This is a genomic window from Streptomyces sp. NPDC039736 (assembly GCF_055596485.1).
Genome location: NZ_JBVIUQ010000005.1, coordinates 510,002 through 565,237, shown reverse-complemented (window position 1 = coordinate 565,237; position 55,236 = coordinate 510,002). Strand labels below are relative to the sequence as shown.

50 protein-coding genes and 1 other RNA gene (2 of these 51 only partly in view) are annotated in these 55,236 nt (G+C 73.8%); 22 read left to right on the top strand and 29 right to left on the bottom strand.

Translation table 11 applies throughout. The features are described from left to right. On the top strand, window positions 1–888 hold the 3' portion of the coding sequence (locus ACZ56L_RS19165) for an RNB domain-containing ribonuclease (RefSeq protein ID WP_471065139.1). Its footprint begins 576 nt before the window's first position; 888 of the gene's 1,464 nt are visible here — the last part of the coding sequence; its start codon lies beyond the left edge, outside the window; it ends in the stop codon at window positions 886–888. Here the strand turns inward: ACZ56L_RS19165 and ACZ56L_RS19160 are convergent. Continuing rightward, window positions 833–1,669: a hypothetical protein gene (locus tag ACZ56L_RS19160; RefSeq protein WP_345223429.1), complete on the bottom strand. Its 837-nt coding sequence runs from the start codon at window positions 1,667–1,669 to the stop codon at window positions 833–835. The genes ACZ56L_RS19165 and ACZ56L_RS19160 overlap by 56 nt on opposite strands. Then, the gene (locus tag ACZ56L_RS19155) at window positions 1,666–2,433 is read right to left on the bottom strand and encodes a MerR family transcriptional regulator (RefSeq protein ID WP_468688528.1); all 768 of its coding nucleotides are present in this window, start codon (window positions 2,431–2,433) and stop codon (window positions 1,666–1,668) included. Before ACZ56L_RS19155 ends, ACZ56L_RS19160 begins: the two co-directional genes overlap by 4 nt. A gap of 110 nt (window positions 2,434–2,543) precedes the next feature. Here ACZ56L_RS19155 and rnpB point away from each other — a divergent pair. Both rnpB and ACZ56L_RS19145 read left to right on the top strand, forming a co-directional pair. Continuing rightward, an RNA gene (rnpB, locus tag ACZ56L_RS19150) (RNase P RNA component class A) lies at window positions 2,544–2,949 on the top strand. Between the two features lie 154 nt (window positions 2,950–3,103). Next, a complete protein-coding gene (locus ACZ56L_RS19145) occupies window positions 3,104–3,469 on the top strand; it encodes a VOC family protein (protein ID WP_345223431.1) in 366 nt (121 codons plus the stop codon). A gap of 92 nt (window positions 3,470–3,561) precedes the next feature. Here ACZ56L_RS19145 and ACZ56L_RS19140 read toward each other — a convergent pair whose 3' ends face one another. Beyond that, entirely contained in the window at window positions 3,562–4,311 is a 750-nt protein-coding gene (locus ACZ56L_RS19140) for an SDR family oxidoreductase (RefSeq protein WP_471065137.1), read from the bottom strand. Window positions 4,312–4,347: 36 nt separating this feature from the next. Beyond that, window positions 4,348–5,391 carry a Gfo/Idh/MocA family protein gene (locus ACZ56L_RS19135; RefSeq protein WP_471065135.1) on the bottom strand — a complete coding sequence of 348 codons (1,044 nt, stop codon included), beginning with the start codon at window positions 5,389–5,391 and terminating at the stop codon, window positions 4,348–4,350. A gap of 111 nt (window positions 5,392–5,502) precedes the next feature. Here ACZ56L_RS19135 and ACZ56L_RS19130 point away from each other — a divergent pair, with 111 nt between their 5' ends. After that, window positions 5,503–6,936, top strand: coding sequence for a Bcr/CflA family multidrug efflux MFS transporter (locus tag ACZ56L_RS19130; RefSeq protein WP_471065133.1), 1,434 nt, complete (start codon window positions 5,503–5,505; stop codon window positions 6,934–6,936). A gap of 89 nt (window positions 6,937–7,025) precedes the next feature. Here ACZ56L_RS19130 and ACZ56L_RS19125 read toward each other — a convergent pair whose 3' ends face one another. Continuing rightward, window positions 7,026–7,400: a hypothetical protein gene (locus tag ACZ56L_RS19125; protein WP_345223439.1), complete on the bottom strand. Its 375-nt coding sequence runs from the start codon at window positions 7,398–7,400 to the stop codon at window positions 7,026–7,028. 66 nt (window positions 7,401–7,466) lie between these two features. Further along, the gene (locus ACZ56L_RS19120) at window positions 7,467–8,816 is read right to left on the bottom strand and encodes a hypothetical protein (protein ID WP_471065130.1); all 1,350 of its coding nucleotides are present in this window, start codon (window positions 8,814–8,816) and stop codon (window positions 7,467–7,469) included. A 198-nt stretch (window positions 8,817–9,014) separates the two neighbouring features. Here ACZ56L_RS19120 and ACZ56L_RS19115 point away from each other — a divergent pair, with 198 nt between their 5' ends. Continuing rightward, window positions 9,015–10,046 (top strand): small ribosomal subunit Rsm22 family protein, encoded by a 1,032-nt coding sequence (locus ACZ56L_RS19115; RefSeq protein ID WP_468688475.1) that lies wholly within the window; start codon window positions 9,015–9,017, stop codon window positions 10,044–10,046. Here ACZ56L_RS19115 and ddaH read toward each other — a convergent pair. Further along, on the bottom strand, window positions 10,043–10,873 hold the full coding sequence (gene ddaH, locus ACZ56L_RS19110; protein WP_345223444.1) for a dimethylargininase: 831 nt from the start codon (window positions 10,871–10,873) through the stop codon (window positions 10,043–10,045). The genes ACZ56L_RS19115 and ddaH overlap by 4 nt on opposite strands. 274 nt (window positions 10,874–11,147) lie before the next feature. Here ddaH and ACZ56L_RS19105 point away from each other — a divergent pair, with 274 nt between their 5' ends. After that, window positions 11,148–11,762 carry a TetR/AcrR family transcriptional regulator gene (locus tag ACZ56L_RS19105; RefSeq protein WP_345223446.1) on the top strand — a complete coding sequence of 205 codons (615 nt, stop codon included), beginning with the start codon at window positions 11,148–11,150 and terminating at the stop codon, window positions 11,760–11,762. Between the two features lie 139 nt (window positions 11,763–11,901). Next, window positions 11,902–12,714 (top strand): bifunctional DNA primase/polymerase, encoded by an 813-nt coding sequence (locus tag ACZ56L_RS19100; RefSeq protein ID WP_380837082.1) that lies wholly within the window; start codon window positions 11,902–11,904, stop codon window positions 12,712–12,714. Between the two features lie 55 nt (window positions 12,715–12,769). Here the strand turns inward: ACZ56L_RS19100 and ACZ56L_RS19095 are convergent, their stop codons facing one another. From ACZ56L_RS19095 to ACZ56L_RS19080, 4 genes are all read right to left on the bottom strand, one after another. Next, on the bottom strand, window positions 12,770–13,774 hold the full coding sequence (locus ACZ56L_RS19095) for an SCO2278 family lipoprotein (protein ID WP_471065127.1): 1,005 nt from the start codon (window positions 13,772–13,774) through the stop codon (window positions 12,770–12,772). Between the two features lie 122 nt (window positions 13,775–13,896). Continuing rightward, window positions 13,897–14,751, bottom strand: a complete 855-nt coding sequence (locus ACZ56L_RS19090) for a heme ABC transporter ATP-binding protein (protein WP_471065125.1) — start codon at window positions 14,749–14,751, stop codon at window positions 13,897–13,899. Further along, entirely contained in the window at window positions 14,748–15,959 is a 1,212-nt protein-coding gene (locus ACZ56L_RS19085) for a FecCD family ABC transporter permease (protein ID WP_471065123.1), read from the bottom strand. The genes ACZ56L_RS19090 and ACZ56L_RS19085 overlap by 4 nt, the downstream gene beginning before the upstream one ends. Before the next feature lie 4 nt (window positions 15,960–15,963). Continuing rightward, on the bottom strand, window positions 15,964–17,040 hold the full coding sequence (locus ACZ56L_RS19080) for a heme/hemin ABC transporter substrate-binding protein (RefSeq protein WP_380836991.1): 1,077 nt from the start codon (window positions 17,038–17,040) through the stop codon (window positions 15,964–15,966). 160 nt (window positions 17,041–17,200) lie between these two features. Here ACZ56L_RS19080 and ACZ56L_RS19075 point away from each other — a divergent pair, with 160 nt between their 5' ends. The 3 genes from ACZ56L_RS19075 (at window position 17,201) to ACZ56L_RS19065 (ending at window position 21,482) form a co-directional block, all read left to right on the top strand. Continuing rightward, window positions 17,201–18,676 (top strand): HtaA domain-containing protein, encoded by a 1,476-nt coding sequence (locus tag ACZ56L_RS19075; RefSeq protein ID WP_401757376.1) that lies wholly within the window; start codon window positions 17,201–17,203, stop codon window positions 18,674–18,676. Window positions 18,677–18,813: 137 nt separating this feature from the next. Then, window positions 18,814–20,472: an HtaA domain-containing protein gene (locus ACZ56L_RS19070; RefSeq protein ID WP_468688484.1), complete on the top strand. Its 1,659-nt coding sequence runs from the start codon at window positions 18,814–18,816 to the stop codon at window positions 20,470–20,472. Window positions 20,473–20,825: 353 nt separating this feature from the next. After that, window positions 20,826–21,482 carry a PhzF family phenazine biosynthesis protein gene (locus ACZ56L_RS19065; RefSeq protein WP_471065120.1) on the top strand — a complete coding sequence of 219 codons (657 nt, stop codon included), beginning with the start codon at window positions 20,826–20,828 and terminating at the stop codon, window positions 21,480–21,482. Window positions 21,483–21,548: 66 nt separating this feature from the next. Here ACZ56L_RS19065 and ACZ56L_RS19060 read toward each other — a convergent pair whose 3' ends face one another. Beyond that, window positions 21,549–22,199: a biliverdin-producing heme oxygenase gene (locus ACZ56L_RS19060; RefSeq protein ID WP_468688490.1), complete on the bottom strand. Its 651-nt coding sequence runs from the start codon at window positions 22,197–22,199 to the stop codon at window positions 21,549–21,551. A 144-nt stretch (window positions 22,200–22,343) separates the two neighbouring features. Continuing rightward, entirely contained in the window at window positions 22,344–23,201 is an 858-nt protein-coding gene (gene map, locus ACZ56L_RS19055; protein ID WP_345223462.1) for a type I methionyl aminopeptidase, read from the bottom strand. Between the two features lie 97 nt (window positions 23,202–23,298). Between map and ACZ56L_RS19050 the strand changes: the two genes are divergently transcribed. Continuing rightward, a complete protein-coding gene (locus ACZ56L_RS19050) occupies window positions 23,299–23,532 on the top strand; it encodes a hypothetical protein (RefSeq protein WP_345223464.1) in 234 nt (77 codons plus the stop codon). Window positions 23,533–23,580: 48 nt separating this feature from the next. Here the strand turns inward: ACZ56L_RS19050 and ACZ56L_RS19045 are convergent, their stop codons facing one another. Next, entirely contained in the window at window positions 23,581–24,888 is a 1,308-nt protein-coding gene (locus ACZ56L_RS19045; RefSeq protein WP_401757382.1) for an MFS transporter, read from the bottom strand. Between the two features lie 231 nt (window positions 24,889–25,119). Here ACZ56L_RS19045 and ACZ56L_RS19040 point away from each other — a divergent pair, with 231 nt between their 5' ends. Continuing rightward, window positions 25,120–25,914, top strand: a complete 795-nt coding sequence (locus ACZ56L_RS19040) for a site-2 protease family protein (protein WP_345223467.1) — start codon at window positions 25,120–25,122, stop codon at window positions 25,912–25,914. Here the strand turns inward: ACZ56L_RS19040 and ACZ56L_RS19035 are convergent. Both ACZ56L_RS19035 and npdG read right to left on the bottom strand, forming a co-directional pair. Further along, window positions 25,911–26,093, bottom strand: coding sequence for a hypothetical protein (locus ACZ56L_RS19035; RefSeq protein ID WP_471065116.1), 183 nt, complete (start codon window positions 26,091–26,093; stop codon window positions 25,911–25,913). The two genes, ACZ56L_RS19040 and ACZ56L_RS19035, sit on opposite strands and share 4 nt — an antisense overlap. Before the next feature lie 147 nt (window positions 26,094–26,240). Further along, window positions 26,241–26,960: an NADPH-dependent F420 reductase gene (gene npdG / locus ACZ56L_RS19030; protein WP_468688500.1), complete on the bottom strand. Its 720-nt coding sequence runs from the start codon at window positions 26,958–26,960 to the stop codon at window positions 26,241–26,243. Between the two features lie 92 nt (window positions 26,961–27,052). Here npdG and ACZ56L_RS19025 point away from each other — a divergent pair, with 92 nt between their 5' ends. Together ACZ56L_RS19025 and ACZ56L_RS19020 are read left to right on the top strand one after the other, a co-directional pair. After that, the gene (locus ACZ56L_RS19025) at window positions 27,053–27,655 is read left to right on the top strand and encodes a hypothetical protein (protein WP_345223472.1); all 603 of its coding nucleotides are present in this window, start codon (window positions 27,053–27,055) and stop codon (window positions 27,653–27,655) included. Between the two features lie 320 nt (window positions 27,656–27,975). Beyond that, complete coding sequence (locus tag ACZ56L_RS19020; RefSeq protein ID WP_471065114.1) at window positions 27,976–31,332, top strand: ATP-binding protein; 3,357 nt, start codon at window positions 27,976–27,978, stop codon at window positions 31,330–31,332. A 7-nt stretch (window positions 31,333–31,339) separates the two neighbouring features. On the opposite strand, the gene ACZ56L_RS19015 is transcribed toward ACZ56L_RS19020, so the two are convergent. From ACZ56L_RS19015 to panB, 3 genes are all read right to left on the bottom strand, one after another. Continuing rightward, window positions 31,340–32,194 carry an ABC transporter permease gene (locus tag ACZ56L_RS19015; protein ID WP_401757387.1) on the bottom strand — a complete coding sequence of 285 codons (855 nt, stop codon included), beginning with the start codon at window positions 32,192–32,194 and terminating at the stop codon, window positions 31,340–31,342. Then, on the bottom strand, window positions 32,191–33,201 hold the full coding sequence (locus tag ACZ56L_RS19010; protein ID WP_401757389.1) for an ATP-binding cassette domain-containing protein: 1,011 nt from the start codon (window positions 33,199–33,201) through the stop codon (window positions 32,191–32,193). The genes ACZ56L_RS19015 and ACZ56L_RS19010 overlap by 4 nt, the downstream gene beginning before the upstream one ends. A gap of 195 nt (window positions 33,202–33,396) precedes the next feature. Beyond that, a complete protein-coding gene (panB, locus tag ACZ56L_RS19005; protein WP_345223481.1) occupies window positions 33,397–34,281 on the bottom strand; it encodes a 3-methyl-2-oxobutanoate hydroxymethyltransferase in 885 nt (294 codons plus the stop codon). Window positions 34,282–34,596: 315 nt separating this feature from the next. Here panB and ACZ56L_RS19000 point away from each other — a divergent pair, with 315 nt between their 5' ends. Beyond that, window positions 34,597–35,679 carry an endonuclease/exonuclease/phosphatase family protein gene (locus tag ACZ56L_RS19000; RefSeq protein ID WP_471065111.1) on the top strand — a complete coding sequence of 361 codons (1,083 nt, stop codon included), beginning with the start codon at window positions 34,597–34,599 and terminating at the stop codon, window positions 35,677–35,679. Window positions 35,680–35,740: 61 nt separating this feature from the next. Here ACZ56L_RS19000 and ACZ56L_RS18995 read toward each other — a convergent pair whose 3' ends face one another. From ACZ56L_RS18995 to ACZ56L_RS18985, 3 genes are all read right to left on the bottom strand, one after another. Then, a complete protein-coding gene (locus tag ACZ56L_RS18995) occupies window positions 35,741–36,709 on the bottom strand; it encodes a DUF4190 domain-containing protein (protein ID WP_471065109.1) in 969 nt (322 codons plus the stop codon). A 155-nt stretch (window positions 36,710–36,864) separates the two neighbouring features. Beyond that, the gene (locus ACZ56L_RS18990) at window positions 36,865–38,466 is read right to left on the bottom strand and encodes a multicopper oxidase family protein (protein ID WP_471065107.1); all 1,602 of its coding nucleotides are present in this window, start codon (window positions 38,464–38,466) and stop codon (window positions 36,865–36,867) included. Window positions 38,467–38,565: 99 nt separating this feature from the next. Next, window positions 38,566–39,015, bottom strand: coding sequence for a DUF6153 family protein (locus ACZ56L_RS18985; RefSeq protein ID WP_471065105.1), 450 nt, complete (start codon window positions 39,013–39,015; stop codon window positions 38,566–38,568). A gap of 198 nt (window positions 39,016–39,213) precedes the next feature. On the opposite strand from ACZ56L_RS18985, the gene ACZ56L_RS18980 reads away from it, so the two are divergent. Together ACZ56L_RS18980 and ACZ56L_RS18975 are read left to right on the top strand one after the other, a co-directional pair. After that, window positions 39,214–40,077, top strand: a complete 864-nt coding sequence (locus ACZ56L_RS18980; RefSeq protein ID WP_471065103.1) for an alpha/beta fold hydrolase — start codon at window positions 39,214–39,216, stop codon at window positions 40,075–40,077. Window positions 40,078–40,085: 8 nt separating this feature from the next. Then, on the top strand, window positions 40,086–40,493 hold the full coding sequence (locus tag ACZ56L_RS18975) for a DUF5990 family protein (protein ID WP_471065101.1): 408 nt from the start codon (window positions 40,086–40,088) through the stop codon (window positions 40,491–40,493). A 183-nt stretch (window positions 40,494–40,676) separates the two neighbouring features. Here ACZ56L_RS18975 and ACZ56L_RS18970 read toward each other — a convergent pair whose 3' ends face one another. From ACZ56L_RS18970 to ACZ56L_RS18960, 3 genes are all read right to left on the bottom strand, one after another. Continuing rightward, the gene (locus tag ACZ56L_RS18970) at window positions 40,677–41,339 is read right to left on the bottom strand and encodes a DUF305 domain-containing protein (protein ID WP_471065099.1); all 663 of its coding nucleotides are present in this window, start codon (window positions 41,337–41,339) and stop codon (window positions 40,677–40,679) included. A gap of 11 nt (window positions 41,340–41,350) precedes the next feature. Beyond that, the gene (locus tag ACZ56L_RS18965) at window positions 41,351–42,028 is read right to left on the bottom strand and encodes a DUF3105 domain-containing protein (protein ID WP_471065097.1); all 678 of its coding nucleotides are present in this window, start codon (window positions 42,026–42,028) and stop codon (window positions 41,351–41,353) included. A gap of 69 nt (window positions 42,029–42,097) precedes the next feature. After that, the gene (locus tag ACZ56L_RS18960; RefSeq protein ID WP_471065095.1) at window positions 42,098–42,493 is read right to left on the bottom strand and encodes a hypothetical protein; all 396 of its coding nucleotides are present in this window, start codon (window positions 42,491–42,493) and stop codon (window positions 42,098–42,100) included. 206 nt (window positions 42,494–42,699) lie between these two features. Here ACZ56L_RS18960 and ACZ56L_RS18955 point away from each other — a divergent pair, with 206 nt between their 5' ends. The 3 genes from ACZ56L_RS18955 to ACZ56L_RS18945 all read left to right on the top strand — a co-directional run bounded on the left by ACZ56L_RS18955 (window position 42,700) and on the right by ACZ56L_RS18945 (window position 45,413). Next, entirely contained in the window at window positions 42,700–44,061 is a 1,362-nt protein-coding gene (locus ACZ56L_RS18955) for a glutamine synthetase family protein (RefSeq protein ID WP_189821854.1), read from the top strand. An 86-nt stretch (window positions 44,062–44,147) separates the two neighbouring features. Continuing rightward, window positions 44,148–44,885, top strand: a complete 738-nt coding sequence (locus ACZ56L_RS18950) for an SAM-dependent methyltransferase (RefSeq protein WP_468693098.1) — start codon at window positions 44,148–44,150, stop codon at window positions 44,883–44,885. A gap of 12 nt (window positions 44,886–44,897) precedes the next feature. Then, the gene (locus tag ACZ56L_RS18945) at window positions 44,898–45,413 is read left to right on the top strand and encodes a DinB family protein (protein WP_345223504.1); all 516 of its coding nucleotides are present in this window, start codon (window positions 44,898–44,900) and stop codon (window positions 45,411–45,413) included. 126 nt (window positions 45,414–45,539) lie between these two features. On the opposite strand, the gene ACZ56L_RS18940 is transcribed toward ACZ56L_RS18945, so the two are convergent. From ACZ56L_RS18940 to ACZ56L_RS18925, 4 genes are all read right to left on the bottom strand, one after another. Next, window positions 45,540–48,548 carry a bifunctional [glutamine synthetase] adenylyltransferase/[glutamine synthetase]-adenylyl-L-tyrosine phosphorylase gene (locus ACZ56L_RS18940; RefSeq protein ID WP_471065092.1) on the bottom strand — a complete coding sequence of 1,003 codons (3,009 nt, stop codon included), beginning with the start codon at window positions 48,546–48,548 and terminating at the stop codon, window positions 45,540–45,542. Window positions 48,549–49,030: 482 nt separating this feature from the next. Further along, window positions 49,031–49,969, bottom strand: coding sequence for a phosphatase PAP2 family protein (locus tag ACZ56L_RS18935; protein ID WP_380836988.1), 939 nt, complete (start codon window positions 49,967–49,969; stop codon window positions 49,031–49,033). An 85-nt stretch (window positions 49,970–50,054) separates the two neighbouring features. After that, complete coding sequence (locus ACZ56L_RS18930) at window positions 50,055–51,074, bottom strand: LacI family DNA-binding transcriptional regulator (RefSeq protein ID WP_345223509.1); 1,020 nt, start codon at window positions 51,072–51,074, stop codon at window positions 50,055–50,057. Window positions 51,075–51,099: 25 nt separating this feature from the next. Then, window positions 51,100–52,743: a glycoside hydrolase family 13 protein gene (locus ACZ56L_RS18925; protein WP_471065090.1), complete on the bottom strand. Its 1,644-nt coding sequence runs from the start codon at window positions 52,741–52,743 to the stop codon at window positions 51,100–51,102. 322 nt (window positions 52,744–53,065) lie between these two features. Between ACZ56L_RS18925 and ACZ56L_RS18920 the strand changes: the two genes are divergently transcribed. Together ACZ56L_RS18920 and ACZ56L_RS18915 are read left to right on the top strand one after the other, a co-directional pair. After that, complete coding sequence (locus ACZ56L_RS18920; protein ID WP_471065089.1) at window positions 53,066–54,340, top strand: extracellular solute-binding protein; 1,275 nt, start codon at window positions 53,066–53,068, stop codon at window positions 54,338–54,340. Window positions 54,341–54,346: 6 nt separating this feature from the next. Next, on the top strand, window positions 54,347–55,236 hold the 5' portion of the coding sequence (locus tag ACZ56L_RS18915; protein WP_380836985.1) for a carbohydrate ABC transporter permease. The gene runs 157 nt beyond the window's last position; only the first 890 of its 1,047 coding nucleotides appear in the window; it begins with the start codon at window positions 54,347–54,349; its stop codon lies beyond the right edge, outside the window.

Sequence of the window (55,236 nt, the reverse complement as noted above, 5' to 3'; positions counted from 1 at the left end):
GCCGAGGAGGCACTCGCCCTCCTCCGTGACGTCGGACGGCTCCGGGAGGAACAGGAGCGGGCCCGCGGCGGCATCTCCCTCGACGTCCCCGAGCAGGAGATCGACCTCGTCGACGGCGCGTACCGGCTCGCCTACCGCACTCCGCTGCCCGCCGACGGCTGGAACGCCCAGATCTCCCTGCTCACCGGCATGGCCGCCGCCGAGCTGATGCTGGCGGCGGGCAACGGCGTCCTGCGCACCCTCCCCGCCGCCCCCGACGGCGCCGTCGCCCGCCTGAGGCGCACCGCGCTCGCCCTGCGCGTCGACTGGCCGCACCACACCCCGTACGCCGACGTGGTCCGCGGTCTCGATCCGGCCGACCCCGCCCACGCCGCCTTCCTCCAGGAGTGCACGACCCTGCTGCGGGGGGCCGGGTACACCGTGTTCACCGGCGGCCGGCGGCCGGAGCGGGCCACGCACGCCGCCGTGGCCGCTCCGTACACCCACTGCACCGCGCCGCTGCGCCGTCTCGTGGACCGGTACGCGGGCGAGCTGTGCCTGGCCGCCGTGCGGGGGGCCGAGCCTCCCGAGTGGGTGTCGGCCGCCCTGCCCGAGCTGCCCCAGGAGATGGCGGAGGGGACCCGGCGGCAGAACACCGTCGAGCGGGAGAGCGTCGACATCGTGGAAGCCGCGCTGCTCAAGGACCGCGTCGGGGAGCTCTTCGACGCGCACGTCGTGGATGTGAAGGAGAACGAACCGGGCGTCGGCACCGTCCAGTTGGACGGCGGCGGCCTCGCCGTCGTCGCCCGGGTCGAGGGCGGCGCCGGCCTGCCGCTCGGCGAGCGCATCCGGGTCAGGCTGACGCAGGCAGACCCGGGCTCGGCGAAGGTGCTGTTCCAGCCCGCCTGACGGCGGCCACCGCCGCCACCAGGGCCCGCGCGTCGTCGGCGTGGAAGCGCACCGTCGTCACCGGCCGCCGCCTGCCGAGCAGCGACACCGCCTCCACCGGCGCGTTCAGCGCCACCGTCACCGAGGTCTGCGACGCGACGGCCAGCTCCAGCACGTCCGGCCCGGCCTGTCCCGGGTTCAGCCGCAGGTCGTACCGTACGGAGTCGATCCGCCCGGCCGGGATCGCCAGGTCCACGTGCGCACCGGACCGTACGCGCAGCGACCCGTCGGGGCCCACGACGTGCGGGCGGGTGACGGCGGCGGCGTGCAGACCGAGCACCAGGACGACCGTGTAGACGTCCAGCACCAGGAAGACCGCCTGCACCACCGGCACCCCGGCCAGCAGGACGTGCAGCCCCACCGTCTCCACCACGCACACGAAGGTGAACCCGTAGAGCAGAGCAGCCTGCGCCTTCGCGTGGCCGAAGGCGAGCTCCCCCGGCCCCACCCCGTGCCGCCGCCGCGCCGCCCACCGGCCGAGCGACACCCACAGCCGCAGCTCGTGCCCCACGAGCCGCCGCACCGGCTCCGGCACCAGCTCCGCCACCGCCTCGCGCGCCGACAGACCCCGCCTGCGCAGCCGTACGAAGAGGAAGACCTCCGCCAGGACCACGGCCGCCACCACCAGCTCGGCCGCGAGCAGCACGTACGGGGACACCCGCACCCCTGCCAGCAGACAGACCAGCAGCGCCAGCTCCCCGGGAAGCGCCGCGTACGCGACCCCTCTGACCAGCTTCTTCACGACGATCCCTCCCGCTCTCCGACAATCCGCACGGCCCGCAGCACGGCCTGCGCCTGCGCCGGGGCGAAGTCCGCGAAGAAGGTCTGGAGGAGGGCGGCGTTCTCGCCCGGCACCTCCCCCGGCTCCCACAGCCCGTCCGGAATGCACGCGGCCAGCGCCTCGGCGGCCGCCGCCACCCGGGGGTCGTCGACCGCCGCGTCCACCAGTTCGTCCAGCAGCGCGTACACCTCCCGCACCCGCTCCGCCGCCCCCGGCGTCGCCACGAACGCGTCCCGCATCGCGCCCAGCAACGGCCCCCGGGCCTCGTCGGGCGCGACGGTCTCCAGGAGCGTGAGGATCTCGCGGTCCCTGGCCGCCATGCCGCCCGGGACGACCGGCAGCTCCTTCAGCAGCTCGCCCAGCTCCCGCGACACCGGCTCCTCCGCCGCCAGCTCCCCGGCCTCCGCCTGCGCGAGCAGCGCCCCGATCCGCTCCCGCCGGGCCCTGACCTGCGCCTCCTGGCGGGCCAGGTCGGCGTCCAGCTCGCCCAGCACCTCGGCCAGTTCGCGCCCCGCGTCGTCCCGCACCACGTCCCGTACCTCGTCCAGTCCCAGCCCCAGCTCGGTGAGCCGCCTGATCCGGGCCAGCACGACGGCGTCCCGCAGGGCGTACTCGCGGTAGCCGTTCGGACGCCGTACGGGTTCGGGCAGCAGCCCGACGTGGTGGTAGTGCCGTACCGCGCGCGGCGTGAGCCCGACCAGCGAGGCGACCTCGCCGATCCGCATGCCCCTGCCGCCGCCACCGCTCCCGTTGCTCATGGCACCAGTAGAAACCTTGACGCTGCGGCAAGGTCAAGGGCGATCCGGCCGCCGGGTAGCATGGTCGGCACGGCAGACGAGTCGGCCGGACGGCCGCGTGGGGCCCCTCCGGGGACCTCCCGAGGAACGTCCGGGCTCCACAGAGCAGGGTGGTGGCTAACGGCCACCCGGGGTGACCCGCGGGACAGTGCCACAGAAAGCAGACCGCCTGGGGCCGCGAGGCCCTCGGTAAGGGTGAAACGGTGGTGTAAGAGACCACCAGCGCCTGAGGTGACTCAGGCGGCTAGGTAAACCCCACCCGGAGCAAGGTCAAGAGGGACCGTCGACGACGGTCCTGCGCGGACGTTCGAGGGCTGCTCGCCCGATGTCCGCGGGTAGACCGCACGAGGCCGGCGGCAACGCCGGTCCTAGATGGATGGCCGTCTCCCCGGCCGCCGCGAGGCGACCGGGCGACAGAACCCGGCGTACAGGCCGGCTCGTCTGCTGTTGTGGCCCCGGCCAGGGGATTTCTCCTGGCCGGGGCCATTTTTCTGGTCCGGTGGTCGGTCGGGGCCGGTGCCGGGTCCCGTGGGGGCGATGAGTTTCCGGGTCCGGCGTGGTCCTAGGTGCTGAAGACCAACGGAAGCGGAGGCACGGGATGAGCGGGACCAGTCGCATCACACAGGTGGCCACGGTCGGGGTGCGCGTCACCGACCAGCAGAGGGCCCTGGATTTCTACGTCGGCGAACTCGGCTTCGAGGTGCGCCGGGACGTGCCGTTCGGCGACGGGCGGTGGGTCGAGGTGGCGCCGCCCGGGGCGTCGACCACGATCGCGCTCGTGGCCGGCGGGGCCCCGGCCGGCATCCGGCTGGCGACCGGGGACGCCGACGCCGACCACGCGGACCTGCGGGCGCGGGGGGTCGACACGGACGCGGAGGTGCTGCGGATGGGGCCGGGGGTGCCGCCGATGTTCGCGGTGCGCGACCCGGACGGCAACAGCCTGCTGCTCGTCGAGAGCGTCTGAGCGGGCGACGACCGTGCCCGGGGGACCGGACACGGTAGCGCCGGGGCGGGGGGCGCGGACACCGGGGGAGGCGCCCGCGGCCCCGGCACGCGTCAGCCGCGGCCCACGTACGGCATGTTCGTCGCCATCACCGTGGCGAAGGGGATGTTGGCGGCCGGCGGGAGGTCCGCCATGTGACGGACCGTGCGGGCGACGTCCCGCACGTCCATCACCGGCTCCACGGCCAGCTCTCCGTTGGCCTGGAGGATGCCGGTGCGCATGCGTGCCGTCATGTCGGTGGCCGCGTTGCCGATGTCGATCTGGCCCACCGCGATGCCGTACGGACGGCCGTCCAGGGAGAGGGACTTGGTCAGGCCGGTCATCGCGTGCTTGGTGGTCGTGTACGCGATCGAGTGCGGGCGGGGGGCGTGGGCGGAGATCGAACCGTTGTTGATGATGCGGCCGCCCTGCGGGGACTGGGACTTCATCCTGCGGTAGGCCGCCTGGGCGCAGAGGAAGGCGCCGGTAATGTTCACGTTCACCACCGACTGCCAGTCGGCGTGCGTTAGCTCCTCGGTCGGGGTGCCGCCCGGGCCGAACGTGCCCGCGTTGTTGAAGAGCAGGTCCAGGCGGCCGTAGCGGTCCTGCACCGCGGCGAAGAGGGCGGTGACGGAGGCGGGGTCGGACACGTCCGTCGGAACGGGAAGCGTGTCGCCGCCCGCCAGCTCCGCCGTCTCCGCGAGGGGCTGCGCGCGGCGGCCCGCGAGGGCGACCGACCAGCCGGACGCCGCCAGCTCCACCGCCACCGCCCGCCCGATGCCGGAACCCGCTCCTGTCACCACCGCGATCTTCTGAGTGCTCATGGGCAGGGAGGGTAGCCAGCCCCGCCGCCCGTCGGCTCAGTTGTCCGTCATGTGGTGGGCGGGGCGGGAGCCGGGCCGGGCCTCGCCCGGGTAGCGGACGCCGATCCGGTCCCGTACCGCGTCGAGCGTCCGCATCACCGCCAGGCTTCCGTCCAGCGGGACCAGCGGGGACTCCTTCGCGCCCGCGCGCAGGCAGCGCATCACCTCCGCTGCCTCGTGGCGCAGGCTGTCGTGCGGGGCGTCGGGGGAGGCGGCGAACTCCTCGGGGTCCTTGCCGTACCGGTGCAGGACGAAGCGCTCCGGGGAGAAGAAGCCGTGCGGCACGTCGATGCGGCCCTCGGTGCCGGTGACGGACGCGGCCACCGCGGTGCCCGCCGTCACCGAGCAGGTCAGGGTGGCGAGCGCACCCCGGTCGGGCCAGCCGAGCAGGATGCCGGTGTTCAGGTCGACGCCCTCGGGGGACAGGAGCGCCTGCGCCTGTACGGTGCCGGGCTCGCCCAGCAGCAGGTGGGCGAAGGACACCGGGTAGACGCCCAGGTCGAGCAGGGCGCCGCCGCCCTGCGCGGGGTCCAGCAGGCGGTGGCCGGGGGCGAACGGGCCGGGGAGGCCGAAGTCCGCCTGCACCGTGCGGACCTCGCCGATCGCGCCGTCGCGGACGAGGTCCGCCAGCCGCCGGACCAGGGGATTGCAGTACATCCACATCGCCTCCATCAGGAAGCGGTCGTGGGTGCGGGCGAGGGCGACCAGCTCGGCCGCCTCGGCGGCGTTGAGGGTGAAGGCCTTCTCGCACAGGACGGCGCGGCCCGCCGCCAGGCACATCCCGGCCGCCGCCCGGTGCGCGGCGTGCGGGGCGGCCACGTAGACGACGTCGACCGCGTCGTCGGCGGCGAGCTCGGCCCAGCTTCCGTACGCCCTGGGGATGTCGAAGCGGTCGGCGAAGGTCTTCGCGCGGTCCGTGGTGCGCGAGGCCACCGCGGCGACCTCCGCGTCCGGCATCCCCGCCAGTTCCGCCGCGAACGCCGAGGCGATGCCCCCGGTGGCGAGGATTCCCCAGCGGACGGGTGCGTCCGTCGTCTGCATTGCTGCCGCCCCTCGTTCCGTCGCGGGCTTCTCCCCGGCGACGAGAGCTTGTTCCGAACAGTTCGGACGAGCTGAGAGGATAGGTCGCGATTCAACGAAATGGGAGTGATGATGCCGGACAACGGCGCCAGGGCTGCGGGAGCAGCGGGAGCGGACCACATACCCTCGGCGGGCGCGGAGGTGCGCGCGGCGGTCGAGTCGGCCACCGCGGCCACCGCGGGAGCAGGGGTTCCTGGTTCCGCCGGCGTCTCCGTGCCCGCGGCGACCGAGTCCGCCTCCGCGTCCGCCTCCCCCTCCGCGTCTGCCTCGGCGTCCAGGGCCGGGTCCGGGTCCGCCGGTGTCCGGCGGACCAGCCTGCTCGTCACGCTCGTGCTCGGCGGGCTCACCGCGCTGCCGCCGCTGTCCATGGACATGTACCTCCCCGCTCTGCCGGAGGTCACCGACGCCCTGAAGTCGCCGGCGGCGACCGTGCAGCTCACGCTCACCGCGTGCCTCGCGGGCATGGCGCTCGGGCAGCTCGTCGTCGGACCGCTCAGCGACAAGCTGGGCCGGCGGCGTCCGCTGCTCATCGGCATGCTCGTGTACGTCCTCGCCACCGCCATGTGCGCGGTCGCGCCGAACGTGGAGATGCTGGTCGCCTTCCGGCTGCTCCAGGGGCTGGCCGGCGCGGCGGGCATCGTCATCGCCCGGGCCGTCGTCCGGGACCTGTACGACGGCGTCGAGATGGCGAGGTTCTTCGCCACGCTGATGCTGATCTCCGGAGTGGCCCCGGTGATCGCGCCCGTGATCGGCGGACAGGTGCTCCGGATCACCGACTGGCGGGGCGTCTTCTACGTCCTGACCGGTGTCGGCGTGGCGCTGACCCTGGTGGTCTGGAAGTGGCTGCACGAGACGCTGCCGCCGGAGCGCAGGCACACCGGCGGCGTCGGCGCGGCGCTGCGGACCATGAAGGGGCTGCTCGCGGACCGGATCTTCACCGGGTACATGCTGACCGGCGGCCTCGCCTTCGCGGTGCTGTTCGCCTACATCTCCGCCTCCCCCTTCGTGGTGCAGGAGATCTACGGGGCGTCCCCGCAGACGTTCAGCCTGCTCTTCGGCGTGAACTCCGTGGGCCTGATCGTCGTGGGTCAGATCAACGGGAAGCTGCTGGTCGGACGGGTCCGGCTGGACAAGGTGCTCGCGGCGGGGCTGGCCGTCGTCCTGGCGGCGTCGGCGGCGTTGCTGCTCATGACGTCCGGGGTGTTCGGAAAGGTCGGGCTGTGGCCGGTCGCGGCCGGGCTCTTCGTGCTGATGTCGGCGATGGGGCTCATCATGCCGAGCACCAACACCCAGGCCCTGATGCGCACCCCGCACGCGGCGGGGTCGGCCTCGGCGCTGCTCGGTACGACGTCCTTCCTCATCGGCGCCGTGGCGTCGCCGCTCGTGGGCATCGCGGGCGAGGACACGGCGGTGCCGATGGCCGTCGTGCAGGTCGCGTGCGCGGTGCTGGCGGCGGTGCTCTTCCTCGGCCTGTGCCGGCCGTGGCGGCGTTCGGCGGACGTCTAGCGGACGTCGGGCATTCGCCCGTACGGCGCCGGGGTCCCGCCTGCTGCGGGCCCCCGGCGCCTTTCGCCTTCCCGGGGGCGCCCCGCCGCCTAGGAGTCCCCCCGCAGCATGCGCAGCAGCTCGACGGCCTGGGGGCTGGCGGGGTCGAAGGGGTAGACGCCCTCCTGCTTGTGGGGGACCGAGGGACCCCAGACGCGGGCCGCGTGGCAGTCGTAGGAGAAGGCGATCTCGAAGAGGACGCCCTTGGGGCCGTGGGCCCGCAGGCCCCAGCCGGGCAGGAAGGTCTGGCCGGGCCGGCCGGCCGGGAGGGCGGCGATCAGGGCGAAGGCGGACTGCGCCTCTGGAGCCTCCCAGAGGGCGGTCTCCTCGCCGGCCATCGTCTTGGGGAGCGGGTCGTTCGCGTCCGGGGTGATGCGGACGACTTCGACCAGCTCGGTCTGCTCGTGTGCGCGGGGCAGCAACATCCGTTCAGAGTGGAGGAGTTGCGCGGCGGACGCCAGGGTTCGCGCAGGTGTTCCGCCCGTACGGGGTCAGCGGCGGGGGTGGCCGAAGAGCTGGGGGCGGTCCTGGCGGTCGGTGGTGCGGAACAGGGCGATGTTCGCCACCTCCGCCAGCGGGAGCAGCGTGGTGTCCGGGAGGGCGGCGGGCATCGCCGTGGCGAGCGGGAGCTGGACCGGGGTGCCGCCCGCGGCGGACGCCCCGGTGGTTCCGTAGGCCGTGCCGTCGTCGGTGACCGAGACGAGGGTGACCGGCTTGACGCCCTCGCGCTCCTGGAGGCAGTGCCCCGTCCTGGCGCCCTTCGGGGCCGGTTGGCGCAGGTCGAAGGCGAGGTTGCCGGCGACCAGGTAGTCGCCGGACGGCGAGGTCACCGCCTGCGGGTGGGCGCCCGGTTCGATGGCGGGTCTGCGGCAGTCGGCCGTGGCGAGGACCTTGCCGGTCGCCGCGTCGTGCACCGCCCACCGCTCCCAGCCGTCCCGCTTCTTCTTCTGCCACTTGGCCAGCACCTGGCCGGACGCGGTGAGGGAGGTCGGGACGCCCGAGGCGGGAGCCGTGTCCCGGGGGGCGACCTTCGCGCTGTACCAGCCGCCCCGGACCCAGAACTCCGTGCTGCCGCTGACCAGCAGGCCCTTCGCGGTGAGGCCGCGCACCTCCGTCTTCGACCGGCAGTTCTTGCAGTCCTTCGGCGGCGCGAGGTCCCCGGGGGTCAGCGCCGAGGCGCGGCCGGTCCTCGGGTCGACCGTGGTGGCGGTGGCCGCGCCGTCCGTGACCAGGACGTCCGGGCCGGTGGCCGAGACCACCGGGACGCCCTGCCAGGGCAGGTCGACGTGGCGCTGGGCGCCGTCCCTGGCGTCGTACACGTCCAGGGCGACCACCGAGTCCCCGGTCGACAGCGCGTCGGGGCCGCTGACCTTGCCGTACGACCAGGTGACGAAGAAGCGGTCGTCGCCGTCCTGGAGGGAGAGCAGCCGGGGGAAGTGGGCGGAGCCGGACAGCGGCCGCCACGGTCTGCCCGCCCAGGCCTGCCGGCCGGTGCGGGCGTCGTAGGCGCGGACGAGGAAGTTCTCCGCACCCGAGCGTTCGACGTGCGCGACCAGCGCCGGTTCCTGCGCGATCGCGTACTGGTCCGAGCCCCCGGTGATCCGCCAGCCGCGCCCGGTGTCGTACGCGGCCGGCACGGCGAGGCGCGGCGGGGCCGCCGGCGCCGTGCCCCGCGGGCCGGCGGACGCCGTGCCCCCGGCCTTCCGCGCGCCGTCGCCCCCGGCCCCCTCCCCGTCCCTCCCCTTGCCCTGGCCGCCGCACATGGCCAGCAGCAGGAGCAGGGCCAGCACCGCCGCTCCCGCGACGAGGGCCGCCCGTACGACTCCGATGCGCTGCCCCATCACCCGTAACCCCCCCGTGCATCCGTGCGCGCCGGGCGACGGCGGGCGCGGGCGCTCACGCCCGTACGCACGAACCGGCACACGGCTCTGAAGAACCCCAGAAACGGCCAACGGCTGTCAGCGTATGCAACGGCCCCTGGATGCGCAGCAGTTCCCTCACGTCCCGCCGCGTCCCTTTTTGGCCCCTACACTTTTCCGGTGAACGACACCCTCTCCCTCCCGGAAGTCCTCCGGTCCGCGCTGGCCGGGCTGCTCGACGGGCTGCCGCCCCGGCAGGCGACCCAGGCGGTGGACCGCCTGATCGCGAACTACCGGGGGACCACCCCGACCGACGCGCCCGTGCTGCGGGACCGCTCCGACGTGGCCGCCTACGCGGCGTACCGGATGCCCGCCACGTTCGAGGCCGTGCGGTCCGCGCTCGGCGCGCTGCGGGCGGCCGCCCCGGGGTGGACGCCGGGCACGCACCTGGACGTGGGCGGCGGGACGGGCGCGGCGAGCTGGGCGGTCAGCGAGGCATGGGGGACGCAGTCGAGCACCGTGCTCGACTGGGCGGAGCCCGCGCTGGCGCTGGGCCGGGAACTCGCGGAGGCCTCGGGGGTGCCCGCGCTGAAGGCCACGCGGTGGCAGCGCTCTCGTATCGGAGCGGCGCTCACCGTCGAGAGCACTGATCTCATCACGGTGTCGTACGTGCTGAAGGAGCTGACCGGGGCCGACCGGGACACCCTCGTCGACCAGGTGGCGCGGGCCGCGCGGGGAGCCGTCGTGCTGGTGGAGCCCGGCACGCCGGACGGCTACCGGCGCGTCCTCGCCGCCCGGGAGCGGCTGGTCGCGGCGGGGCTGCGGATCGCCGCGCCCTGCCCGGACAGCGGCCGCTGCCCGGTCGCGGACGACGCGTCGAACTGGTGCCACTTCTCCGCCCGGGTCAGCCGCTCCTCGCTGCACCGGAAGGTGAAGGGCGGCACCCTGGCGTACGAGGACGAGAAGTTCGCGTACGTGGCGGCCGTGCGGCCGGAAGCGGTGGACGCGGCCGCGGCGGAGGCCCGGATCGTGCGCAGGCCGCAGATCCGCAAGGGGCTCGTGATGCTGGAGCTGTGCCGGGGCGAGGAGGAGTCCGGGCGGCTCGGGCTGGTGCGGGAGAACGTGTCGAAGAAGCGCCACGGGGAGCTGTACCGGGCGGCACGGGACGCCGACTGGGGCGACGCGTGGCCGCCCCGGCCGGACTCGGACTAGGTCCGCGGTCGCAGCTCCTGGGTGCAGCACTTCACGCTGCCGCCGCCCTTGAGGAGTTCGCCGAGGTCCATGCCGACGGGGTCGAAGCCGCGGGCGCGCAGCGGTTCGAACAGGCCCTGTGCCGCCTGGGGCAGCAGGACGTGCCGGCCGTCGCTGACCGCGTTGAGGCCGAGGGCCGCCGCGTCCGGTTCCCGCGCGATCAGCGCGTCGGGGAAGAGGCGGGCCAGAACGGCCCGGCTGCCGGGGGAGAAGGCGCCGGGGTAGTACATGACCTCGTCCGTGCGGTCGTCCAGGACGGCCAGGGCGGTGTCGAGGTGGTAGTAGCGGGGGTCGACCAGGTCCAGGCCGACGACGGGACGGCCGAAGAACTCCTGCGCCTCGTCGTGGGCGGCGGAGGTGGAGCGGAAGCCGCGCCCGGCGAGGATCCAGGAGGACGTGACGGCGAAGTCGCCCTCGCCCTCGTTGACGTGTTCCGGCTCGTGGATCTCGGGGAAGCCGTGGGCGGCGAACCACTCCCGGTGCGCCTCGGCCTCCGGGGTGCGCTCGGCGTAGGCGAACCGGGCGCCCAGCACGCGGCCGTCGACCACGGTCGCGCCGTTGGCGGCGAAGACCATGTCGGGCAGGCCGGGGCGGGGGTCGAGCAGCTCGACGGTGTGGCCGAGCGCGAGGTAGCGGTCGCGGAGGTCCTCCCACTGGGCCACGGCCAGGGGGAGTTCGACGGGCTTGGCGGGGTCCATCCAGGGGTTGATGGAGTACGTGACCCTGAAGTGCTCCGGAGGGCACATCAGGTAGCGGCGGGGCGCCGCGTCACGGGCGTGTGGGGTCAATGAGGGCTCCTTCGCGGGGGTTGCGGGGCCGGTGGGTGCTTCCGCTGCCCATGGTGCGGCCTGGCGGGCCGCTCGCGCTGTGCATCGAAAGGGTGGTTCGCGGGGGGTGGAGAGGGGGCATTGCGGCGCCCGCCGGACGGTGCGGCGCGGGCGGGGAGACGGGCGTGATGATGCGGCTGTGCTCGTGGGTGAGCGGCGGTGCGGGTGGGGTCGCGCGTGTGCTCACGGCCGCCGGAGACGGTGCGTATCGTCTCGGGCGGGATAGGTTGGGGGCATGGCAGACAACAAGAGCCCCGACGCGTCGCGGCGCAGCGAGCGGTCCCGGCGGGCGATCTTCGAGGCGGCCCTCGCGCTCGTGGGCGAGGTCGGGTACCAGAAGACCACCATCGAGGGCATCGCCGCCCGGGCCGGCGTCGGCAAGCAGACCATCTACCGGTGGTGGCCGTCCAGGGCGGCCGTCCTGCTCGACGCCTACTCCGACCTCGCCGACCAGGCGGCCGCCGCCGTCGGCGAGGTCGGGGCCGCCATCCCCGACACCGGCGACCTCGCCGCCGACCTCCGTCTCGTCCTGCGCGCGACCGTGGACGAACTCGTCGACCCCACGTACGACGTCCCCACCCGCGCCCTCACCGCGGAGGGGGTGGTGGACGCCGAGCTGTGCGCGCAGTACGTGGAGCGGCTGCTGCGGCCCTCGCTGAAGCTGTACGCGGACCGGCTCGCCGCCTCCCGCGAGCGCGGCGAAGTGCGGGCCGACCTGGACCTGGAGACCGCCGTGGAGATGTTCACCGGACCCCTGTCGGGGCGGTGGCTGATGCGGACGGGACCCCTGACGCACGCGTACGCCGACCGGCTCGTCGACTACGCCCTGAACGGCCTGGCGCCCCGCTGAGGTCCCGCCGGAGCCCCGCCGGAAGCCCGCCCGGCGGCCGCCCCGGCGACCCCGGATGCGGACACCCGCCCCCCGGGGCGCAGGATGGTGCGAGCATGGTGGGGTCCCCGGAGGCCGAGGCGTGAGGGTGAGGAGCCAGATGGGCGCGGAGTTCAACAGCGGTGCCGACGGCGGTCGAGGCGGCGGCGCCGGAGCCAGGGCCGGAGCGGGCGGCCGGATCGCCCAGTGGCTGCGCCGCCGCGCCCAGGGCAGGTCGGGCGGGGTCCCGGACGCCGCCGCCGAGCGCGTCGAGCTGCTGCGCGCCGCCGCGGGGGCCGGACTGCCGCTCGCCCCGGCCGCGTATCCGAACGGGTACCGGTGCTCCTGCGAGCGGGTCGGCTGTCCGACGCCCGCCCGCCACCCCGTCTCCTTCGCCTGGCAGACGCAGTCGACCACCGACCGCGCCCAGGTCGAGCGCTGGGCCGCCGCCCAGCCGCAGGCCAACTTCATCACCGCGACCGGCATGGTCCACGACGTCCTGGACGTGCCGCTGGACGCGGGGGCCCAGGCCCTGGAGCGCCTGGTCGAAGCGGGGATCGAGGTCGGCCCGGTCGCCGTCTTCGGCGAGGGCGGCAGCGGCGCCGACGCGCGCATGCTGTTCTTCACCGCGACCCGGGGCACCCCCGAGGACGAGGACGAGTGGTGGCCCTGCGAGCTGGACTGTCACCCCGAGACCATGGACGAGCATCCGGGCCTGCGCTGGCACTGCCGGGGCAGCTACGTCCTCGTGCCGCCCGCGAAGCTGCCCGGTGGGCTGGACGTGCACTGGGTGCGCGGTCCGGAGCACGGCCTGCCCGACCCGCTGACCCTGCTGGAGACCCTCACCGACGCCTGCGCCCGGTACGCCGCGGCGGCCGGCGAGGCGGGCGCGGACACCGACCCGCACGCGGTGGCCTGGCCGATCGGCCGCTGAGCCCCGGCGGACCGGCGCCCGCGCGGCGGGGAGGCCCCGCCGGGCCCGGCCGGCGTCACGACCCCGTCGCCACCACGAGGCCCTGCACCCGGGCCGCCACCCGCACCGTTCCCGCGCCCTTCTTCGGCACCAGCGCGACCTGGCTGGAGACCCGCTCCTTCACCAGGGAGGTCTTCGGCGTGCCGGTCATCAGCGCCCGTACGTCGGGATTGATGTCCAGCAGCGGCACGCCCGGCGCCGCCGTCTGCTTCTCGAAGTGCCGCGAGGCGAAGAACACGAACGCGCCGCCGTCCTTCGTCACCAGCCCCACCGGCGCGAACGCGTCCCCCGTCAGCTCCTGGTCGAGGTACTGCATCGTCCGCCCCACCCGCTGCGCGGCCCGGGTGCGCTGCGCCAGCCACTGCGTGGTGTCCGGCCCGGGGGCGAACACCGGGGGCCTGCCCCTGTTCTGGAGGTACGAGGCGTAGTCGGCGCTCAGTCTGCGCGGCGCCACCGCGAGCGAGGAGCCGCCGTCGGCGGCGGGCCGCACGAACCCCTCCCCGTCGACGGCGAAATCGGGAACGTCCGCCTTGCGGAGCGTCAACAGGTGGGACGCTTCCCAGAGTTGGTCGGCCCCGCCGCGCACGAACACCAGCAGCCAGCGCGAGTCGGCCGCGCCGCCGTCGTCGGCGTCCCGGTTGCTGTCGGCGTCGACCGCGAACCAGCGCGGCCAGCCCGCCTTCTTCGGAATCAGGAAGCGCGCGTCCCGCAACTCCAGCGGTGTGTGGCGGGAGTTGCCGCCGGGGCTCTGCTTCTGACGGGCCTTCAGGCCGCCCTGGTTGATCGCGGCCAGCGCGCCCGTCATCCGGCCCGCGACGAGAGCCGGGTCGTACGCCTTGTCCGCCTTGTTGTAGGCGTCCGTGAAGTCCCGCAGCGCGCGGCCCGCCTCGGTCTTCGTCGCGGCCGGTACGACCTCCAGCTCGCCGTGCACCGTCACGCACCCGCTCGCCGTCAGCGCCAGGGCGGCCGCCGTCGCCAGCATCGCCGTGCGGCGTCGCAGCCCGCGCGTGTGCGTCCTCATCCGTTGCCCCCCGCGACACCCGCGCCGCCGTCGATCCCGTTGACGAGCGGAACCCTATCGGGGCGGCGGACGGCGCGGTCGCCGGGACCGGCCACGGCGGCGGGGGCGCGGTCCCGGGCGGCTCAACCGCCGTGCGGCGACGGCCTCTTGGGAACCACCAGCGGAGCGCCCGTGCGCGGGTGCGGCAGCACCTCGACCGGCTGCCGGTAGACCCGGGAGAGCAGCTCCTCGCCGAACACCTCGGCGGGCGGGCCGCAGGCGGCGATCCGGCCGCCGTGCAGCACGGCCGCCCGGTCCGCGTACGCCGCCGCGAGCCCCAGGTCGTGCAGGACAACGACGACCGCGTCCCCGGCCGCCGCCCGCTCCCGGCAGATCCGCAGCACCAGCTCCTGGTGGCGCAGGTCCAGGGCGGCTGTCGGCTCGTCGAGCAGGAGCACGGGCGCCCGCTGGGCCAGCACCCGGGCCAGCGCCACCCGGGCCCGCTCGCCGCCGGACAGCGCGCCGAAGGGGCGCGGCCCGAACGCGGCGACCTCGGTGGCGGCCATCGCCTCGGCCACCGCGCGTTCGTCCTCGTCCTCGTGCGGGGTGCCGGCCCAGGGCGCGCGGCCCATCCGTACGACGTCCTCGACGGGGAAGGGGAAGGACAGCGCGGCGGACTGCGGGAGCACCGAGCGGCGCAGGGCCAGTTCGGCGGCGGTCCACTCGCCCACGGGGCGGCCGTCGACGCGCACCGTCCCCCGCGTCGCGGCCAGGTCGGCGGCGACGGCGGCCAGCAGGGTCGACTTGCCCGCCCCGTTCGGGCCGACGAGGGCGAGCACCTCACCGGCCCGGACGGTCAGGTTGATGCCGGACAGCACCTCGTGCCGCCCGAGCCGGACGTGCAGGCCGCGGACCTCGACGGCGGCGGTCCCGGGGGCGAGGGGGGCGGGGAGCGCGCGGGTGCGGCGCGGGGAGAACAGCGTGGCGAGGGCGCTCATGCCCAACCACCTTGCTTGCGACGGGTCCGGCGCAGCAGCCAGAAGAAGAACGGGCTGCCGAGCAGGGCGGTGAGGACGCCGAGCGGGAGTTCGGCGGGGTCGGCGACGGTACGGGCCGCGAGGTCGCCCGCGAGCAGGACGATCGCGCCGCCCAGCGCGCTGCCGGGGACCAGGAAGCGGTGGCCCGGACCGTTGGCCATCCGCAGCAGGTGCGGAACGAGGAGGCCGACGAAGGTGATGATGCCCGCGACGGCCACCGCTGCGGCCGTCAGCAGGGCCACGACCAGCACCAGGGCCATCCGCATCCTCTCGACGTCCACACCGAGGTGGCGGGCCGGGCGCTCGCCCAGGGCGAGGAGGTCCAGCCTGCGGGCGTAGCAGGGGGCGACGAGCAGGCCGAGCAGCGCGCACGGCAGGACCGCGAGGACCTTCGGCCAGGTCGCCCCGGCGAGGGAGCCGAGCTGCCAGAAGGTGATCTGGGTGATCTGCGCGTTGTCCGCGAAGAAGATCGCCAGGCCGATCAGCGCTCCCGCGAAGGCGTTCACCGCGATGCCGGTGAGGATCAGCGTGACCACTTCGGTGCGGCCGCCGGAACGGGACAGGACGTACACGAGCAGCACGGTGACCAGGCCGGCGACGAACGCGCAGAACGTCACCGTCCAGTTGCCGAGGAAGCTCAGCCCCAGCGCGATGGACGCCACCGCGCCGACCGCCGCACCGGCGGAGATCCCGATGACGCCGGGCTCGGCGAGGGGGTTGCCGAACACGCCCTGCATGAGCGCGCCCGCGCAGCCGAGCGAGCCGCCGACCAGGAGGGCGAGGGCGACCCGGGGCAGCCGGATGTTCCACAGCACGCTCTCGCCGACCCGGTCCAGCGGCGCGCCGCCGAGCCCGATCCGGTGCTGCACGGAGGCCAGCACGTCGCCGGGCGAGATGTGGTACGTCCCGAGCCCGGCCGAGACCAGGGCCAGCACGAGCAGGGTGGCGGCCAGGCCGAGGGCGAGCGTGGCGGTGGTGCCGCGGCGGCCGCGCGCGGGGGGAGGTGCGGGGGTCGGCGCGGGGGCCTCCGACTCCTGTGGTGCGGGGGTGGGTTGTGGGGCTGAAGGGGTGCTGGGGGCTTCAGGGCCCTGGGGGGTTACGGAGGTCTTGGGTGCTTCGGGTGCTTCGGGTGCTTCGGGTGCTTCGGGTGCCTCGGGGGTCGCGGTCACCGGGTCACTTGTCCTTGGGGTGGAGCTGGGCGATCAGGGAGGCCAGGACCTGGTCCGTGCGGGGGCCGTAGTTGAGCAGCACGCCGTCCGGGACCGAGACGACGCGGCGGTCCAGGCCCGCCGGGGTCTCGGCGACGCCCGGGACCTTGAGCAGGCCGTCGACGCCGTTGACCGATTCGAGGCCCTTGGTCATGACCAGGATGGCGTCGGGCGCCGCCTTGACCAGCGCCTCGCTGGTGATCGCGGTGAAGTCCTTGGCCAGCCCGGAGTCCTTGCCCGCGTCGACCGCGCCCGCCGCCTCCAGCAGCGAACTCGCCCCGGAGTCCCGGCCGCCCAGCAGATAGACCGAGGCCGAGCCGCGCAGGTAGAGGAAGCTCACCCGGGGCTTCCGGCCGCCCGGGGGTGCGGGGATGTCCTTCTGGACGGCCGCGATCCGCGCCTGGGTGCGCTGCTTCAGCTCCTCGCCCGCGGGCCGCACGCCCAGGGCCGAGGCCACCGCGTCGATGCGCCTGCCGACGTCGGCGAGTTGCTTGGCCGGGGCCACGACGACCAGCGGGATGCCCGCGTCGCGGATCTGGTCGACGGCCTCGACCGGTCCCGTGGTGGTGTCGGCGAGGACGACGGTCGGCCGGAGGGACAGCACGCTCTCCGCCGACACGTCGTGGGCGCGTGTCACCACCGGGAGGCCCTTCGCCTGCTCGAAGGTGGCCGTGATGTCGCGGGCGACGACGTTCCCGCCGAGCCCGAGGGTGAAGACGATCTCACTGAGGCCGCCGGTGAGCGGGACGATGCGGTCGGTCGACGTGACCTCCACCTCCTTGCCGTCGGCCGAGGGCACGGACACCGGAAGGACCGGCTTCGGCGTGGCGGCCAACGGCTCGACGCGGTCGGGGGCGTGCTGGGCCTCGGTCCGCGCGGTGCTCCCGGAGGGCGTCGCACCGGTCGGCGTACCGCCGCAGCCCGTGGCGGCGACGGCGAGGACGAGCACGGAGACCAGCGCGCCCGCCAGCCGGGAGGGGCGCGCGGGCCGGGACGGGCGCGGGGACCGTGAGGGGTGCTGGGGCACGGCTGGCGTTCGCACGGAGCGCACCGTCCTGTTCGTTTCCGGGCGGCCGTAGTGGCCGGTGTGGCGGGGGAGTTCTGCGTGTCCGGTCCTGGCGCGAGGGGCCGAAGGGTTCCGGACGGGTCAGGTGTAGCTTAGGTTAGCCTTACCTTGCTTGCCAGACCTCGGAGGGACTCCCATGCTGCCGTCCAGACCGGCCCGCGCGTCTGCCGTCGCGCTCATCGCGGCAGTGCTGGGAGCCCTGCTCCCGGCCTCGGCCGCCCAGGCGGCACCGCGCACCGTCCAGGGCGGCAGGCTCGACTGGGGGATCAAGTCCTCCTTCCAGAGTTACGTCACCGGGCCCATCGCCAAGGGCGGCTTCACCCTCCTGGGCGGCGCCGCGACCGTCGGCGGCAGCCAGTTCCGCTTCCACTCGGCCAACGGCTCGTACGACCCGCAGAGCGGAGCCCTCAACTCCGCCTTCTCGGGCGGGGTCCGCTTCACCGGCCACCGGAAGCCGGACGGTTCGTTCGAGCTGGACCTCGTGATCAGCCGGCCCACCGTCCGTGTCTCCGGCGGTACGGGGACCCTGTTCGCCGACGTGACGAGCAGGTCCAAGGGCACCGGCAGGGTGACCCGCGCCGCTCAGATCCCGCTGGCCTCACTGGCCGTCGGCGGCATCGACATGAAGGGCGGCGGCAGTCCGGTCGCCCTCAGCAACGTGCCCGCGACGCTGACTTCGCAGGGCGCGTCCGCCTTCGCCGGGTACTACACGGCGGGCACCCGGCTCGACCCGGTCAGCCTGTCGGCGGACGTGGCGGCGGGCGTCCCGGCGGGCGCGAAGGCACCGGAGAAGCAGCCGGACGCGCGGAAGTCCGAGGCGCCCGGCGGCGAGGAGCCCGCGCAGCAGGACCAGGACGCCGGGAAGCCGGCCGGCGGCATCGAGGACGCGGCCGTCGACTGGGGCGTGCGGCGCACCTTCCGCGAGTACGTCACCGGCCCGGTCTCCCGGGGGAAGTGGGAGCTCGCGGGCGGCGCGCTGGACGGCGGGGCGCTGTTCCGCTTCCCGCGGGGCAAGGGCGCGTACGACAGCGGCAGGAAGTCATTGGACGCGCACTTCGCCGGCAGCGTCCGCTTCGCGGGCGCGCACCTGGACCTGACCCTGTCGAACGTGGGCGTGAAGGTCGCCGACGGCAAGGGCACCCTGGTCGCGGACGTCACGAGCAGGGACCCCGCGACGAAGAAGGACGTACGGACGGCCGCCGTGCCGCTGGTCACCTTCGAGGCCGGGTCGCTGGACGCCGAGGACGGTTTGGTCAGCCTCGCCGAGGCCCCGGCCACCCTGACCGAGGACGGCGCGAAGGCGTTCGGCTCGATGTACCGGGCGGGCACCGGCATGGACCCGGTCTCCCTCGCCGTCGCCGTCGACGACAGGGCGAAGCTGCCCGCGCTGCCCGACCTCGGCTCCGACACCACGACCCCCGCGACCCCCACGCCCGCACCGGCCGTGGGCAGGAAGACCGCCGCGGAGCCGGGGACGGCGAAGACCGCCGCGGCCTCCGACTCCTCCGCCGGCACCGTGACGTACCTCGCCGCGGGCGCGGTGCTCGTGGTGCTCGCCGGGGCCGCGGCGTTCGTGGTCCGCAGGCGGGGGAGCGGCGGCGCGAAGAGCTGACACCCGCACCCGACTGCCGCTTCCGACACGTCCGTGCCGCTGCCCGCGAGGGAGGGGCGGCGCGGGACCGCCCCCTCCCCCGCACGTGTCACCCCCCTTTTTTTGTTCGCCGTACTTCCGACAGGAGTTCCCCGACCATGGCAGCAACCCGCCGCCGTATCACCCTGGCCGCAGCCGTCGCGACGGCCGCCGCCGTCGGCGCCACCGCCTTCACCCTCCCGGCCGTCGCGGCCGACGCCCCCGCGGACGGCGGGGCAGCGGGCCCGATCGTGGGCGCGACCCTGGACTGGGGCGTGTTCACCAAGTTCCGTACGTACGTCACCGGGCCCATCGCACAGGGCAAGGTCGAGCTGTCCGGCGGCGTCAAGCAGGCCGCGGGCAACGGGGCGTTCACCTTCGGGGGCGGCAGGACGGCGTACGACACCGTCACGCACGCCAGCACCACCGCGCTCGACGGCGCGGTCCGCTTCACCGGGCACGGCGGCAAGCTGGACCTGACGCTGTCCGACCTCAAGGTCAGGACGACCCGCACCGGCGGCACGATCTCCGCCGACGTGAAGTCGGCCGGTCCGGACGGCAAGCCGGTCCTGAGCGACGACGTCGAGCTGGTCACGCTGACGATGGTCAAGCCCGGCGCCGGCAAGGACGCGATGGTCTTCAAGGACATGCCGACCGCGCTGACGGAGGCGGGCAGCGCGGCCTTCAACAAGATGTACGACCCGAAGCTGGCCTTCGACGCGGCGACGCTGACGGTGCCGACGGGGGAGCCGAAGCCGGACCCCAAGCCGGACCCCAAGCCGGACCCCGACCCGAAGCCGAATCCCGACCCGAAGCCAAATCCCGACCCCAAGCCCAACCCCGACCCGAAGCCGGACCCCGAGCCCGATCCGAAGCCGCCGGTCGAGGACGCCAAGGGCGCCATCGTGGACGGCAACCTCGACTGGGGCGTCCACGACCGCTTCCTGAAGTACGTCACCGGGCCCATCGCGCACGGCAGGGCCGAACTGTCCGGCGGCGCGGCCAAGGCCGGCAGCGGCTTCCGCTTCCCGAAGGGCAGGGGAGCCTTCGACGCCGAGAAGCAGAACCTCTCCGCCGCCTTCGACGGCAGGATCCGCTTCCTGGGCCACGAGACGAACGGCGTCCACGCCCTCGACCTCAGCTTCTCCGCGTTCAAGGTCGAGATGAAGGGCGGCAGGGCGGGGCTGGTCGCCGATGTCGCGACCAAGGAGCGCGCCGCCGACGACAAGCCCGGCAAGGCCGTCGAGTACAAGGCCCTGACCATCGCCGAGCTGACGCCGAAGGGCGGGCTCGACGTCGTCGACGGCGTCGTCAAGCTCACCGAAGTCCCGGCCAGGCTGACGGCGGACGGCTCCAAGGCGTTCGGCGGGATGTACCCGGCGGGCGAGCAGTTGGCTCCGCTGACGGTCGCCGTCTCGGTCGACAAGGGCGCGCAACTGCCCGGGCCGGGCACGACGACGGGGGGCGGCACGGGCACGGCGGGCGGCGCCGGCACGGCGGGCGGCGCCGGCACCACCGGCACCTCCGGTGGTGACGCCGCGACGGCCGGCGGCGCCGGGACCGTGGGCGGCGGTGGCACCGTGGGCGGTGCGGGCGCCGCGGAGGGTGTGACGGGCGGCTCGGTCGGCGGCGGTACGGGCCCGGCCGCGGCGGGCAACCTGGCCGCGACCGGGGCGTCGACGCCGACGGCGGCGCTGCTCGGGGCGGCGGGGGCGTTGGCGGTGGCCGGGGGCGGAGTCGTCTACGCGGCCCGCCGCCGGGCCGGCCGCCGGGCCTGACCGGAGCCCCGGCGGGCGTCCCCGGCCCCGTCGTGCGCCGCACCCGGCGCGGGGGACGCCCGCGGCGCTGCCCCGGTCCCGCCCCTCCACCTGAAGCGCTCGGCCGCGCGGCTCGTGACGGGTTGCTCGCGCCGTTCCCCGCGCCCCTTTCCGGGGCGCGGGGCTGTGTCGAGGTGCGGCTCCGCCGCGCGGGCGCGACCAGCCGCAACGCACCCGCACGCAACCGCCCGCCAGGCCCCGCAGGGTCACGGGGAGGAGCGGGCGGGGGAGAGACCCGCCCCGGCGTCGGGCGCCGGCGCCCGGCCCCGTACCGTGCCCCCGGCGGCCCGCCCTCCCCCCGGCAAAATACCCCCGTGAACACCCTCGACCTCCTCCACGTCTTCTGCAGCCCCACCGGCGCCCACGGCAACGCCCTCGGTGTCGTCCGGGACGCCCCCCGCAGCCACCCCGACCCCGCGTCCCGCGAGGCCCTCGCCCGTGAACTCGGCCTCAGCGAGACCGTGTTCGTCGACGACCCCGAGCGCGGCGTCCTCGACATCCGCACGCCCTCCAGCCGCCTCCCGTTCGCCGGGCACCCCCTCGTCGGGGTCGCCTGGCTGCTCGACATCGAGGTGCTGGAGCTGCCGGTCGGCGACGTCTTCGCGCGCCAGGACGGCGAGTTCACCTGGATCACCGCCCGCGCCGAGTGGGCCCCGCCCCGCGCTCTTCAGCAGTACGCGAGCGCGGCCGAGGTCGACGCCCTGCCCGCGCCGCCGCCCGGCGAGGGCTGGCTCTACGCCTGGGCCTGGGAGGACGAGGCGGCCGGGCGGGTGCGGGCCCGGGGCTTCCCGCGCCGGGGCGACGGCATCGACGAGGACGAGGCGACCGGGGCCGCCGCCCTCCAGCTCACCGCCGCGCTCGGCCGTGCCCTCAACATCACGCAGGGCAGGGGCTCGCAGCTCCTCACCGCCCCCGGTCCCGACGGCCTGATCGAGCTCGGCGGACGCGTCCGCTTCGCCGCCCGCGCGTAGCGGCGGCGCGAGAAGGGCCCGCACCGTCCCCGGTGCGGGCCCTTCTCACTGGCGTACCGTCACGGCCTATGCGCTGAGCGGGAATTCGCCGCCCAGCTCGCGGAAGACCGACCCGTTGAAGTCGAACGCCCTCTTGCACTCCTCGATGATGCGCTTCTTCTCCAGCTCGTCCGCCGGGACCGCGTCCAGCAGCTCCCGGTAGTTCCGCTTGAACGCGGCCGGGTTGGCGACGCCCTCGAAGACGTAGAAGCGCACGCCGTCGCCCTTGCGGGCGAAGCCCCAGGTCTTCTCCGCCCTGTCGCGGATGATCTGGCCGCCCGAGAGGTCGCCGAGGTAACGGGTGTAGTGGTGGGCGACGTATCCGCCCGGCCACGTCGCCGCGCACTCGGTGACACGTGCCGCGTACGCCGCCGTCGACGGGAGGGCGACGAGGCCGTCCCGCCAGTCCGCGCCGCGCAGGTGCGCCAGGTCGCGCTCCAGCTCCGCGACGCGCATCAGCTCGGGCTGTATGAACGGGCCCGCGACCGGGTCGTCGCCGAGCGGACCGGCGGCGTCCTCCAGGGCCTTGTAGACGAACCAGAGCTGCTCGGTGTAGCGCGTGTACGCGTCCACGCCGAGCCTGCCGCCGAGGAGGTCGCTCATGAACGTCGAGGTCTCCGCCTCCGTGTGCTGCTCGTGCGAGGCGACACGGATCTGGGTGGAGAAGGGGGTGTCCAAAGCGGACCTCCGGGGACAGAGCGGACGGGAGGAAGGAGCGGTGGTGGCAGCAGGGGCGCCCGCCACCACCGATCTTCGCTGCTTAGGGTTACCTAAGTCAACCGCTTCCCGACAACCTGTCGGTAAAAAACCACTGTGCTCCGGCTACGGCAGCGTGAGGATGTCCGCCCCGGTCTCCGTCACCACCAGCGTGTGCTCGAACTGGGCAGTGCGCTTGCGGTCCTTGGTGACGACCGTCCAGCCGTCCTCCCACATGTCGTACTCGTGGGTGCCGAGCGTGAGCATCGGCTCGATCGTGAACGTCATGCCGGGCCGCATGACCGTCGTCGCGTGCGGGCTGTCGTAGTGCGGCACGATCAGGCCGGAGTGGAAGGACGTCGAGATGCCGTGCCCGGTGAAGTCCCGTACGACGCCGTAGTTGAAGCGCTTGGCGTACGACTCGATGACCCGGCCGATGACATTGATCTGACGGCCCGGCTTGACCGCCTTGATGGCCCGGTTCAGGGACTCGCGGGTGCGCTCCACCAGCAGCCTCGACTCCTCGTCGACGTCGCCGCAGAAGTAGGTGGCGTTGTTGTCGCCGTGCACGCCGTTGAGGTAGGCGGTCACGTCGAGGTTCACGATGTCGCCGTCGTTGAGGACGGTCGAGTCGGGGATGCCGTGGCAGATGACCTCGTTGACCGAGCTGCACAGCGACTTGGGGAAGCCCCGGTAGCCGAGGGTCGAGGGGTACGCCCCGTGGTCCAGCATGAACTCGTGCGCGACCCGGTCGAGCTCGTCGGTGGTCACGCCGGGCGCGATGTGCTTGGCGGCCTCCTCCATCGCGCGGGCGGCGATGCGGCCCGCGACACGCATGCGCTCGATGGTGTCGGAGTCCTGGACCTCGGGCCCGGTGTACGGGGCCGGGGCGGGTTTCCCGACGTACTCGGGACGCCGGATGTTGCCGGGGACGGAACGGACGGGAGAGAGCTCGCCTGGTACGAGCAGCGACTGGCCAGACATGCCGACGAGTGTAGTTCGGGGTACGGGGGCACTATGGCGGCAGAGCGAACGCGCGAACGACGCGTGACGACGCGAGAAGCACAAGGAGCGCAAGGCCATGGCCCTGTTCAAACGCCGTACGACCGGCAAGCCCGGCGAGTGGTTCTACTGCCTGGAGCACAAGACCGTCGAGGAGGGCCCCCAGTGCCCCTCCAAGGACCGCTTCGGGCCCTACGCCTCCCGTGCGGAGGCCCAGCACGCCATGGAGACCGCCCGCGAACGGAACCTGGAGTGGGAGAACGACCCCAAGTGGCACGACAAGGGCGGCTCCGCGGGCACGCCGCAGAGCTGAGCCGCGACGCCGCCCGCCCCCGGCACGGCGGAGCCGCACCCCGCCGTCCTAGGCCGCTGCGGGCGCGCCCTCGGCCCCCTCGGCGGCCTCCGCCTCGCGCTGGGCGCGCCGCAGCATCGCGTCCTCGTCGGTCTGCGCGTCGTACGACATGAGCTTGGGCAGTACGGCGGCCAGCAGCCCCACCGCCACCACGCAGGCCGCGCCGCCGCTCCACACCGCGCCCCGCACGCCGGTCCAGCTCGCGACCGCGCCCGCGCGGACCTGGCCGAGCTGGGGGCCGCAGCTGTACGAGAGGATCTCGATGCCGGCGAGCCGGCCGCGCAGCTCCTCCGGGATGGTCTGGTTCCAGATGGTGGAGCGGCCCAGGCCGCTGATCATGTCGCCGCCGCCCGCGACCGCGATGCACAGCAGGACCAGCCAGATGTTGCTGGTCAGGCCCGCCGCGCCCATCGCCAGGCCCCAGCCCATGGCGCCCAGCACGACCATCCGCCCGTGCCGCCGCACCTTGGAGGCCCAGCCGCTGGTCAGGCCGACGACGCAGGCGCCGAGCGGCATGGCCGCGTACATCAGGCCCAGCGCCCACTCGGCGTCCAGGTCCTTCGCGAGGAAGGGGAAGATCGCGGTCGGGAAGGCGAGGAACATCGCCGCCAGGTCTATCCCGTACGTGCCCAGCAGCACCGGCTTGCTCCAGGCGTAGCGCGCGCCCTCCGCGATGCCGCGCAGGGACGGCTTCTGGGCGTCCTTGGTGGCCGGCGCGGGCGACAGCCGCAGGCACATCAGCACCGAGGCGGCGAATCCGACGACGGTGACGGAGTACGCGGTCGGGGTGCCCGCGTACGCGACGACGACGCCCGCGAGCGCCGGGCCCGCGATGGCCCCGACCTGCCAGCGCAGCGCGTTGAGCGCGGCGGCGGCGGTGAGCTGGTCGTGCGGGACGATACGGGCCATCAGGGAGTCGAGGGCGGGCCGCTGGAGCCCGGACAGGGCGGCGACACCCGCCGCGACCACGTACAGCGGCCAGAGCATGGGCCGCGGCAGCAACGCGTTCACCAGGAGCACCACCGCCAGCACCCCGAGCCCGATCTCGGTCAGCAGGATGATCCGCTTGCGGTCGACGGCGTCGGCCAGCGCCCCTCCGTACAGGCCGAAGACGATCAGCGGCACCAGTTCGACGGCCCCGATCGCGCCGACGGCCAGTGGCGAGTCGGTGAGGTGGGCGATCTGGAGCGGCATGGCGACCAGGGCCATGGAACTGCCGAAGAAGGCGACGATCCCCTGCACCCACAGCAGCCGGAAATCGGCCGACGAGCGCCAAGGGGAGAGATCGGGGAGGAGGGAGGAGAGCTTTCGGGACACGAGGTGCCATACTCCGTGTCCGGAATGCGCGAGGCAACTCCATTTCGCTTCCCCGGGCCCCCGTCGGGCCCCGCGGAGCCGCCCGACCGGCCCCCTCGCCCACCCGCACGCAAACCGTCCACAGCCCTCTCCCGCCGGGAACCCCCGTGCCGGGTCCGGGCGTTCCACCTCGTGCGCGGGTACGGTCGACGCCCGCCCCGCACCGCCCGCCGCACCCCAGGAGCCGCCCCCATGACCACCGCCATCAGTCGCAGGGATCGCCGGATCAGTCCGGTCTTCCTCGGCATCGTCGCCGTCATGGCGGTCGCCGGCTGGGCCGTCTGGACGGGCTTCGCGGCCTCCACCGGCTTCGCCGTGTTCCTCTTCGTGACGGCGGCCTGGATCGTCTCCCTCTGCCTCCACGAGTACGCGCACGCCCGCACCGCCCTGCACAGCGGTGACATCACCATCGGCGCGAAGGGCTACCTCACCCTCAACCCGCTGAAGTACACGCACGTCCTGCTGAGCATCGTGCTGCCGCTGGTCTTCGTGATCATGGGCGGCATCGGCCTGCCCGGCGGCGCGGTCTTCATCGAGCGGGGCCGCATCCAGGGCCGCTGGAAGCACAGCCTGATCTCGGCGGCGGGCCCGCTCACCAACGTCCTCTTCGCGGTCGTGTGCACCGCGCCGTTCTGGCTGGGCGCGCTGGACGGCGTCCCGACGCCCTTCCGGTACGCGCTGGCGTTCCTCGCGCTGCTCCAGGTCTCGGCGGCGCTGCTGAACTCCCTGCCGGTGCCCGGTCTCGACGGGTACGGCGTGCTGGAGCCCTGGCTCTCGTACCGGATGCGGCGGCAGATCGAGCCGTACGCGCCCTTCGGGCTGCTCCTCGTCTTCGCCCTGCTGTGGGTGCCGGAGGTCAACCGGGTCTTCTTCGACGTGATCTACGGCATCACGGGCGGCCTCGGGGTGGGCGAGGCCGAGGCCTACTGCGGCCGCGACCTGTTCCAGTTCTGGCAGGCGGACGTCCCGTTCTGCGCGGCGCCCTAGGCGGAGGCGGCTTCCTTCTCGGCCCTGGCCCGGCGCAGGTAGTACCAGGCCATGTTCGAGGAGACGCCCGCCAGCAGGATCCACACGATCCCGAGCAGGCTGCCCTCGACGAAGGAGACCACGGCGGCGGCGACTGAGAGGACGCAGACGACCAGGGCGTACAGAGCGAGGCGGGGCATGGGGGACGACTCCTGTCGGAACGGACGGCGTACGGCTCGCGGGACGCGCACCGTCGGACGCCCTGCGGATCGCGGGGCGCGCGCCGTCCCGTCGGACGGCGCGCGCACGCACACGACCCGTCCAGTGTCCCCCATGCCCGGATCGCCTTATACGTCGGTCACGCGCAGACCGGCGTGCGCCTTGTAGCGGCGGTTCACCGAGATCAGGTTGGCCACCAGCGACTCGACCTGGTGGGCGTTGCGCAGCCGGCCCGCGAAGACGCCGCGCATGCCCGGGATGCGGGCGGCCAGCGCCTGCACGAGGTCGGTGTCGGCGCGCGCCTCGCCGAGCACCATCACGTCGGTGTCGATCTCCTCGACCGCGGTGTCCTGGAGCAGGACGGCTGAGAGGTGGTGGAAGGCAGCCGTGACGCGCGAGTCCGGCAGCAGGGCGGCGGCCTGCTCGGCGGCACTGCCCTCCGCGGGCTTCAGCGCGTACGCGCCCTTCTTGTCGAAGCCGAGCGGGTTCACGCAGTCGACGACCAGCTTTCCGGCCAGCTCCCCCCGCAGCGACTCCAGCGTCTTGGCGTGCCCGTCCCACGGCACGGCCACGATCACGACGTCGCTGCGGCGCGCGCACTCGGCGTTGTCCGCGCCCTCGACGCCGAGCCCGAGCTCGCCGGCCGCCGCCTCGGCCCGCTCGGCCGCCCGCGAGCCGATGATCACCTTCTGGCCGGCCCGCGCGAGCCGGTACGCGAGGCCGCGCCCCTGGTCGCCGGTGCCGCCGAGGACGCCGACGACGAGCCCGGAGACGTCGGGCAGGTCCCACGGGTCCTTGAGGGGCTTCTTCGGGGCCTCGGGCTGGGGGGTCTGTGAAGTGGAAGTCATGGCCCGACCCTACGTGCAGCCGGTCCGCTCTTCCGGGTGAGTCCTCGCCCTCCGGCGTACGCGGCCCGCTCCGCGCGGCGAGGATCGCGGGCATGGATGCCGTGAGGGTCGCACTGCTGCGGGAAGTCCTGGCCGGTACGCAATGGCTGGACACGACGAGACGCTTCGCCGGGGTGCTGCGCGCCTCGGTCTCACCGCCGTCCGCCGGGGGCCTGCTCCTGGTCGGCACCCGGACCTACGAACCCTGGCACCTGGCCGCCCACCTGATGGACGAGGCCGCCTGGTCGGGGCTGCCGACCCTGGCCCCCACGCTCGTACGGCACCAGGTCGGCCCGCACGACCCCGCGCACCTCTCGGTGGGCCTGGGCCGGCTGGCGGCGGCGGGCCGGGGCGAGACGCTGCTGGTGGTGTCGGGGCCGACGGGCCCGGACGCGGACCTGCTGGAACGCGTCCACGACGTACGCCGGGCGGGCTCGACGGTCCTGGCCCTGACGGGCTCGGCCGCGGACACCGAACTCCCCTCCCTCGCCCACGAACTGCTCGCCGTCCCCCCGGACGGGGAGGTGGACCTGGACACGGCCCAGCACCTGGTGAGCGCGGCGGCGGGCGAGAACCCACCCCGCACGGGCCGCGGCCGGGGCCGCCTCTGGCGCGTCATCGAGGGCCTGACGGCCCCGGCCCCGGACCGCTGGTGAGCCGCGGGTGACCTCCGGCGGGGGGCGGGGCCGTGCCGCACATGCGGCTCCGCCGCGCGGGCGCGACCAGCCACCCGCCCACCCGCACGGAACCGCGCACCGCAGCCGAGCCGCACGCGCCGCCACCGGCACGGAACCGTGCACCGCGACCGAGCTGTACGCGCCGCCACCGGAGCGGAACCGTGCACCGTGGTCGAGCCGTACGCGTCGCCACCGGCACGGAACCGCGCCCCGCTGCCGAACCCCACGCACCACCACCGGAACGGGCCCGCCCGAGGGCCCGGCAACCCGAACCGCCGGGACCCGGGGACAATGGCCCGGTGCGTTATCAGATCCTCGGCCCCGCCCGAGCCCTCCGCGCCGACGGCACCCCCGCCCCCCTCGGCGGCCCCCGCCTGCGCGCGGCGCTCACCGTGCTGGCGCTGCGCCCGGGCCGGGCCGTCCCGGTGTCCGTGCTCGTGGACGAGGTGTGGGGCGACTCCGACGCCCCGCCCGCCGACGCCCCCGCCGCCGCCCAGGCCCTGATCGCCCGCCTGCGCCGGGCGCTGGGCCGGGACGCCGTCGCCTCCCGGCACGGCGGGTACGCCCTGGTCGCCGACCCCGACGCCGTCGACCTGCACCGCTTCGAGCGCCTCACCGCCGAGGGCGTCCGCGCCCTCGCCGAGGGCGACCCCGCCAAGGCCGCCGCCCTCCTGGACGACGCGCTCGCCCTCTGGCCGGACGAGAGCGGCCCCGCCCTCGCCGACCTCCCCGCCCTGGCCGCCGATGCGGCCCGCTGGGACGGCCGCCGGCTGGACGCCCGCCGGACCCGCCTCGCGGCCTGCCTCGCGCTGGGCCGCGCCGAGGAGGCACTCCCCGAACTCACCGCCCTGGCCGCCCGCCACCCCCTGGACGAACCCCTCCAGGCCCTGCGCCTGCGCGCCCTGCACGCGACGGGCCGCACCGCCGAAGCCCTGGCCGCGTACGAGACCGTGCGCGGCGGACTCGCCGACCGTCTCGGCATCGACCCCTCCCCGGAACTGCGCGCCCTGCACGCCGAGTTGCTGGCCTCCCCGCCGCCTCGGGCCCAGCCCCCGGCCCCCGCCGCCGCCCCCGCCGGCAACCTCCGCGCCCGCCTCACCTCCTTCGTCGGCCGTGAGGGCGACATCGAGACCATCCGCGACGACCTGGCCCGGGCCCGGCTGGTGACCCTGCTGGGCCCCGGCGGCGCGGGCAAGACCCGCCTCTCGCAGGAGGCGGCCGAACCCGACGCGGCCTGCTGGCCCGACGGCACCTGGCTGGTGGAACTGGCCCCCGTCGACGACCCCGAGGCCGTTCCCGACGCCGTCCTCACCGCGCTCGGCGCCCGTGAGACCCTGCTGCGCGCCGCCGAGACCATGCGGGCCGCCGACCGCACCGCCGACGACCCGCTGGTGCGCCTGGTCGAGCACTGCGCGCACCGCCGCATGCTGCTCCTGCTCGACAACTGCGAGCACCTCCTGGACGCCGCCGCCCACCTCGCCGAACACCTCCTGGCCCACTGCCCCCACCTCACCGTGCTCGCCACCAGCCGCGAACCCCTGGGCGTGCCGGGGGAGCTGGTCCGCCCGGTCGACCCGCTGCCGCAGCCGGCGGCGCTGCGGCTGTTCGCCGAGCGGGGGGCCGCCGCCCGGCCGGGTTTCCGTACCGAGGACGACCCGGCGGCCGCCGCCGAGATCTGCCGGCGCCTGGACGGGCTTCCGCTCGCCATCGAGCTGGCCGCCGCCCGCCTGCGGATGCTGACCCCGCGGCAGATCGCGGACCGGCTGGACGACCGGTTCCGGCTGCTCACGGCGGGGGCGCGGACCGTACTGCCGAGGCAGCAGACGCTGCGCGCGGTCGTCGACTGGTCGTGGGACCTCCTGGACGAGCCCGAACGCGCCGTGCTGGCCGCCCTGTCCACCTTCTCCGGCGGCTGCGACCTGGCCGCCGCCGAGGACGTCTGCGGACCCGACGCCCTCGAACTGCTCGGCTCACTGGTCGACAAGTCGCTCGTCGTCGCCGCCCCCGCCGAGCCGGACGGCGAGATGCGCTACCGGCTCCTGGAGACCGTCTCGGAGTACGCCGCCGAGCGCCTCGCGGAGTCCGGCGAGCGCGCGGCCGTCGAGCGCCGCCACCTCGTCCACTTCCGGGAACTGGCCCGCACCGGCAACACCCTGCTGCGCGGCCACCAGCAGCTCCACTGGATCGCCCGCTTCCAGACCGAGTACGAGAACCTGCGCACCGCCCTGCGCCGCGCGGTCGCCGCCGAGGACGAACAGGAGGCGCTGGTCCTCGTCCACAGCATGTCCTGGTACTGGCACGTCCGCGACCTGCGCGCCGACCAGCGGCACTGGACGCGGGCCGCGATGGAGCTGGGCCCCGACCCGTTCGCCGGGCCCGTCGAGCCCGCCCCCGACGTGTTCGAGCAGTGCACCGACGCGCCCCCGCCGATGCGTCCCGAGGTGCTCCAGGAGGCGAGGCGCGGGGTCCGGCTGCTCAACCTGATCAGCATGAACCACGACCTGGACGTCTGGTTCACCCCCGAGGCCAAGGAGTGGCTGAACCGGGTCGTCGCCACCTACCGGCCCGGAATGCCGCAGACCTGCCGCACCCCCGGCTCCATGTGGATCATGGCCCTGCTGATGACCAGCCGGAACAGCGAGAAGCTGCGGGAGGCGATCGACACGACCGTCCAGGCGTGCCGGGACTTCGGTTACGAATGGGAGCTGGCCGGCGCCCTGGAGATGCGCGCCAACATCTCCGCCAACCACACCGCCTGGGCGGGCGACGCCCGCCGGGACGCCGCCGAGAGCCTGGAGATCTTCGAGCGGCTCGGCGACGCCTGGGGCGCCGCGGAGTCCCTCTCGGCGCGCGGCGAGGCGTACGAACGGCTCGGCGACTACGCGCGCGCCGCGGACGCCTACCGCGTCGCGATCGAGCACACCAGCACGCTCCGGGCCCGCGCCCAGACCACGCTGCTGCGCATCAGGCTGGCGGGCACGCTCATCGAGCTCGACGACGGCGAGGAGGGCGAGGCCATCCTGCGGGAGGTGCTCGACGACACCGAGGGCCAGAGCGTCGAGGTGCGCCCGGCCGCCCGGATCTTCCTCGGCATCCGCCTCGCCCGCACCGGCCGCCTGGCCGAGGCCCACGCGGAACTGTCGCTGCTGCGCGACACCTTCGACAACGGCAACCTGATGATCTTCGACGGGTTCTCGCTGGGCCTGCTCGCCTGGGTGGAGAACCTCCGGTCCTCGTACCAGGAGGCGCTCGCCCTCGGGGCGCTCGCCCTGGGGCGCTCCCACGACCAGTTGTCCATGATGGTCGCCCCGCAGATGCCGGCCGTGCATCTGATGACGATCGCGGGATCGCTGGCCGGGCTCGCCACGGGCGAGGACGACCCGGCCCGGCGCCGGGCGCTGGCCGCCGACGCGGCCAGGCTGCTCGGGGCGTACGCGCGCCACCTCCCCGAGGGGCACTTCGTCAACCAGCAGGAGGCCGGCGCCCGGGACTTCGCCGTCGGCCTGTCCCGCGGCGTCCTGGACGCCGCCGACGAGCGGGCCTACGAGCGCGCCCGCGCCGAGGGCGGCGGCCTCTCCGTGGAGGAGGCCACCGCCCTGGTGTACGCGCGACGCGACGAGTACCGGAAGGAGGGGGAAGGGGCGCCGGGCCCCTGAGCGCCCGTCAGGTCTTGTTGCGGAACCGGCGGATGGCGACCGGCGCGGTCACCAGGGTGATCGCCGCCGACCAGGCCAGCACCATCCACACGTCGTGGGCGACCGGGCCGCCCCGGAACAGGCCGCGCACGGCGTCCGCGAGGTTGGAGATCGGGTTGTAGTCCGTGAAGGTCTGGAGCCAGCCGGGCATGGTGTCCGGCTTGGCCATGATGGACGAGCCGAACTGGAGCGGCATCAGCACCAGCATCGCCATGCCCTGCACCGCCTGTGCCGTCTTCACGGTGAGCCCGATCAGGATGAAGATCCACATCAGGGAGGCGCCGAAGAGTATCGACAGGCCGACCGCGGCCAGTACCTCCAGCGGGGAGGTGGTGATCTGCAGGCCCATGATCCAGCCGACGATCAGCAGGATGGAGAACGCGACCAGCATGCGCCCGATCTCCACCACGATCTTCGCGACGAGCACCGAGGACCGGGCGATGGGCATGGTCCTGAACCGGTCCATCACCCCCTTCTGGAAGTCCTCGTTGACCCCGGAGCCGACCGCCATCGACACGTTCATGCCCATCATCGCCATCAGGCCGGGCACCAGGTAGTTGACGTAGGCGCTCTGGTTGCCGTTGCCCTCCACCGCGCCGCCGAAGACGAACGTGAACAGCAGGGTGAAGACGATCGGCATCAGCAGGACGTCGAACATCGACTCCGGGTCCTGCTTGATCTGGAGCGCGTTGCGGCGGGCGAGCGCGCCGATGTGCCGCAGGTTGCCGCGCAGGCCGATCCGGCCCTCGGCGGAGGCTGCGGTGGTGGTGCGGGGGCCGGGCCGCTGCCCGGACTCCGGCTTGGTCAGGGTGGCCGTGCTCATGCCGCTGCCTCTTCCTTGATGTCGTGGGCGACCTGGTCGCTCTCGCTGCTCTTCTCGCCGGTGATCGCGAGGAACACCTCGTCGAGGCTGGGCAGATGGGTGCCGATGTCGGCGATGGAGTAGCCCCGGGAGCCGAGCAGCCCGACCACGGAGGTCAGTTGTCCGTCGCTCAGGATGGGGACGTACAACAGCCCCTCCTCGGGGAGCGCCTGCGCCCCCGCCACCCCGTCGAGCCCCGCCGCGCGCACGGCCTCCGCCATGGCGGGCAACTGCGCCGGGTCCGACGGCCGGATCTGCAGCGTCCGCCCGCCGACCTTCGCCTTCAGCTCGTTGATTCCGCCCTCGGCGACGACCCGCCCGCGGTCGATGACGGTCAGCTCGCTCGCCAGTTGCTCGGCCTCCTCCATGTACTGCGTGGTGAGCAGTACGGTGACGCCCTCGTCGACCATGCGCCGGACCTCGGCCCACACCTCGTTGCGGGTGCGCGGGTCGAGTCCGGTCGTCGGCTCGTCCAGGTACAGCACGGCGGGCTGCCCGATCATGGACGCGGCGAGGTCGAGCCGCCGCCGCATGCCGCCGGAGTACTGCGAGGCGGGCTTCCTGGCGGCCTCCGTCAGCGAGAACCGCTCCAGCAGGTCGTCGGCCCGCCGACGGGCCTCCTTGCGGGGCAGGTCGAGCAGCCGCCCGATCATGTACAGGTTCTCCCAGCCGGAGAGCTTCTCGTCGACCGAGGCGTACTGCCCGGTCAGCCCTATCGTCCGGCGGAGCTGGCGGGGCTGGGCGACCACGTCGAACCCGGCGACCGTGGCCGTGCCGGCGTCCGGCCGGATCAGAGTGGACAGGCACCGTACGAGCGTGGTCTTGCCCGCCCCGTTGGGCCCCAGGACCCCGAGCACGGTGCCTTCCCGCACGTCGAGATCGACCCCGTCGAGGGCCTTCGTCTCCCCGTAGTGCTTGACGAGGCCGCGTACCTCGATGGCGTGTGGTGTGGTGTCGTGTCGCGTCATGTCCCTCAGTGGAGCACCCGCCACTGACAACCCGCCGACACCGGCCGGCAGCCCACCGACAAGCGACCGACAAGCGACCGACAAGCGACCGACAACGCCGGCAAGCGACCGGCAAGGGACACGGCAGGGAGCCCCGCCGGGGGGTGCGGGCTACGCGTCCCACCGCCCCGCCGGGGCCCCTGCCCGTCCCACGCCCTAGTGGAAGGTGTGCTCCTCGCGCGGGAAGGAACCGCCCGCCACCTCCTCGGCGAACGCCTTCGCCGCGTCTCCCAGCGTCTGCCGCAGGTTCGCGTACTGCTTGGTGAAGCGGGGCACCTTTCCGCCGGTCAGGCCCACCATGTCGGTGTACACGAGCACCTGCGCGTCGGTGTCCGGGCCCGCCCCGATCCCGATCGTCGGAATCGACAGGCTGCGGGTGACCTCCGCCGCCAGCTCCGCCGGAACCAGCTCCAGCACCAGCGCGAAGGCCCCCGCGTTCTCCGCCGCCTTGGCGTCCCGCAGCAGTTGGTGTGCGGCCTCGTCCCCGCGTCCCTGCACCCGGTAGCCGAGCGTGTTCACCGACTGCGGGGTGAGGCCCAGGTGCGACATCACCGGGATTCCGGAGGCGACCAGCAGCTCGGTCTGCGGCAGGGACCGCTCGCCGCCCTCCAGCTTGACCGCGCCGACCCCGGACTCCTTGATCAGCCGGGTGGCGTTGCGCAGGGCCTGCACGGGCCCCTCCTGGTACGAACCGAACGGCAGGTCCGCGACGACCATCGCCCGCCTGGTCCCCCGGACGACGGCGGCGGACAGGACCGCCATCTCGTCCATGGTGACCGGCACGGTCGTCTCGTACCCGAGGTGCACATTGCCCATGGAGTCGCCGACGAGCAGCACCGGCACCCCGGCCTCGTCGAACACGGACGCCGTCATCGCGTCGTACGCGGTGAGCATGGGCCACTTCTCGCCGCGCTGCTTGGCGGCGGCGATCTGGTGGACGGTGATCCGGCGGGTGCCGGTCCCGCCGTACAGGGCCTTCGGGTCGGCCTGGGCGGGAGTGCGCCCCTCGGGGGCGGGATTCTGGGCAGCCTGAAGCGTCATGGCTGATACGGCTCCTTCGTCATCTCGAAGCGCCCTGACGGCGTCTCCGGACCACTTCCATGGTGGCATCCCGTGCCGCCGTACGGGAAGTGCGCGGTCCCACCGCCTTCCCCGGCTGCCTTCTATGCGCATTTCGTCACAGCGGCGCGTTCCGGGCCCGCCCGAGGAACTGCGCCCCGGGTCCCGTCGTCCTTCCGGCCGTACACCCGCCGCGGACGGCGGCGGGGACGGGCCCCGCACATCGCCTAGGGTCAGGGGCGGGGCGGGGAACGGCGTACGGGCAAGGCAAGCGGGCAAGGCAGTGAGGACAGCGGAATGGCGCAGGCGTACAGGCCGGACACCGGTAACCACGGACCGGAGTCCGAACCCTCCGAGCCCCCCACGACCGGTACGGCGCCCCTCACCGGCGCCTCCGGAACCTCCGGCACCCGCCCGCGCCGCCGCCTCACCGACGGCTGGCGCGGCGACCGGCGCATCTGGCGGCGCGGCGTCGTCCTGGCCGTCGCCGCCCTGCTGCTCACCGTCGTCATGGTCTTCCACGCGCAGATCCCCAACAAGATCGGCAACCTGGGCAGCCTCACCGAGACCTTCCTGCCCTGGTTCGGTCTCGGCATCCCGCTGCTGCTGATCCTGGCCGTGCTGCGCCGCTCCGCGCTGGCCCTGGTCGTGCTGATCCTCCCGGCGGCGGTCTGGATCAACCTCTTCGCCGGCCTGTGCACCGACAAGGCGACCCCGGGCGGCGACCTCACCGTCGCCACCCACAACGTGAACGCGGAGAACCACGACCCCGCCGGCACCGTGGCCACCCTCGTCGCGTCCGGCGCGGACGTCGTGGCCCTGGAGGAGATCGCGGGCGACAACCTCGCCGGGTACGAGAAGGTCATGGCCGCCGCCTACCGGCACCACACGGTGCAGGGCACGGTCGGCCTGTGGAGCAAGTACCCGCTCACCGACGTGCGCAAGGTCGACATCCGGCTCGGCTGGGCCCGCGCCCTGCGCGCCACCGTCGCCGCCCCCAAGGGCGAGATCGCGGTGTACGTCGCCCACATGCCGTCGGTGCGGGTCAAGCTCAACGCGGGTTTCACCGCCGGCCAGCGCGACGCCAGCGCGGACGCCCTCGGCGAGGCCATCGCCCGCGAGCCGCTGAGCCGGGTCGTCCTGCTCGGCGACCTCAACGGCACCATGAACGACCGCGCCCTCAACGGCATCACCGCCCAGATGCGCTCCACCCAGGGGGCGGCGGGCGACGGCTTCGGCTTCAGCTGGCCGGCCGCGTTCCCGATGGCGCGCATCGACCAGATCATGGTCAAGGGCGTCGAGCCGGTGTCCTCCTGGACGCTGCCGCGCACCGCGAGCGACCATCTGCCGATCGCGGCACGGGTCGCGTTCCAGCCGTAGCCGCGATGTCCGGAGGGGCCCGGCCGCCGGGCCCCTCCGGACATGCGTCGGCCCGGTCCGACTACTTGATCCTTCCGGCCCAGATCTGCGGCTCGAAGCCCTCGATGGCGGGCTGGAACTCGATCTGCCACTCCTTCGCCGCGCTCTTCGGCACCTGGTAGGTGAACAGCGCCGAGGTCTGCTTGCCGGGCAGCACGGTCCGGGCCAGGTGGGAGGAGTGGTCGCCGTCGTAGATGATGTCGGCCTCGCTGCCCTCGGCGTCGGTGACCTGCGGGTAGCCCAGCAGTGCGACCTTCTTCGGGCCGTCGTTGGCGATGGTCACCTTGAAGTAGTACGCGCGGTGGCCGGACTTGAGCTGGCCGATGGAGTACTGGTTCGGGGTGAAGGCCGTCGGCTTGCCGATCGTGACCTTGACGCCGTTGTCGTACCGGAAGGTCTCGCCGAGGCCGAGGATCCTCGCCTCGGGCGTGGGGGAGGGGGACAGGGGCGGCTCGTCCGAACCGAGGTCGCCGAGCTCGTCCAGTTCCTCGAGCTCCTCGTCCAGCTCCGCCGCCCGGCTCTCCGAGACCCTCACCTGCCGGTCGCGCTCCTCGATGCCGGTCCTGTACAGCTTCAGGGTGAGGAAACCGCCGCCGACCGCCATCAGGATGCCGACGAAGCCCAGGATCGTACCGGCGAGGGTGAGGCCCTTGTTGGTGGCGGCCCCCTTCCTGACCTTCGCGAGACCCACGAAGCCGAAGACCACGGCCAGCAGCGACGGCAGCCAGCTCATCCAGAACAGGAAGACCAGCACGCCCAGCCCGCAGCCGGCCAGGCCGAGGACGACGGCGGTGATGCCCATGCCGTTCTGCGGGCTCTCGGGCTGCTGCCCGTAGCCGAACGGGTACGGCGTCTGCGGCCCGTATCCGTACCCCGGACCCGGCGCGTACGGAGCGGGCGGCGGGTCGCCGATCCGGGTCTGCTGGTCCGCCGCGCCCTCCTGGGGCGGTGCCCAGGGGTTCGGCTCGAAGGGGGAGGGGGGCTGGCTCATGCGCGGGTCCTCGGAGGGCGGGGCGAATGCGAGTTCGACTTCGCGGGCTCCGAGGACCCTAACAGCGCCTTCACTTCCTACTCACATATATACGGGGGGCGTTGGGCCGCCGGGGCGGGGCCGCCCGGCCCCGCCCCGGCGCCGTGCGGCCCCGCTCAGCGCCGGTAGCCCAGCACCGTCATCATTCCGGCCTCCGCGTGGTAGACGTTGTGGCAGTGCAGCATCCACAGGCCCGGGTTGTCCGCGTCGAAGTCCACCGTCAGCCGGCCGTTCGGCAGCACGATCGCGGTGTCCTTGCGGGCCCCCGACGCCGCGCCGCCGAGCGCGAAGGTGTGCCCGTGCAGATGCACCGGGTGCCACATCGCCGTCGCGTTGGCGACCTCCAGCCGCACCCGCTCGCCCGCCCGCACCGGGTGCCGCTGGTCCGGCGCGTACGGCCTGCCGTCGAAGGCCCAGTCGTACTTCGCCATCCCGCCGGTCATCCGCAGCCGGATCGTCCGGTCCGGCGCACGCGGGGGCAGCGCCACCGACCGCGCGGCCCGCAGCCGGTCGGCCGTCACCAGCTTCCCGGCCAGCTCCCTCGGCCGTACCCCGGCGTCGGGCGCGGCGCCGCCGCCGGTGCGCAGCAGCGCGAGCCCCGACGCCTTCTTGCCCTCCGCGACCGCCGTCAGCGGGAACACGCCGTCCCCGGCGGTCACCAGGACGTCGTACCGCTCGCCCATCCCCAGCAGCAGCGCGTCCGTGGTGACGTGCTCGACCGGGAAGCCGTCGGTGTGCGTCACCGTCATCCGGTGCCCGCCGAGCGCGACGCGGAAGGCGGTGTCGCCGCCCGCGTTGACGATCCGCAGCCTGATCCGCTCGCCGGGTTCGGCGCGGTACGTCGAGGGGTCGGCCGGCACACGGCCGTTGACCAGGTAGTGCGGGTAGGCGACGTCGCCCGCGTCCGCGCCCAGCAGGTCGCTGGCGGCGCCCGTCATCATGCGGGAGGGGCCGGCGCCCCGCGGCGGCTTCGTGGGGGCGGGCACGCCGTGGCCCCCGTGCCCGCCGCCCGGACCTCCGCCGTGGTCCATGCCGCCCATGCCCCCGCTGAGTTCGGCGAGCACGGCGTCCGGGGTCGAGCCCGCCACCCCGTCCACCCAGTCGTCCAGCACCACGACCCACTCCCGGTCGTACGCCAGCGGCTCCTTCGGGTCCTCGACGATCAGCGGCGCGTACAGTCCCCGGTCCTGCTGGACGCCGGAGTGCGGGTGGAACCAGTACGTCCCCGGGTGCGGCACCGTGAAGCGGTATGTGAACGAGGCGCCCGGCGCGATGTCCCGCTGCGTGAGCCCCGGCACGCCGTCCATGTCGTTGCGCAGGGCGAGGCCGTGCCAGTGCAGGGAGGTGGTGGCGGGCAGGTGGTTGGACAGGGTCAGGGCGAGGGTGTCGCCCGCCGTGACCCGGACCTCCTGGCCGGGCAGCGCGTCGCCGTACGCCCAGGACTTCACGGTGACGCCGCCGCCCAGGTCGAGCGGGGCGGGGGTGGCGGTGAGCCGGACGGTGCGGACGGGGCCGTTGCCCCGGGCGGCCTCGGCGGCGGCGACCTCCTCGTCGTACGGGGCGATGTAGCCCCGGGGTGCGGCCGGCGGGGCGGAGGGGGAGTGCCCCGGCCCGGCGTGCCCGGTGGCGCCGCCGGACGAACAGGCCGTCAGGAAGCCGGTCCCGGCGGCGGCGATGCCCGCGCCCAGCACGGAACGGCGCGTGTGATGCGTACGCATGACTGGAGTACCTCGTGTGTCTGAAGGTGAGTGCCCGGCTCCCGCGGCCGTGCGGGCGTGCGGGAGCGGCGGATGGACGAAGCGGGAGGAGGGCCGCTTCTAGATCCGCAGGACCGACAGACGGGCGAGCGCGACGCGCAGGGGCGGCGGGTGGGGCCACAGGGCGCGCAACAGGGCGCTGTCGCGCACGGGTTCGGCCCATTCCCGCCGACGCCGCGACAGTGCGAGCGCGCACAGGAGCGCGACGCCCCACGCCGTGAGCACGGCGAGGCAGACGGACATGGGGTCCATGCCGTGCAGCGGGGGCTCGGAGGTCGCCGCCAGGGGGCCGGCGGCCGCGAGGGGCGCCGCGGGGGCGCTCGCTGCCGCCGCTTCGTGGAGGGGCGCGGCGGACCCCTGGTGACGGGCCGTCACGGAGGCCGGGTCCGCGGAGCCCCCGTGCTCCTCGGCGGGATGCCCCAGCGTGTGCATCGCGACGATGCCGCACAGGAGCGCGACGAGCAGCAGGAGCCGCCCGCCCCACGTGTCCCGCCCGCGCCTCGTCGCCATGCCGTGCACCTTACCCCCGGCGGGTATCCCTTCCGAGGGAGGCGTGGGCCCCGCATGGCCGTCTGCCCCGTGTGTCCGGATTCGCGCGGCCTCCGTACGCACCCGGGTGCCGGGCGCCGGCCAACGCCCTCAGGTGCTGCTGGTGGCGATCCGGCCCATGGTGCTCGCGCACTCCGTGCGACGCGAGAAGCTGTCCCCATGACGATCATGGGAGAGTTCGTGCGGATCGCGGGAGTGCCCCACCACGTGGTGGTGGAGGGCAGCGGCCCGGTGTGCGTGCTGAGCGCGGGACTCGCGATGAGCTGGTACGACTGGGAGCCGGTCGTGCCGCTGCTGACGCCGCACCGCACGGTGGTGCGCTTCGACCGGCCCGGCCACGGGTTCTCGGGCCCGGCGCGGGCGGTGCCCACGGCGGCGGGGGAGGCGCACCGGATCGGGTCGCTCCTGGACGCGCTGGGGCTGCGCACCCCCGCCGCCGTCGTCGGGCACTCCATCGCCGGTTTCCACGCGGAGGCGTTCGCGCGGCTGCACCCGGAGCGGGCGGCCGGTGTCGTCCTGGTGGACTCCAGCGCCGAACCCCACGCGCAGGCGCCCGCTGCTCCCGCCGTACGGACCGGGGCGACGCGGGCGCTGGGATCGGCCCTGGCCGCGGCCGGACTGCCCGCCCTGCTGGGCCCCGCCGTCCGCCGCGCCGCCGTACGGGCCTCCCGCGCCCGGCACGCCCACGACCCGGCCCCCACCCCGCTGGTGCGCCGCACCTACCGGACGGCCCGGGTCCTGCGGGGCGCGCTGCTGGAGAACGACTCCTACCGGGCGGTCGCCGCCGAACTCCTCGCCCTGCGCACCACGCACCCGCTGCCCGCCTCCCTCCCGGTGGCGGTGCTCGCCGCGTACGACGGCCGGCCCACCCTGCCCGCGCTGCACTGGCTGGAACGCCAGCGCGACCTCGCCGACACGCTGGCCGCACGCTTCGAGGCCGTCCCCGGGGCGGGGCACCTGCTCATGCTGGACCGCCCGGAACGGGTCGCGGAGGCGGTGCTCTGTCAGACCCCCGTGCTGTGATGGGGGCCATGACGGAGCTGAGGCTGAGACTCATCGGGGAACACCTGCCGGGCGCGGACTGCGGCAAGTTCCGCGACGTGCACGTGGCGGTGCAGCGCGGGAAGGACCCGGAGGGGCCGGTGCGGGGGGACGCGGCGGAGGCGGTCTGGGACCTCACGCTGGACGTCCGCCCGGGCCCGGACTTCCGCGGCCCGTACGTGCACGGCCGCCCCGGGGCCCGCTTCCTCTACCTGACCTGGGGCGAGGTGGGCCCGGACGGGGCCTTCGCGATGTTCCGCCGCGCCAAGATCTTCTGCGCGGACATCCCGGCGGCCCTGGTGGCCCGGGGCGAGGCGGAGGGCCGCATGTCCCTCACGGACGACAAGGGCCTGCCCCTGTGCGCGGGGATCCGCCCCCCGGAGATCAGGTGGAGCTGACGGCCCCGCCGGCGATCCAGCGGAGCCGACGGCCCGGCGACCATGTGGGGCTGACGTCCCTCCCGGCGGTCACGTAGAGCCGACGGCCCCCGGTGATCACATGGAGCCGACGTTCCCGGCGATCACGTGAAGCCGACGGCCCGCACGGCGGCTGCCCGGCGGCCCGCCCGACGGCCCGCACGGCTACTGCCCGCGCTCCCTCAGCATCCCCTCCATCAGCTCCACCTCCGCCTGCTGCGCGTCCACCATGCCCTGCGCCAGCTCCTTCTCCACCCGCACCGAGCACAGCCGCACGCAGCCCCGGGCCATCTCCACCCCGCCCCGGTGGTGCGCGGTCATCAGCCGCAGGTAGCGGACCTCGGCCGCCCGCCCCGACGCCGTGCGCAGCTCGGCGAGCCGGGCACGGGTGGCCATGCCCGGCATCAGGCCCTCCGGACCCCGCGCGTGCCCCGCGTGCCCGGACCCGCCCAGCCACGCCATCGGCGCGGTGCCCGTCTTCGGCAGCCCCCACAGGTCCAGCCAGCCCAGCATCATGCCCCGCTGGTTGGCCTGCGTGTTGGCGATGTCGTACGCGAGCCGCCTGACGTCCGCGTCCTTCGTGCGGTCCCTGACCAGGAACGACATCTCCACCGCCTGCTGGTGGTGCGCCGCCATGTCCCGCGCGAACCCCGCGTCGGCGGAGTCCCCCCTGGGGCCCCCGGGCACGGCCGGCCCGCCTTCGGACGGCGCGGACGCCACGGGCGCGGGCGACGACGTCATCGCCGCCCGCGTCACCGTCACCGTTCCGGCCACCACCGCCAGCGCGAACACCACCGCCCCGACGGCCTGCCACCACGTACGGCTCACTGCACGGCCCACTACTCCATGCCCCCGCCCAGCACCGGCTTTCCGGCCTCGTCCAGCGTCACGCCGTTCGAGCAGGCCGCGCCCGGCTCCGGGGTCTGCTTGCCCATCACGTACCGGGTGAAGAACTGGCCGACGCGCGGGTCGTCCGCCCCGTCCACGGTGACCTGCTTGCCCCACGCGCTCAGCATGATCGGCCCGGCCTGCGCCCGCACCGGGCTCATCAGCGAGTACTGCGTCTTCCTGACCTTCGCCGCGAGTGCGTCGACATCGCTCTTGGCGGCCTTGTCGTTGTACGTCACCCACACCGCGCCGTGCTCCAGGGAGTGCACGGCGTGCTTGTCCGGGACCGGCTTCGTGTAGACGTCGCCCTGACAGTTCATCCACGCCTGGTGGTGGTCGCCGCCGACCGGCGGGGTCATCGGGTACGTGACGTCCTTGGTCACGTGCGTGCGGCCCAGCTTCTTGGCGTCCCAGACCTTCTCGCCCCTGATCGGGGCCTTCGCGGCCGCGACCTGGGCCTCCTTCTTGTCGGACTGCTCGGTGAAGACGTACACCCCGAAGCCGACGACCCCGGCGAGGACGGCCCCGCCGACGCCGAAAGCGATGATCTTGTTGCGGCGGTCCCGGGCCTTCTCGGCACGCCGCATCTCGTCTATTCGGGCCTTGCGGGAGGGGGAGGCGGTGGACATGGCTGGACTTCCTCTTCTGCGCGGGGAGTTGGGCGTACGGAGGGAACTCGTCCGGAAACGGACCCCCTCCTACCTCCGCAGCACTCCCAGCACGTGCGCCCCCGGCGCCCGGGCCCGCACCTCGCCCGCGCGCCGCACCCTCGGCCTCTCGTCACCGCTCGCGTGCCGCACGACGAGTACGGCGGCGCCGGGGGCGGAGTCCTGGGGCGGGGCGGTCAGGACGGCGGGCGCGAGGTGCGGGAAGACCCCGCAACCGCCCTGCTCATAGGGGCAGTTGTACGCAGCCGTGGCCGCGGCCGTGGTCAGGGCCTCGCGGTGCGGGCCGGCCGTCCCGCCGCCCGCCCCGGCGGGGTCCGGGCAGGCGAGCAGGGTGCCCAGCAGCGCGGCGACGGCGCACAGCAGGGCCGCGCCGCGCCACGCGTGACGCACGGTGCCCGTGATGCGGAGGTGCCGCACTCGCCCCATGGCCCGAGATGCTAACGGCCGCTCGGTCCGGCGTCCCCGTTTCTCCGTCACCCGGCCGGTTCGGTGCGCGACGGCGGGCACGACGCGTTGGTCGGTCCAGGGGCACTGCGCAACCTGCGCGAAACCGTGTGGTGGGATGCTGGAAGCCCCGATTGTGTCCCGAGGCGCGGGAGCAGGCGGCCTGACCAGCAAGGATGGATGTGAAAATGGACAAGCAGCAGGAATTCGTGCTCCGTACCCTGGAGGAGCGTGACATCCGCTTCGTGCGCCTGTGGTTCACCGACGTGCTCGGCTTCCTGAAATCGGTGGCGGTGGCCCCGGCCGAGCTGGAGCAGGCCTTCGACGAGGGCATCGGCTTCGACGGCTCCGCCATCGAGGGCTTCGCCCGGGTCTACGAGTCCGACATGATCGCCAAGCCGGACCCCAGCACCTTCCAGATCCTCCCGTGGCGCGCGGAGGCCCCCGGCACCGCCCGGATGTTCTGCGACATCCTCATGCCGGACGGCTCGCCGTCCTTCGCCGACCCGCGCTACGTCCTCAAGCGCATCCTGAACAAGACCTCCGACCTCGGCTTCACCTTCTACACGCACCCCGAGATCGAGTTCTTCCTGCTCAAGGACAAGCCGCTGGACGGCTCGAAGCCGGTCCCGGCCGACAATTCCGGCTACTTCGACCACACCCCGCAGAACGTCGGCATGGACTTCCGCCGGCAGGCCATCACCATGCTGGAGTCGATGGGGATCTCGGTCGAGTTCAGCCACCACGAAGGCGCGCCGGGCCAGCAGGAGATCGACCTGCGCTACGCCGACGCGCTCTCCACCGCCGACAACATCATGACCTTCCGCCTGGTCATGAAGCAGGTCGCGCTCGAACAGGGCGTCCAGGCGACCTTCATGCCCAAGCCCTTCTCCGAGTTCCCCGGCTCCGGCATGCACACCCACCTCTCGCTCTTCGAGGGCGACCGCAACGCCTTCTACGAGTCCGGCGCGGAGTACCAGCTCTCCAAGGTGGGCCGCTCCTTCATCGCGGGCCTGCTCAAGCACGCCGCCGAGATCTCCGCCGTCACCAACCAGTGGGTCAACTCCTACAAGCGCATCTGGGGCGGCTCGGCGCGCACCGCGGGTTCCGGCGGCGAGGCCCCCTCGTACATCTGCTGGGGCCACAACAACCGCTCCGCCCTCATCCGCGTCCCCATGTACAAGCCCGGCAAGACCGGCTCCTCACGCGTCGAGGTCCGCTCCATCGACTCCGGCGCCAACCCCTACCTGACCTACGCGGTCCTGCTCGCCGCCGGCCTCAAGGGCATCGAGGAGGGGTACGAACTCCCGCCGGGCGCCGACGACGACGTCTGGGCCCTCTCCGACGCGGAACGCCGCGCCATGGGCATCGAACCCCTGCCGCAGAACCTCGGCGAGGCGATCGCGCTGATGGAGCGCAGCGAACTGGTCGCCGAGACGCTGGGCGAGCACGTCTTCGACTTCTTCCTCCGCAACAAGAAGCAGGAGTGGGAGGAGTACCGCAGCGAGGTCACCGCGTTCGAGCTGCGGAAGAACCTGCCCGTTCTGTAGCTTTCGGGCAACGAGCCTGCCTGTCGCATCCGTTGAAGGGCCGTTAAACGGGTGCGGCGGGCCCGCCGGGGTGAGAGCCTGCGCGGATGGAAAGATCACTCAGGTCCCGGCTGGCCCACACGCACCACCCCATCGCGGCACCGCTCGACGACTCCTCCGTACGCAGGGTGCTGGACCGCGCGGTGGTGCGCGGTGACGAGCGCCTGCTCGACCTCGGCTGCGGCCAGGCGGAATGGCTGATCAGGGCCCTTGAGGCGAATCCCGGGGCCACCGGCGTCGGGGTCGACATCGACACGGCGGCCCTGGCGGCCGCCCGCGAGCAGGCGGACGCCCGGGGTGTCGGGGACCGGCTGACCCTGCACGAGGCGGACGCGGACGCCTTCGTGCCGGACGGGGACTTCGACGTGGTCCTCAGCGTCGGCGCCACGCACGCCTTCGGCGGGCTGATCGCCACGCTCGCGGTCGCGCGGAAGTACCTCGCGCCCCGGGGCGCCGTGCTCGTCGGCGACGCGTACTGGCTGACCGAGCCGACCGCCGAGGCCGTCGAGATGCTCGGCGAGTACGAGGACCTGGCGACGACGGTGGAGAACGTCGTCGCCGACGGGTGGGTCCCGGTGTACGGGCACCTCAGCACCCGGCACGAGCTCGACGACTACGAGTGGCACTGGACGGGCTCGCTCGCGGAGTGGGCCGTGAACAACCCCGACCACCCGGACGCCGCGGCGGCCCTGGAGTCCTCCGCCGTGCACCGCACGGAGTGGCTGCGGGTGTACCGGGACAGCTTCGGCTTCCACACGCTCGTACTGCGGCCGACGAAGGGCTGAGGGGGGATCGCGATGGACGCCGGGACCGGGCGGCCCGCGCCGCCCCTGCGCGGGGGCGAGCGGGAGACGCTGCGGGCGTTTCTGGACTTCCACCGGGCCACCCTCGCCATGAAGTGCGAGGGGCTGTCGGACGAGCAGCTCAGGACGCGGTCGATGCCGCCCTCGACGCTGTCGCTGCTGGGGCTCGTACGGCACATGGCGGAGGTCGAGCGGACGTGGTTCCGGCGGGTCGTCGGGCGGGAGACCGGCCTGCCCTTCGTCTGGTCCGACACGCAGGACTACCAGGAGGCGTACGACGCCACGGGCGCGACCCGGGCGGAGGCCTTCGCGGCCTGGGAGGCCGAGGTGGAGTGCGCGCGCCGCGTCGAGCGGGAGGCGGAGTCGCTGGACGTCACCGGGTACCAGGAGCGGTGGGGTGAGGATGTGTCGTTGCGGCTGGTGATGCTGCACCTGATCCATGAGTACGCGCGGCACAACGGGCACGCGGATCTGCTGCGGGAGGGGATCGACGGGGTGGTGGGGGCCTAGCGCCGACCGCCCGGGCCGCGCGGGACCGGGGGCAGGAGGGTCCCGCGCGGGAGACCGGGTGCGCGGGGCCCGCGCGGGCGCCTCGTGGCCGGTCGCGCGGGCCCCGTACTCCAGAGGGGCGTCGGCTCACGACCCGTAGAAGAGGTCCTCCATCACCGCCCTCGCCCGGCGGGTGATGCGGCGGTAGTCGTCGAGCATGTCGCCCACGTGGCCCTCGTCGTAGCCCAGGTAGCGGCCCATCGCGGCCAGTTCGCGGCCGTCGGAGGGGAACGTGTCGCCGGCCCGGCCGCGCACCAGCATCACTCCGTTGCGGACGCGGGAGGCCAAGACCCACGCGTCGTCCAGGGTCTGCGCCTCCTCGGTCGGGATCAGGCCCGCCGCGTGCGCGGCGCGCAGGGCCTCGCGGGTGCGGGTGGTGCGCAGGCCCGGTTCGGCCCAGCCGTGCCGCATCTGGAGGAGCTGGACCGTCCATTCCACGTCGCTCAGGCCGCCCCGGCCCAGTTTGGTGTGCAGGGTGGGGTCGGCGCCGCGCGGCATGCGCTCGGACTCCATGCGGGCCTTCAGGCGGCGGATCTCGCGCACCGCGTCGTCGCCCAGGCCCTCCACCGGGTAGCGCAGCGGGTCGATCAGCTCGATGAAGCGGCGGCCGAGGTCCGGGTCGCCCGCCATCGGTTCGGCGCGCAGGAGGGCCTGGCTCTCCCAGACCAGGGACCAGCGGCGGTAGTAGGCCTCGTAGGACTTCAGGGAGCGGACCAGCGGGCCGCTCCTGCCCTCCGGCCGCAGGTCCGCGTCGATCAGCAACGGCGGGTCCGAGGTGGGGAGCTGGAGCAGCCGGCGCATCTCGGTGACGATCCTGTTGGCGGCCCGGGCCGCCTCCTGTTCGTCGACGCCCTCGCGCGGCTCGTGGACGAACAGGACGTCCGCGTCGGAACCGTAGGCGAGTTCGTGGCCGCCGAAGCGGCCCATGCCGATCACGGCGAAACGGGTGGGGAGTTCGTCGCCCCACTGGGCGCGGACGGCCGCCCGCAGGGCCCCGGCGATCGTGGCCGCGTTCAGCCCGGTGACCGCCTGGCCGACGCGGTCCACCAGCGCGCCGGGGTCGGATTCCGCCGGGCTCTCCTCCGTGCCGTAGGAGCCGATGATGTCGGCGGCCGTGGTGCGGAAGAGCTCGCGGCGGCGTACGCCGCGGGCCGTCGCGACGGCGGCCTCCGCGCCGTCCGCGCGGCCCACCGCGGCCAGGACCTCCTGCTCCAGGTGTTCGCGGGTGCGGGGGGTGAGGCCCTTGGGGTCGCCGAGGATGGCGACGGCCTCGGGGGCGCGCAGCAGGAGGTCGGGGGCGAGCCGGCCGGCGGACAGCACGCGGGCCAGGTTCTCCGCCGCCGCGCCCTCGTCGCGCAGCAGGCGCAGGTACCAGGGGGTCTTGCCGAGCGCGTCGGAGACCTTGCGGAAGCCGAGCAGCCCCGCGTCCGGGTCGGCGGAGTCCGCGAACCAGCCGAGCAGGACGGGCAGCAGGGTGCGCTGGATGGCGGCCTTGCGGGTGACGCCGGAGGAGAGGGCTTCGAGGTGGCGGAGGGCTCCGACGGGGTCCGCGTAGCCGAGGGCCTGGAGGCGCTGGCCGGCCGCGCGGGGGCTCAGCCGGGCCTCGCCGGGGGCGAGCTGGGCGACCGCGTCGAGCAGCGGGCGGTAGAAGAGCTTCTCGTGCAGGCGGCGTACGACCGACGCGTACCGGCGCCAGGCCTGCTGGAGCTCGGTCACCGGTTCCCCGCGCAGGCCCAGGGAGCGGCCCAGGCGGCGCAGGTCCGCCTCGTCCGTGGGGACGAGGTGGGTGCGGCGCAGGCGGTGGAGCTGGATGCGGTGCTCCATGGTGCGCAGGAAGCGGTACGCCTCGTCGAGCTGCGCGGCGTCCGCCCGGCCCACGTACCCCCCGGCGGCGAGCGCCCGCAGGGCTTCGAGGGTGGTGCCGCTGTGCAGCGACGCGTCGCTGCGGCCGTGCACGAGCTGGAGGAGCTGGACGGCGAACTCCACGTCCCGCAGGCCGCCCGGGCCGAGCTTCAGCTCGCGGTCCACCTGCCCCGCGGGGATGTTGTCGACGACCCGGCGGCGCATCTTCTGCACGTCGGGGACGAAGTTCTCGCGCTCGGCGGCCTGCCAGACCATCGGGGCGAGGGCCTGGACGTACTCCTCGCCCAGGGAGAGGTCCCCGGCCACCGGGCGGGCCTTCAGCAGGGCCTGGAACTCCCAGGTCTTCGCCCAGCGCTGGTAGTACGCGACATGGCTGGAGAGGGTGCGCACCAGGGGGCCGTTGCGTCCCTCGGGGCGGAGGTTGGCGTCGACGGGCCAGATGGTGCCCTCGACGGTGGTGTCCGAGCAGATCCGCATGAGGTGGGAGGCGAGCCGGGTGGCCGCCCGCATCGCCTTGGCCTCGTCGGCCCCCTCGCCCCCCTCGGCCCCCTCGACCGCCTCCCCGACGAAGATCACGTCCACGTCGGAGACGTAGTTCAGCTCGTGGCCGCCGCACTTGCCCATCGCGATCACCGCGAGGCGGCACTGGGCGGCGTCCTCGGGCGCGGCCCGGCGGGCGATGGCCAGGGCGGCGCGCAGGGTGGCGGTCGCGAGGTCGGCCAGCTCGGCGGCGGTCTCGGCCACGTCGGTGGTCCCGCAGACGTCCCGGGCCGAGATCGACAGCAGGCAGCGGCGGTAGGCGACGCGCAGGGCGTCGGGGTCGTCGGCGCCGGCGAGGTGGTGCTCGAACTCCGCCACGCCGGGGTGCAGGTCGGCCGCCTCGTACGTGAGGAGGGCGTGCCAGTCGCCGGGGTGGCGGGCGAGGTGGTCGGCCAGGGCCTCGGAGGCGCCCAGCACGCCCAGCAGCCGGTCCCGCAGCGGCTTCGCCGAGACGAGCGTCCGCAGGAACTCCTGCCGCCGTGCCGTGTCCTCCTGCGCCTCGGCGAGGCGGACGAGGCCCCGCAGGGCGAGGTCGGGGTCGGCGGTCGCGCCGAGGGCGTCGAGGAGGACGGGGTCGTGGCGCACCGGTTCGAGGGCTTCCTCGTCGAGGAGGCGCTCGGCGGTGGCCGGGTCGGTGAAGCCGTGCCGGATGAGGCGGGTGAAGGTGCTGCTGCGGCGGCCTGGCACGGTCATGCGGGTCCCTTGGGCGGTGGGCGTACGGTGCCCTCCGAGCCTAGCCGGGCGCCGCCGCACGAACCCGGGGCCGGGCTGTGCGCCCCGTCCAGGGGCGCGGGGAACTGCGCGACCAGCCACGACGCACCCGCGGTGAACCCTGGACAGCCGCGCGGCAAGCGCTTTAGGGAAAGGGGCGGGTCCGGGGCCTCTCTGCCCGAATCGGGCGGGGCTGTGCGTCCGGTACGGGGCTGGCTCTCGGCCTTTGCGGAGCACCTCGCCCGGCGCAGGCGCTTGCGTGGGGGCGGCACCCGGGCGGGCCGGGAGCGGGAGGGGCCGCCCCCTTGCCCGCCCGTTCCGCCCCCTCGGGGCGGCCCCGTCGCCCAAGGGGGCGGGGGCAAAGCCCAAGGGGGCTGGTGTCACGGCCTTGGCGGGGGCGCGCGTCCGGCGCAGGCGCTTGCGCAGGGGGCGGCATCCGGATGGGCCGGGAGGAGGGTGCGGGGTCAGGCCTGGGCTGGGAGGAGGTGGTGGGGGGAGGGGGCGGAGACCAGCTTGGGGAGGCGGTGGGGGAGGGACCCGTACCAGGCGTAAGCCACCGCGTACCCGAAGGACAGGCACAGCAGCCCCCCCACCGCGTCCAGCCAGAAGTGGTTCGCCGTGGCGACGATGACGACGAGGGTGAGCGTCGGATAGAGCAGGCCGAGCACCCGCACCCACGGCACCGACGCCAGGAAGAAGATCGTCAGCCCGCACCACGTCGACCACCCGATGTGCATCGACGGCATCGCCGCGTACTGGTTCGACATGTGCTTGAGGTCGCCCGACGCCATCGACCCCCACGTGTGGTGCACGAGCACGGTGTCGACGAAGCCGCCGCCGTTCATCAGGCGCGGCGGGGCCAGCGGGTACAGGTAGTAGCCGACCAGTGCGACACCGGTCGTGGCGAAGAGGATCGTCCGCGCCGCCGCGTACCGCCCCGGCTGCCACCGGTACAGCCACACCAGCACCCCGATGGTCACCAGGAAGTGCAGCGTCGCGTAGTAGTAGTTCATGCCCACGACCAGCCAGGTCACCGAGTCGACCGCGTGGTTGATCGTCTTCTCGACGGCGATCCCGAGCTCGTTCTCGACCTTCCAGATCCAGTCGGCGTTGGCGAGCGCCTTGGCCTTCTGCTCGGGGACGGCGTTGCGGATCATCGAGTAGATCCAGTAGCTGACGAGGAGCAGCAGGACCTCGAACCAGATGCGCGGCCGCCGCGGCGAGCGCACCCGCCCGGCCAGCGAGACGGCGGCGCGGCCCGCGCGCCGCACCCGGCCGGACGGCACGGAACCGGGCCGGTCGGCCCCCTCCCCGCTCACCTTGGGTGAGGGGATGGTGGCACGCCTGCCCTGGTCGGGGCCTGCCTCCCGGCCTGCCGCGGTTCTGGTCCTCGCTTCACCCATGGCACGAGAGTCTGCCAGATCGTTATCCGCGCGCGATCATCCCTCGGAGGGTTCCGGCGGGCCCGGAGTACGACTCAGGTACTACTCACCGGCGGGGGCCGGAGGCCGTCGAGCCCCGCACGACCAGTTCCGGGTGGAAGACGAACTCGCTGTGCGGCGCGGGCGTCCCCCCGACCTCTTCGAGCAGGGCCCGCACGGCCGCCTGGCCCATGGCCGTCACCGGTTTGCGGATGGTGGTCAGCGGCGGGTCGGTGAACGCTATGAGCGGCGAGTCGTCGAACCCGACCACCGACACGTCCTTCGGCACGTCGAGCCCCAGCCGACGGGCGGCCCGTATCGCGCCGAGCGCCATCATGTCGCTCGCGCACACCACCGCCGTGCAGCCCCGCTCGATGAGCGCGGAGGCGGCGGCCTGGCCGCCCTCCAGCGTGTAGAGGGAGTGCTGGATCAGCTCCTCCGCCTCCTCGGCCGCCAGCCCCAGCCGCTCCTGCATGCTCGCCCGGAAGCCCTCGATCTTGCGCAGGACGGGTACGAACCGCTTCGGCCCGACCGCGAGCCCGATCCGGGTGTGCCCGAGGGCCGCGAGGTGGGTGACCGCGAGCCGCATGGCCGCCCGGTCGTCGGGCGAGATGAAGGGGGCCTGCACCTTCGGCGAGAAACCGTCGACCAGGACGAAGGGCACGCCCTGGGCGCGCAGCTGCTCGTAGCGCTGCATGTCGGCGGTGGTGTCGGCGTGCAGTCCGGAGACGAAGATGATGCCGCTCACCCCCCGCGCCACCAGCATCTCCGTCAGCTCGTCCTCGGTGGAGCCGCCCGGGGTCTGGGTGGCGAGCACCGGGGTGTAGCCCTGCCGGGTCAGCGCCTGCCCTATCACCTGGGCGAGCGCCGGGAAGATCGGGTTCTCCAGTTCGGGGGTTATCAGCCCGACGAGGCCCGCGCTCAGCCGGCGCAGCCGGACCGGGCGCTCGTACCCGAGGACGTCGAGTGCGGCGAGTACGGATTCGCGGGTGCCCGAGGCAACACCGGGCTTGCCGTTCAGGACCCGGCTGACCGTCGCTTCGCTGACCCCCGCCTGGGCTGCGATGTCGGCTAGCCGTGCGGTCATGACTGTGGACCTTACCGGGCGCGTGTCAGATTGCCCACCAAGCACAGGAATCGGCCGGGAGCACGACCTGCGCCCCCGCGCCGGGCGCGACCTCGGCCGACGCGACCAGCAGCCGCCCCGGGGAGGGGAGTTCGACGGGGGCGGAGGTGGCGTTGAGGGTGCAGCGGAAGCCGTCCCGCTCGAAGTCGAGCAGCCCGTCCGCCGACGGCCGCCACTCCATCGCGCCGTCCCCGAGGCCGGGCAGCTCCCTGCGTACGGTCAGGGCCGTGCGGTAGAGCTCCAGGGTCGAGCCCGCCACGCCTTCCTGGGCCGCCGCGCTCAGCCCCTGCCAGTCCGCGGGCTGCGGGAGCCAACTGCCGCCGCTGCCGAAGCCGTACGAGGGTCCCTCGGGCGTCCAGGGGAGCGGCACCCGGCACCCGTCGCGCAGCCCGTCCTGGCCGTCGCTGCGGAAGAACGAGGGGTCCTGCCGGACGGCGTCGGGCAGGTCGGTGACCTCGGGCAGGCCCAGCTCCTCGCCCTGGTAGAGGTACGTCGAGCCGGGCAGCGCCAGCATGAGCAGGGCCGCGGCGCGGGCGCGGCGCAGGCCGAGGGCGCGGTCGGCGCCGCCGTAGCGGGTGAGGTGGCGCACCACGTCGTGGTTGGACAGCACCCAGGTGGTGGGCGCGCCGACGGAGCCGGTGGCGGCGAGCGAGGCGTCGATGACGGCGCGCATCGCGACCGCGTCCCAGGGGCAGGTCAGGAACTGGAAGTTGAACGCCTGGTGCAGCTCGTCGGGGCGCACGTACAGCGCGAGCCGCTCGGGGGACGGGGCCCAGGCCTCCGCGACGCCGATGCGCTCGCCGCCGTACGCGTCGCCGTGGTCCGGCCGGTCCGTGTACGAGTCCAGGAGGCGGCGCCAGCCGCGGTGGATGGCGTGCACCCCGTCCTGGTCGAAGAAGGGGAGGACCTGCGAGCCGATCATCCGGGCCTGCTCGCGGGCCCCGATGTCGGGCATTCCGGCGGCCTTGACCATGCCGTGCGCGACGTCGACGCGGAAGCCGTCGACGCCCTTGTCGAGCCAGAAGCGCAGTACGGAGTCGAACTCGGCGTGCACGGCCGGGTTCTCCCAGTTGAGGTCGGGCTGCTGCGGGGCGAAGAGGTGGAGGTACCAGTCGCCGTCCGGGACCCGGGTCCAGGCGGGGCCGCCGAAGACCGACTCCCAGTCGTTGGGCGGGAGTTCGCCGCTCGCGCCCCGGCCCGGCCGGAAGTGGTAGAGGTCGCGCCCGGGGCCGCCGGCGAGGGCCGCGCGGAACCACGGGTGCTGCTCGGAGGTGTGGTTGGGGACGACGTCCACGATGACGCGCAGGCCCAGCCCGTGGGCGCGGTCGATGAGGCCGACCGCGTCGTCCAGGGTGCCGAAGAGCGGGTCGACGGCCCGGTAGTCGGCGACGTCGTAGCCGCCGTCGGCCTGCGGGGAGGCGTAGAAGGGGGTCAGCCACACCGCGTCGACGCCGAGGGCGGCCAGGTGCGGGAGGCGCTCGCACACTCCCGGCAGGTCTCCGACGCCGTCCCCGTTGCTGTCGGCGAAGGAGCGGACGTACACCTGGTAGATGACGGCGTCGCGCCACCACCTCGACGAGGCGGGGCGGGGGCCGGTGGCGGGCGCGGGGCGGCGCGGCAGGGTGGTCATCGGCGTCCTTCTCGTACGGGAGGCGGGGGAGCAGCGGCGCGGCGGACTCCCGGGACGCCAGGATCAACGCCGGTGGGACGGGAAAGTAACCCGTGCTGCAAGTTCTTGCGGAGGGGGGTGCGAACATGTACGGAAGCCCGCGAAACCATGACTGGCCTGGGAATCAAGGCTCCCGACGGACACCTTCCGGTCTCGCGGCGGTAACGTCCGACCGCTTCTTGCAGAAATTTCCCGCAAACTCTTTCGGACTTCTTTCAGGCTTGTTACGTTCCTCCACGACCCGGCGCCGCGACGGAGCGGTACGGCAGTTGAAGGAGTTCGGATGCGACGTGGCATGACAGCCACCGCCCTGGTCGCGACGCTGGCGCTCGCGGCTACCGCCTGCGGCGGCGGCGACGGCGACAAGCAGGGCAAGGGTTCGGGCGGCGAGCTCGCGGGCGAGGTCACCTGGTGGGACACCTCGACCGTCGGCAGCGAGGACAAGGTCTTCAAGAAGATCGCCGAGGACTTCGAGAAGAAGCACCCCAAGGTCACGGTCAAGTACGTCAACGTGCCCTTCGGCGACGCCCAGAACAAGTTCAAGAACGCCGCGCAGGCCGGTTCCGGCGCCCCCGACGTGATCCGCTCCGAGGTCGCCTGGACCCCGGACTTCGCGGACCTCGGCTACCTGGCCCCCCTCGACGGCACCACCGCCCTGAAGAACGAGGGCGACTTCCTGCCGCAGGCCGCCGCCTCCACGAAGTACAAGGACAAGACGTACGCCGTCCCGCAGGTCATCGACTCGCTGGGCATCTTCTACAACAAGAAGATGCTGAAGGACGCGGGCGCCGAGGTCCCCAAGGACGTTCCCTCGCTGAAGGAGACCTCCAAGAAGGTCAAGGAGAAGTCCGGCAAGACCGGTTTCTACCTGCGCGGCGACGACGCGTACTTCTTCCTGCCGTTCCTCTACGGCGAGGGCGGCGACCTGGTCGACGCCAAGACCAGGACCGTCACCGTCGACAACGCGGCCGGCGTCAAGGCCATGAAGACCGTCAAGGACCTGCTCGACTCGGGCGCCGCCAAGACGGACGCCACCGACGGCTACGAGAACCAGCAGAAGGCCTTCAAGTCCGGCGAGGTCGCCATGATGGTCAACGGCCCCTGGGCGCTCGCCGACACCTACACGGGCGAGCAGTTCAAGGACAAGTCCAACCTGGGCATCGCCCCGGTCCCGGCCGGCTCGGCCAAGCAGGGCGCCCCGCAGGGCGGCCACAACCTGGCCGTGTACGCGGGCTCCAAGAACCTCGACGCCTCGTACGCCTTCGTCGAGTACATGTCCTCGCCCGCCGTCCAGGCCCAGGTCACCAAGGAGCTGAACCTGCTCCCGACCCGCACCTCGGTCTACGCCCAGCCCGAGGTCGCCAAGAACGAGATCGTCGGCCTGTTCAAGCCGGCCGTCGAGAAGGCCGTCGAGCGCCCCTGGATCCCGGAGACCGGCAGCCTCTTCGCGCCGCTGGTCACCGAGTACACCAAGGTCCTCACCGGCCAGACCACGCCGGAGGCGGGCACCAAGGCCGCCGGTGACGCGTACCGCAAGCTCCTCAAGGGTTGGAAGTAACACCTGATGGCTGCCGCTGACACCGGCCGGCCGGTGGCGCCGGCCGCGGGCGGGAAGTCCCCCGCCCGCGGCCGGGGCCGCGCCACCGGCCGCGAGACGACGACGGGCGCCGCGCCCGGGAAGGCTCCGGGCGGGCTCCGCCGGTCCTTCTCCACCCACTGGTACGCCTGGACGATGGTCGCGCCCGTCGTGGTCGTCATCGGCGTCATCATCGGATACCCCCTGGTCCGCGGTGTCTACCTGTCGCTGACCAACGCCAACGAGCGCAACGTCGAGCGCTCGATCGGTGTGAACGAGCTGCCCGCGACCTACGAGTTCGTCGGTCTCGACAACTACCGGGACGCCCTGACCGGGGACCAGTTCCTGGCCACGCTCGGGTGGACGGTCCTGTGGACCGTGGCCTGTGTGTCGATCACCTTCGGACTGGGTCTCGCACTCGCCAACATCCTGAACCGGAAGATCGCGGGCCGCTCCTTCTACCGGATGCTGCTGGTGCTGCCATGGGCGGTGCCGGGGTTCGTCTCGGTCTTCGCCTGGCGGTTCCTCTACAACGAGGACAGCGGGCTGTTCAACAAGATCCTCGCGGGCGGCGGCATTGACGCGGTGCCGTGGCTGAACGACCCGACGTGGGCGAAGTTCGCCGTCATCTCGGTCAACGTCTGGCTCGGCATCCCGTTCATGATGGTCGCCCTGCTGGGCGGACTCCAGTCCATCCCGGGCGAGCTGTACGAGGCCGCGGAGATGGACGGCGCGTCCCCCTGGCAGCGCTTCCGGCACATCACGATGCCGGGACTGCGGCCGGTGAGCACGACCGTGGTGCTGCTGTCCACGATCTGGACCTTCAACATGTTCCCGGTGATCTTCCTGCTCACCCGGGGCGGGCCCGGCGAGGCCAC

What these genes read in the sequence shown, in the direction of transcription:
- ACZ56L_RS19155 (WP_468688528.1), bottom strand. Translation starts at nt 2,433, where the DNA reads ATGCGGATCGGCGAGGTCGCCTCGCTGGTCGGGCTCACGCCGCGCGCG.
- ACZ56L_RS19145 (WP_345223431.1), top strand. Translation starts at nt 3,104, where the DNA reads ATGAGCGGGACCAGTCGCATCACACAGGTGGCCACGGTCGGGGTGCGC.
- ACZ56L_RS19140 (WP_471065137.1), bottom strand. Translation starts at nt 4,311, where the DNA reads ATGAGCACTCAGAAGATCGCGGTGGTGACAGGAGCGGGTTCCGGCATC.
- ACZ56L_RS19135 (WP_471065135.1), bottom strand. Translation starts at nt 5,391, where the DNA reads ATGCAGACGACGGACGCACCCGTCCGCTGGGGAATCCTCGCCACCGGG.
- ACZ56L_RS19130 (WP_471065133.1), top strand. Translation starts at nt 5,503, where the DNA reads ATGCCGGACAACGGCGCCAGGGCTGCGGGAGCAGCGGGAGCGGACCAC.
- ACZ56L_RS19125 (WP_345223439.1), bottom strand. Translation starts at nt 7,400, where the DNA reads ATGTTGCTGCCCCGCGCACACGAGCAGACCGAGCTGGTCGAAGTCGTC.
- ACZ56L_RS19120 (WP_471065130.1), bottom strand. Translation starts at nt 8,816, where the DNA reads ATGGGGCAGCGCATCGGAGTCGTACGGGCGGCCCTCGTCGCGGGAGCG.
- ACZ56L_RS19105 (WP_345223446.1), top strand. Translation starts at nt 11,148, where the DNA reads ATGGCAGACAACAAGAGCCCCGACGCGTCGCGGCGCAGCGAGCGGTCC.
- ACZ56L_RS19100 (WP_380837082.1), top strand. Translation starts at nt 11,902, where the DNA reads ATGGGCGCGGAGTTCAACAGCGGTGCCGACGGCGGTCGAGGCGGCGGC.
- ACZ56L_RS19095 (WP_471065127.1), bottom strand. Translation starts at nt 13,774, where the DNA reads ATGAGGACGCACACGCGCGGGCTGCGACGCCGCACGGCGATGCTGGCG.
- ACZ56L_RS19090 (WP_471065125.1), bottom strand. Translation starts at nt 14,751, where the DNA reads ATGAGCGCCCTCGCCACGCTGTTCTCCCCGCGCCGCACCCGCGCGCTC.
- ACZ56L_RS19075 (WP_401757376.1), top strand. Translation starts at nt 17,201, where the DNA reads ATGCTGCCGTCCAGACCGGCCCGCGCGTCTGCCGTCGCGCTCATCGCG.
- ACZ56L_RS19070 (WP_468688484.1), top strand. Translation starts at nt 18,814, where the DNA reads ATGGCAGCAACCCGCCGCCGTATCACCCTGGCCGCAGCCGTCGCGACG.
- map (WP_345223462.1), bottom strand. Translation starts at nt 23,201, where the DNA reads ATGTCTGGCCAGTCGCTGCTCGTACCAGGCGAGCTCTCTCCCGTCCGT.
- ACZ56L_RS19050 (WP_345223464.1), top strand. Translation starts at nt 23,299, where the DNA reads ATGGCCCTGTTCAAACGCCGTACGACCGGCAAGCCCGGCGAGTGGTTC.
- ACZ56L_RS19040 (WP_345223467.1), top strand. Translation starts at nt 25,120, where the DNA reads ATGACCACCGCCATCAGTCGCAGGGATCGCCGGATCAGTCCGGTCTTC.
- ACZ56L_RS19035 (WP_471065116.1), bottom strand. Translation starts at nt 26,093, where the DNA reads ATGCCCCGCCTCGCTCTGTACGCCCTGGTCGTCTGCGTCCTCTCAGTC.
- npdG (WP_468688500.1), bottom strand. Translation starts at nt 26,960, where the DNA reads ATGACTTCCACTTCACAGACCCCCCAGCCCGAGGCCCCGAAGAAGCCC.
- ACZ56L_RS19025 (WP_345223472.1), top strand. Translation starts at nt 27,053, where the DNA reads ATGGATGCCGTGAGGGTCGCACTGCTGCGGGAAGTCCTGGCCGGTACG.
- ACZ56L_RS19015 (WP_401757387.1), bottom strand. Translation starts at nt 32,194, where the DNA reads ATGAGCACGGCCACCCTGACCAAGCCGGAGTCCGGGCAGCGGCCCGGC.
- ACZ56L_RS19010 (WP_401757389.1), bottom strand. Translation starts at nt 33,201, where the DNA reads ATGACGCGACACGACACCACACCACACGCCATCGAGGTACGCGGCCTC.
- panB (WP_345223481.1), bottom strand. Translation starts at nt 34,281, where the DNA reads ATGACGCTTCAGGCTGCCCAGAATCCCGCCCCCGAGGGGCGCACTCCC.
- ACZ56L_RS19000 (WP_471065111.1), top strand. Translation starts at nt 34,597, where the DNA reads ATGGCGCAGGCGTACAGGCCGGACACCGGTAACCACGGACCGGAGTCC.
- ACZ56L_RS18995 (WP_471065109.1), bottom strand. Translation starts at nt 36,709, where the DNA reads ATGAGCCAGCCCCCCTCCCCCTTCGAGCCGAACCCCTGGGCACCGCCC.
- ACZ56L_RS18990 (WP_471065107.1), bottom strand. Translation starts at nt 38,466, where the DNA reads ATGCGTACGCATCACACGCGCCGTTCCGTGCTGGGCGCGGGCATCGCC.
- ACZ56L_RS18985 (WP_471065105.1), bottom strand. Translation starts at nt 39,015, where the DNA reads ATGGCGACGAGGCGCGGGCGGGACACGTGGGGCGGGCGGCTCCTGCTG.
- ACZ56L_RS18980 (WP_471065103.1), top strand. Translation starts at nt 39,214, where the DNA reads ATGACGATCATGGGAGAGTTCGTGCGGATCGCGGGAGTGCCCCACCAC.
- ACZ56L_RS18975 (WP_471065101.1), top strand. Translation starts at nt 40,086, where the DNA reads ATGACGGAGCTGAGGCTGAGACTCATCGGGGAACACCTGCCGGGCGCG.
- ACZ56L_RS18965 (WP_471065097.1), bottom strand. Translation starts at nt 42,028, where the DNA reads ATGTCCACCGCCTCCCCCTCCCGCAAGGCCCGAATAGACGAGATGCGG.
- ACZ56L_RS18960 (WP_471065095.1), bottom strand. Translation starts at nt 42,493, where the DNA reads ATGGGGCGAGTGCGGCACCTCCGCATCACGGGCACCGTGCGTCACGCG.
- ACZ56L_RS18955 (WP_189821854.1), top strand. Translation starts at nt 42,700, where the DNA reads ATGGACAAGCAGCAGGAATTCGTGCTCCGTACCCTGGAGGAGCGTGAC.
- ACZ56L_RS18950 (WP_468693098.1), top strand. Translation starts at nt 44,148, where the DNA reads ATGGAAAGATCACTCAGGTCCCGGCTGGCCCACACGCACCACCCCATC.
- ACZ56L_RS18945 (WP_345223504.1), top strand. Translation starts at nt 44,898, where the DNA reads ATGGACGCCGGGACCGGGCGGCCCGCGCCGCCCCTGCGCGGGGGCGAG.
- ACZ56L_RS18940 (WP_471065092.1), bottom strand. Translation starts at nt 48,548, where the DNA reads ATGACCGTGCCAGGCCGCCGCAGCAGCACCTTCACCCGCCTCATCCGG.
- ACZ56L_RS18935 (WP_380836988.1), bottom strand. Translation starts at nt 49,969, where the DNA reads ATGGGTGAAGCGAGGACCAGAACCGCGGCAGGCCGGGAGGCAGGCCCC.
- ACZ56L_RS18930 (WP_345223509.1), bottom strand. Translation starts at nt 51,074, where the DNA reads ATGACCGCACGGCTAGCCGACATCGCAGCCCAGGCGGGGGTCAGCGAA.
- ACZ56L_RS18925 (WP_471065090.1), bottom strand. Translation starts at nt 52,743, where the DNA reads ATGACCACCCTGCCGCGCCGCCCCGCGCCCGCCACCGGCCCCCGCCCC.
- ACZ56L_RS18920 (WP_471065089.1), top strand. Translation starts at nt 53,066, where the DNA reads ATGCGACGTGGCATGACAGCCACCGCCCTGGTCGCGACGCTGGCGCTC.